This is a genomic window from Trinickia soli, assembly GCF_002879855.1.
GTDB lineage: Bacteria > Pseudomonadota > Gammaproteobacteria > Burkholderiales > Burkholderiaceae > Trinickia > Trinickia soli.
Window position 1 is genome coordinate 229,681 of sequence record NZ_PNYB01000005.1, and the last position, 54,962, is coordinate 284,642.

Here is a 54,962-nt window from a genome sequence, read left to right on the forward strand (position 1 = left end):
TTGCCTGGATTCGGCGAGATTGTACTGAAAGTTGTCGGCGCCGCTCAGCTATGCGCGAGCGCGCCTTCGTTGAACTGACTGATGAATGCATGCGCATCGGCGGCCGGCATCGGCCGAGCGAAGCGATAGCCTTGCACGACCCGGCAGCCGTGTCGGCGCAGGAACGAAAGCTGCGTGTCCGTTTCGACGCCTTCGGCTACGACCTGGAAGCCGAGTGCGCGTCCAAGCGAAAGAATCGCACGCGTGATGACTTCGTCTTCGCGATGACGGCCGATGCCGGAAACGAACGACATGTCGAGCTTGAGCCGCTCCGCATGGAAATTGCGAATGTAAGAAAGGCTCGAATAGCCGGTGCCGAAATCGTCGATCGCGATATCGATGTCCATTGCACGCAATGCGCGCAATACGTCGAGTGCGCCGACCGACATCAACGCGCCCTCGGTGATCTCGAGCTCGAGCAGCCGCGGCGATAGACGCGCGCGCGCCAGCGCACGCTGCACGACGCGCAGAAAATCGCCGCGGGCGAATTGCCGCGGCGACAGATTCACCGACATGCGCAGCCCAGGCAACGACGCCTGCCATACCTGTGCCTGGAAACAGGCTTGCTGCATGACCCACTCGCCGATCGGAACGATGAGGCCGTTTTCTTCGGCGATCGGAATAAACGTTGCGGGACTGACGGGACCGAGCTCGCTGTCGGTCCAGCGCAGCAGCGCCTCGACGCCGGTGACGCGGTTCGATTGCAGATCGACCTGCGGCTGATAGTCGAGGCGGAATTCGCCGTTGGACAAGGCAGCGCGCATGCGGCGCGACAGCGCGAGCCGTTCGTCGGCGCGCCGGCCCAGTTCGGGCGTGAACTGCTGCAGCGCGTTGCGGCCGTTCGATTTGGCGCGATACATTGCAAGGTCGGCGCGGCGCAGCAGCGTTTCGGGGTCGTTGCCGTCGCGGGGGAAACAGGCAACGCCGATGCTCGCTTCGACATAGAACTCGGTATCGTCGATCCATACGGGCCGCGCGAACGCTTGCGATACGCGCGCGAGCACGCCGGTGAGGCGATCCTCGTGCGCGCCTTCGCAGACGACCATGACGAATTCGTCGCCGCCGTAGCGTGCGACCGTGTCCGTCTCGCTCACGCACGAAGACAACCGCTCGCTGATTTCGCGTAGCAGGCGATCGCCGATGCCGTGCCCCAGGCTGTCGTTGACATCCTTGAAGTGATCGATGTCCATGAACGCGACGGCGCCGCGCGTGCCGTCGCGTTCGGCGTCCCGGATCGCCTGGACGAGGCGTTCGTTGAGTCGGTAACGATTCGGCAGCGACGTCAGCGAATCGAAATTCGCTTGCTGGCTCAGCAAATCGCGCGATTGAACGAGTTCGGTGACATCGTTGACGACGCTGATGTGATGGGTCACTTCTGCGTTGTCGTCGCGCACAGGCGCGATATAGATCTGATTCCAAAAGAGCGTGCCGTCGCGCCGATAATTGCGCAGCAACGTCGTGACTTCGCGTTGCTCGGCCAGAGCGCTGCGAATGGCGTCGATGCCGACCTGTTGGCGATCGTCTCGCTGCAGGAATCGGAAGTCCAGGCCTTTGACGTCTGCGACCGAATATCCGGTGATGCGCTCGAAAGCGGGATTGGCGTATTCGATCAGATTGCCTTGTTCGGTCACACGCGTGATCAAAACGGCATTGACGATGGCGTCGAGCGCACGACTGCGCAACCGCAACGCGAGCTCGACGCCTTTGCGCTCGGTCACGTCTTCGTAGGTGGCGAGCAGACCGATGACCTCGCCCTGCGCATTGCGCAGCGGCACCTTCGTCTTGCGCAGCCAGCGCCAAGCGCCGCTTGCCGACGGTGAAAACTCCTCGTAGTTGGCCAGCGGCCGGCCGCTTTGAATGACTTCGCGATCGCGCATGCGTGCGCTTGCGGCGGCTGCGCGCCACGGCAGATCGTCATCGGTGACGCCGACGATCTGCGAAGCGTCGGCAAGGCCCACGTCCTGCGCGAACGCTCGATTGCATCCAAGGTAGCGCGAATCCTTGTTCTTCCAGAAAATGCGCTGCGGCACGCTGTCGATGACAGCCTCGAGCATTTGCTTCGACTCGCGCAGGGCGGCTTTGGCGGTCTCTTTTTCCGTGACGTCGATCGCCACGACGAAGCACGCGCGCCGATTGGCGTAGGTCATGAAGTGATAAGACGCCTCGACGAAGAAGCGCGAACCGTCTTTGCGGACGTGCGTTCGAACGAGGGTCGAGCCGCTCGTCGTACCAGATGTCGACGCCAGCTCGGCAAATCGGGCCATGAAGGCGGCGCTTTCCTCGGCCGGCCTGAGCGCCGCGATCGACATGCCCGCCAGTTCGTCCCGTGCGTAGCCGTATTGGCGCACGGCGGCGCCGTTGATGGCCGCGATCGTCAGCGTTTCGACATCGTAAATGAGCATCGGCAACGGATGCTCCTCGAAGTACTCGCGAAAGCGCGCTTCGCCTTCCTCGGCCGATATGCGCGCACGGGCGCGCACCAGGCTGAGTCGATGGTTTGCTCGAAAGGCGCAGACAAGTAAAAAGAAAGCGGCGGCAGCCGCGGCGGCGAGTGCGATGCGTTCCGAGGCAGAACGTCGTGCGATTTTGCTTGTGTGCGCGCCGGCGGAAAGCTCTTGCCTGGCGTCTAACGTGCGAAGTTCGCTGGCTACGCGGTGGCGGCTGTCTTCGATTGCCAGCAGCGCGACACGCGGCAGCAGCACGGCTTGCCCGGCGGATTGCGCGCCAAGCATGGCTTGACCGATGCTGCGCTGCCATTCATGCGTTGCGCCGCGCAACTGTTCGATGCCGGCCGTGCGTTCGTGCGAAGCGGCGTAGGCTTGCGACAAGGCATCAAGCGCGCGTTCCGCACGCTCGATGCGGTCAACGGGCCAAGGGATAGCGTGCGATTCGGGATCGGCGACGAGATGCAGAAAATCCGCGTCGGCATCGGCGTACACGCTTTCCAACCGCTCGACGCTGTCGCGTACCTGCAGCGCGCGCGCGAGTTGCACGTCGTCGAGTTCGCGCGCGGCAAAGATCTGGCTTGCGCCGAACGCGACGATCCCGACGGCGATCGCGCATACGACGACCGTCAGCATGGTCGTGCTTCTTTCGGCGAGCCGGCTTCGGAAAAAGCGGGTTCGACCGACTCGCGCCGCGTGATCCAGTAGCGCCACCGTAACGCCTCCTTTCGCCAATTGAGCTGTCGCGCATACGCAATCAATCAGTGCATTTAACGACTGCTTTGGACCTTTTCTTTAGCGCCGGATGCAAGGGAGCGATCCGAAACCGTTTTCGAGCCGGCGACTACAATGCGGGATTGACGAAACTCAGGCAGGAGAGGCTGCGATGGAAGGCCCGGATTTGGATAAGCGAATGGAGACGTACTATGTACGCGTTCGCGGGGTGGTGCAGGGCGTCGGGTTCAGGCATGCGACCTTGCGGCATGCACATGCGCTTGGCGTGACGGGATGGGTGGCGAACGTGTCGGACGGCTCTGTCGAGGCGATGCTGCAGGGCTCGGCGAACCAGATCGACCGGATGCTTGAATGGATGCGGCGCGGCCCGCCTTCCGCAAGGGTGACCGACTTCTTCAGCGAGGAGCGGCGCGTCGATAAGCGCTTTGCGAGGTTCGAGCAGCATTGAGCGGCGCTTCGCCATACAATGCGGGCCTTTTTTGTCGGCTACGCGAAGGAATGACATGCGGCTTGCATTGAAATCGCCGAATAAAAATTGATGGATCGAAACCAAACGGGGCAAGGTATTGCGCTGTCGGTCGTGGCAACGACGTTGTTCGCGCTGTTGTCCGTTTATACCCGCATTCTGCGCCCCCTCGACGGCCTCGATATCTTCGCGTGGCGCATCGTATGGACGGTGCCCGGTGCGCTGCTGCTGGTCGTCTTGCGCGGGCGCAGTGCGCAACTGATGCAACTTATGTGCGCGACAGTGCGCGAGCCGGTGCGTGCGCTGATGCTTTTGTGCGCGAGTGCATTGCTTGGTGCGCAGCTTTGGCTCTTCATGTGGGCGCCGTTGCACGGCCGCATGCTCGAGGTATCGCTTGGCTATTTCCTGCTGCCGCTGTCGATGGTGCTGGTCGGCCGGTTCTATTACCGGGAGCGGCTCGTGCCGCTGCAATGGTTGGCCGTGGGGTTCGCTGTGTTGGGCGTCGCGCACGAGCTATGGGTGACGCACGCGTTCTCCTGGCCGACGCTGCTCGTTGCCGTCGGGTATCCGCCGTACTTCGTGCTGCGTCGTAAGCTTGGCGGCGACTCGCTGGCTACGTTTGCGTTGGAAGTGCTGCTGTTGTTGCCCGCCGCGCTGCCGATCATCGCATTGAGCGCCGGCGCGCAGGCCGCATTGCGGCAGCCGCTGTTATGGGCGCTGCTGCTGCCAGGACTGGGCGCGCTCAGTACGAGCGCATTGGCGAGTTACCTGAAGTCGAGCCGCCTGTTGCCGATGGCGCTGTTCGGCATCCTCGGCTATGTCGAGCCGGTCTTGCTGGTTTTGTTTTCGGTCACCTTCCTTGGCGAATCGCTGACCGTGCAAGAACTTGGCACCTATGTGCCGATCTGGATCGCTGTCGCCGTCACGGCCGTGCATAGCGTGTTGCTGTTGCGCATGCCGAGCGGTGTTCGTCAGATTGGTTGATGTGGATTTTGTTGGTCGTCACGTAGTGCGCTGGCTTTGCGTTCGATCGTGTCGCGCAACACGCGACGCCAGCCGAAGCCGAACAGGATTTCGGCAAGCACGAACAAGGGGCCTATGACGAGCCCGATCAGATCGTCGGCGAAGGCCGGCTTGCGGTGTTCGTAAGCTACGTGTCCGATGAATTGAAAGACCCAGCCGACGATGAACAGGCCCGCGCCGCTGCCGGCCCATAAGGCCGTCGATGCGTGGGCGAGTTCGGCGCCGATGACGAGACAGACGGCCGAGACCGCTGCCATGAGGATGCCTAAAGCTGCGTCGAGCACGATGTAATAGATCGTCGCGCAGACGAACATGACGAGCGCGGGGGAAACGCCGAAGGGAAGAGGCGTGGATTGCCACTGTGGACGGCTCAAGAGGATGGCCAGGGCGAGCACGATCATCGGAATGCCGACGAAATGCGTGGCGATGTTGCGCCGGTCGCGGTGGTAGGCGGCGTACTGCGCAAGCTGGTCGGTCAGGGTCTTCATTGTTTGATTGTTGCGCGTGGTGTTCGAGGCAGGGCGCTACGAGTTGTCGAACCATCGCATGCGCACGGCTGATCTTCAAGCGATTGAATGTTGCATTCGCATAAGAAGTAGGCGGCGATTGCCGATAGGCAATTTCTGATTCGGGAATCGACTAGCTCGATGTCATTTGCCAGGGGCGGTAATAAGGTGGCGGTCAGCGCGTCAAATCCTGTCCTCTTCGGAAAAATATTCTCTATACAGATCTGTATTATTTGAGAATGTCCAAAAATATGCCGGCCGGTTTATCGATTTCTACATGCGGCTCAATTAGAATCCTCGCCTCAGAAGACTTATTCCCTGCTTGCGAAGGATATGGAGTGGCGGCATGGCATTCACCCCGCTTTTTGACGCGCTTTTCTACGGGAACGCGCAACACAATCGTTTAATCAAGCTCGATACGCCGCTAGGGGATGATTGGCTTGTGCCGTTGCAGGCGAAGGGCACGTCCCGGCTTGGGCGCGATTATGAATTTGTCGTCGATGCGGCCTCGTCGTATGGCGACCGAATCGAACTGAAGGCGCTTATCGCGCAACCCGTCACATTGTGGGTTCAGCAAGCCGATCGCACCTATTTGCCGCATCACGGTTATGTCAAATCATTTTCGCGAATGGGAAGCGACGGCTATTTGACGTACTACCAATTGCGCTTTTGCTCGTGGATGTGCTTTTTGCCATTGCGTCGGGATTTGCGCGACTGGCAAGAGCAGACCGGCGAGCAGATCGTGGCCGACGTCTTCGATGCACACCCGCAGGCGCAGGGCGCGTTTCGTTTCGAACTTCGGCAAGCGATGCCGCAGTATTCGAACCGTGTGCAATGGGAAGACGATTGGAACTTCGTGCATCGAAGCCTGGAAGAGGCGGGGGTGTTCGGCCGCTTCGAGCAAGCCAGCGACGGGAAGTCGCATACGCTCGTGTTGATGGACGATTTGTACTTCGTACCGCAACTCGAGCAGAAAAGCGTGCGATTCATTCGCGCGGGCTTGCGTGAAGAAGTGGACGGGTTGACGCAATGGAAAGAGCAGCAGCAGATACAGAGCGCGAAGCTGACGACGCGCACGTTCGATTACAAGCGGCCCGATCTTCCCAAACAGATCGATAGCGCCATCAGCACGCGCGATGACGTGCCCGCACAAGGCGAGGTGTACGACTACACCGGTGCTTATTCGTGGGGCGTACGCGACCGGGGCGAACATCGCAATGCCGTGCGCGTGGAAGCGTGGGAATCGCAGATGAAGCGGTTTCATGGGATCGGCAGCTTGCGTTCGGCCCGGCCCGGCTATTGGTTTACGTTGGAAGGGCATCCGATTCACGATAAGGATCCGGAAGAAGACCGTGAATTCGCGATTCTCGGCACGAAGTGGATCATTCGCAACAATCTGCCGGGCATGGATCATGTCGTGGATTTCGCGGAAAGCTTGCAGTCCGAAGTCATGGCGGCGGCGCAGGCGGAGGTCGGCGGTGTGAAGGTCCGGCACCCTGACGGCAGTGAAGGGTACTTCCAGGTCGAGATCGAAGCGCAGCGGCGACGCCTGCCGTTTCGCAGTCCACTGGAGCATCGCAAGCCTGTCATGGCGTTGCAGACGGGGATCATTGCCGGGCCCGATAGCGAGGAGATTTACACCGATTCGCTGAACCGCGTGAAGGTGTGGTTTCCGTGGAATCGGCGCAACGAGAGCGATGAGCGTTCATCGGTATGGGTGCGGGCGGCGTTTCCTGATGCGGGGTCGAAGCGGGGCGGGCACTTTCCGCTGCGAAAGGGTGACGAGGTGGTGGTCGGCTTCATGGGCGGCGATTGCGATCGGCCCGTGGTGTTGAGTCGCATGCATGGTGGCCCGACGCCGCCGGTTTGGCATACCAATGGGTTGCTGTCGGGCTATCGATCGAAGGAATACGGCGGCAGCGGATTCAATCAACTCGTCATGGACGATGCGACGGGGCAGAACCGCGTGCATCTCTATTCGACGAGCGCCGATTCGCATTTGCACCTCGGATACCTGGTCGATCACAACGGCAACACACGTGGCGGGTATCTGGGCAGCGGTTTTGATTTGAAGTCGAATGCGTACGGGGCGGTTCGCGCAGGGCAGGGGCTGTATGTGTCGAGCCATCCTGCGTCGGTTAAACAACCGATGGATGTGCGGCCCGCCAGCAGTCAGCTCGTCAATGCGGAAAGTGTGATTGAAGCGCTATCGGATGCGAGCGTGGCGCATCAGGCGGAGAGCTTGAAGGATGGGCATGATGCGCTGAAAGCGTTCACGAATGCGACGCAGCAGAGCGTGGCGGGGGATGCGTCGGGCGGCGGGCGAACCGCGGGCGGCGGTACGGGTAACGCGAATGGGTTCGCCGAGCCGATCATGCTGATGGCGAGCCCTTCGGGTATTGCGCTGGCGACGGAGAAGTCGACGCAGATTGCAGCCGATCAGCACGTGAACATCGTCAGCGGTGGGAGTACGCTCGTCGCGAGCGGAAAGTCGCTCATTGCTTCGATTGGGGAGAAGCTGAGTCTCTTTGTGCAAAACGCGGGGATGAAGTTGTTTGCGGGGAAGGGGAAGGTGGAAGTGCGGGCGCATTCGGATGGAATCGAACTGCAGGCGCACAAGGGCGTGAAGGTGATCTCGATCACCGATGTCATCGAAATGGCGGGCAAGCGCGAGATCCTGTTGACCTCGGGCGGTGCGTATGTCCGCATTAAAGACGGCAACATCGAGATACATGCGCCGGGGACGGTCGATGTGAAGGGGGCGAAGCGGGTGTTTGCGGGGCCGGTCAGTGGTAACTATTTCATGCACGGGGTTGCGGGTCAGGGCCAGATGGAACCTGGACGATCGTTGGATTTTTCGGGCTGAACAACGGTGCTTCTTGCGTGCATTGACATCAACGTTGATCGATAAGAAAGAGACGCCATGAGCACAACGAACCCTCCACATCCCGCAGGCCGTAAGAAGGCGCCTTCGCATCCTACGCCGGCTTCGGCATCACCGCCTGTGCCCCCGGCACCTGCATATGTGCCTTTGAAATGGAGCTACCCATTCGCGAGGGGGGACAATAACGAGGCAGACGACGCACATTCCTTCTTCGAGGCGCTCAGCAACGCCGAAGACGGGTTTTATCCGTTGGGCGCCAATGGTATCTGGCACGGGGGAATTCACTTCGACACGGCAACCGGACAGATCCTGAAGCAGGAGGCCGGTGTACGCGCGATCGCCGATGGCGAGGTCGTCGCGTATCGCATCGATTCGAAGTATCCCGTGCTGAAGTATCAGGACGGCAAGAGCTGCATGTACTCGACGGGCTTCGTGCTTGTGCGGCACAAGCTCGTATTGCCGCCGGCACAGAACGTATCGGGTACAGCGAGTGCCGCTTCCCCTGCGTCTGGCTCTGCGAGCGCCTCAAGCCCGCATGCGGCGTCGGCTGGCCGATCAACAGGACCGGTGTCTACTGCAGCGTCCGCAGATGAAAAGCTTACGTTTTTCAGCGTGTACATGCATCTGCTCGACTGGAAGAGCTATAAGAGCGCAATTGACGTCCCGCAGCCGGCAGGCGATCCCTCGAAAACGTCGAACCAACCAGCCACGTCGCCGATTAAGTGCATGTCATTTTGGAAGGGCGAAAAGCGGTACCGGGTAGGTGCCGCGGCTAACGATACGCAACATGAGCCGAGCACATTCGACTTTTCGTTGCCGGATTCGCTGCGCGTTGATTCACTCGGCGGAAGCTTTGACCCCTCGCGCATGACGGCTGGCTTCCCGGATCTGTCGGGCGCTTCGCTGAACTGGCTGGAACCTACGACGCCGGCGGCGGATCCGAGCGCGGCGAATCCCTTTCGGCTTGATCGACAACAACCGCCTGCCAAGCCAAATTCAACGCAGCCTTTGGCAAAGGGCGCGCAGGTATATAGCAAAGCGAAAGGTGACGCGATCGGGATATTGCCCGTTGGCTGTGAGGTTCGGCTTGGTGCGGTGACGGAGAAGGATAAGGGGTGGGCGCCGATTGCGAAGATCGTGAAGGGCGAGCCGTTGGGTGTGGTAGTGGGCGATCCCGTTGATCCCCGGGTGCCAACGGGCTGGGTCAAGATTGATCAGTTCGATCTATTGATCGACCCGAATCCGATGGATTCGGTCGTGGTGCTCGACACGCCGTATCCCATTGCTGCGGGTGCGGTGGTTGGCTACTTGGGCGAGTATCAGCGTTATCGCGAGGCCTCCAAGCTGCCGCCAACGGCGCAGCGGCCAATGATCCATTTGGAGGTGTTCGCGGGGTCGGACTTGCCGGCGTTCATCAGGAAGAGTCAGGCGCGCGCGAGGCAGTTGGCTGACCGGAAGGCGTTTCTGAACGTGCAGGCCGGGGCCATGCTCGTCGATGTCGCCGAAGCGAAGGAGACTGTCGCTCACGGCCTCTTGCTCAAGCCACTCGCCAAAGCGGGTGGTGCAGGGCCGTGGGTCAAGGTGCAGCCGACACGCGTAACGATGCCGATACCTGCTCCAGCTGCGAAACAGGCGGGACATTCTCATCTGCCCTCGAATTCACACCACACGAAGGTAAAACCGATCGAGACGGCGGAGGGCTCGCCCGTTTGGGTTGAGCGCGCGCTTTCAGGCAAGACAACTACGGCGGCGACCAAAGCTTGGAGCAGTTTTCCGTTGAATGTGTCTAATGCGCATGGACCGGCGGCGGGCTTTGACGATGTGTATTCGCGCAGCGAGTTGGATAAGCTCGGCGCAGCGGCAAAAGCGCAGGACGATAAGGCGGCTCAGTGGTGGAAGATTACTGTCGGGACCGCTGACGGCAATAGCCGTGAGGGATGGGTGTGCGAGACAGGGCATGAGCATGTGGGGTGGCATAGCGCTTGGGAGTGGCCCGGGTTCGAACTCATCGACAACACGAGCGTATCGGTAATCGATTCGTTCAAACGTCATCTATATGTCTACGACATGTTATTTGACGGCGACAAAGCGGATTTCGAGCCGAGCGCTCTGAGCGTTAACGGCAGCGCGCTGATTACGAGGTTGGAGAAGGTTGTTGATAAGCTCGGAAACAACGATGGGAAGGTGAGTGCGCAAGAGCTTGGCCGAGCGCAGCGGGTGCGGTGGGTTGCGCAGGCGATGTCGCATTTGGTCGTGCGCTACGAAAGCGAATGGGGCGGAGATCTGAGCAAGTGGGAATCGCTGTCCTCTCTGATGAAGGAGCGGAAGTACATCTGGCAGTCGGAACTCGAGCGGATCGAGAAGCTGCGGTGGTGGGACAAGGTACATGGAGTCGCGGGGTTGCCTGCGGATCCGGCTGTATATCATTTTCATCCGGTGGGGTTGGTGGGGAATTTTTCCATTCAGTCTGACGGCAAGATTGCATGGGGTGCGAAAGTCAGTCCAGAGTTTAAGCGGAAAGTGCTAGAGATCTGCAAGGAACTTGAAGTGGATCCAAATTACCTTATGTCATGCATGGCGTTTGAATCGGGCGAGACCTTCAGAGCGAACATACGGAACCCGTACTCAAACGCTGTCGGGTTGATCCAGTTTATGCCAAACATCGCCGTAGAGTATGGCACCACTTCGGATGCGCTGGCCGCGATGACAAACGTCGAGCAGCTCGACTACGTGAAAGCGTACTTCATGAACTGGCGCGGGCGGCTCAAAACATTGGCTGACGTTTACATGCGAATATTCTGGCCGGCCGCAATTGGGAAGTCTGAGGGGTATGTGATCGCAGAAAAGTGGGCTAAAAATCATGACGGAAGTTACAAGACGGATAAAAATGGAAACAAAATCGTGAACCCTGTTTATACTCAAAATAGCGGGTTTGATACGAATAATGACGAATTGTTTGCTAAAGGCGAAGCTGCTGCTGTTGTTCAAAAAAAATATGACAAGGGAATGGGTGAGGGATTTTATGGATAAAAGATATTTTTGCAAATTTGCAATTTTTATGTTGTTTGCGAGTGCCGGTCCTGGTTATGCGGGGCCGCTGCCGCAGCAATGGGTCGGTAATTATTCGTATCAGTACGTAATGGGACACGCTTCAGGTGCGCCTGCGCCGGCGTGGATTTTTAATTTGACCGTAAAGGACGATGAAAGCTGCGAGTTGACATGGCAAGGGTATCAAAAATATGATGACATCCTTTGCAAAGCATCTGGTGATAGTGAAGATCTGAAAATATATTATACGAGTTTTGCTGACGGGAGCACTGTAGACCCATCTGGAAATCAAGCGTACAAACCGGGCGAGAAACTACTTGAGCTAAAAACGAGCAAGAGCGGAGACAAGATATGGACAAAATGGTGGGCGTTGAATAAGGGTAATGTTTTAAAAGACGGCGTACGATTTGTGCGCGATTGATTGAAAAGATCGACGGTCGTCCGTATATTTATAGATGATTTATCGTGCGCTTATTCGCTTTTCCGTCGACCCGGAGGCGTAAGCCGATATGGTAGTTCGATGGCGGAACATTGTATAGGCTTCGGGACAGCGGTGTGCGGAAAAACAAAACAATATTTCCTATAACCAATTAGTCGAACGGGCGATATTATGATCGGAAAGAAAATTATCGGCGCACTTGTGTTATGTTTAATTTTAGGTTCGCCCGCATTGGCTCAAAACCGTCTGAATAATCCTGAATTTTCGAACTATCCTGCGACGATTTTTGTGGGGCGCCTGATGATACCCCCTTATTACGTAAAATCTGCCGACGTCTGGCGTGACGATATGGGGAAGCAGGTGGCTGCGCCGACAGTCAATTTTGCTGGAAAGCATTACGTTGGGCTTCATAGCTGCGGGACTGAATGCCGCTATTACACGTTATCAGATCTTTCTACTGGGAAAGATTTAAAGGCGCTGGATATGTTCTCTTCGGATGGGGAGAAGCCTTTGAAGACACGAGATGGTCGGACATATATTACAGAACTGGTAACCCGTCCCGACAGCGCGATGATCGTAGCGCGATATCGCATCGATGAATCATCGGGCCATCCGGCAGAATGCCGCGAACGAATCTTTACGTTAAGTTCGGATGGACAAAAAGTGGCCCCGATCACTGGAACAATCAAGGGCTGCGTTAGCCGCTAGACTGGCGTGTTGGGGCATCGAGGCATGCGATGATGGTACAAGGACCGCAATGCGATTGACCACGTAGTGAGGTGGGTTCATGTAATGGAAAAAACAAAAGGTTCGTTGGGGTATTTGGATAGAGTGCGGGAGAGCACATAAGTGCCGCTCGGCCCTCCGCGCTCAGACGCGCGTAACTCTTCTTCATCGCAACACCCTACCTCAATTAACGTGTTGCACTTGGAACTAGAAACTAAGTCGTCGGGGTTGCCGCCGGTCCCTCGCATGCTGCGTATACGTGTGATGGAGGAGACATGAACGTAATGATATATGCTCTTCACCATGGCGGCACGAGCCCAACGTACCGTGGACGAGGGATTTTGGAGGCGAAGATCATGTCGAAATTTGATCTGGGCCTGCGAAACATTTGCGATGATTTCCTTGGGTAAAAAAATGAAGAAGAAATTCCTATGGATTATGCTCGGATTGAGCGCGACGTTCGCTGTTTCCGCCCATCCGTTACCGTTAATAATCGAGGATGAAGGCCTAGCCGCGGTTAGCGATGAAATTTCGTCGATGGTATATCAGGATAAATCGTTTGATTCCTTCAAGAATTATTCCTGTAAGGTCGTCGGTGAAAAGGCCGCACTGTCTGAGAGTGCAGCGGTGGAAGCCTATTTCTTAACGACCGCTGATGCCTGCGGGTGGGGCGCCGCGTTCGGTCCGATGTGGTTGGTAAGAACTTCCGGGGGGGAGGGATCCATTGTGTTCAGCACGGGCGGTTGCTCGATTTATGCCGGAAGGTAGCGAGAAATTGGATGCGAAATATCAAGGTTGGTGGCGGAGTCACAGGGCATTCCGAATTTGTAATTTATGAATTTATTGGGCGGCTCTATCAAAAATCCGATAGAAACTAGGGTTTGATGTTGTTTCGCGTCGGGTCGGCGCGTGGCTAAATGGAGTGTACCCTTGACTTCAGCGATAAGATTTCATCAAAATTCGATCCTGGTGATAACCAAGAAGGTGACCCTTTCCAATTTCTTAATTACAGGACTCGCCGCTGCTCTTTCTTATGCGGCCTACGTGGATGATTTCGCCGTATCCAATTGGCCATGGAGGACCAGCCTATTTGTCGCCTGCATATGCTCTCTGGGGCCGTTTCTCGTATACCTTCCGACGCGCCGCACGAATGCATTGAGAACATGCGGATTCATGGCGGCAATTGGTGTTTTCGCCGTTTATTATTTTTTCGGGATATTTGGATATTTCTTCTATTTTGGATTTGCGCCGATGCCGGGTTGGTCACGCTGGCTTGGCCTGATAGGCGGTGCGGCATTGACCGCGTATTGGGCGGCAAAAACCCACAAATCTGTCAAGTATACTATTGATCACACGTCTTTCGTAACATCGGCATTCGCCGATGGAGATGATGTTGTCTCATATGATATTCAAAGGGGAATGGCCAAATTTGAAAAATTGCATAAGGAAAGTTCGCCGTTTCCAAAAATTTATGCATATATCGTCTATGCGATAGCTCCGTTTTATCTGGTATTGAATCGGCTTCTCGGGAGTGATTTTGGATCTACCGGAGTTTTCTTGTTTATAGCGATTTTGGGGATGCCGTTGTCGTTATGGCTTGTTGCACTTTTTGTTCGGGTACTTTTGGTGATGATTGTGCTTCCGATCGAACTTGAAAGAAAGCATCACAAGCGCGTCGTCGTGACAGTTTAAGCCTCGGTTTGAATCGCATTCCAGTGCGCCTTGCCTTGCCGGAACGGGTTGAGAACTGATTGAAGGTTGCCGGGGCACACCAGGACATAACGTCGATAAGATGAAGAAGCGCCCTGTCGTGATATCTGTGCCTGATAGAATGGTACGGAAATCATACAACTGTATCGGCAGTGGTGGATTTTTTGTCACCGTTAAAAATAGCGATGTAAATCTCGAAATAGACGTGAGCCGTGGCCTCGTTTGAATGGCAAAGTCAGAAAAGGGTGGTGAAAAAATTCAGCCGCAGTAACGCACGCGATCGATGGTTGCTATATAGGTAAGGATGAGCATTATCTCGCGACGCGCAATGCTCTAAAGGTGTTAAATTGAGATTAAATAAACACTTCGCGCTTTTCCTCTGCTTGGCTGCGTCCTCTGCATGCGCTGATGACCCGGTATCTGTCAAATTCAACCCCTCGACTCAGGCCATTGCGATCGATGTCGGTGGGGGGCAGGTCAAGCATTGTGGATTGGCCAGGAAGATTGAGCACGCGGCTCCCCACTTCAATTGGAACAAGAAAGTGGTCATTCTCACGGACGTCGATTTCGTCAGGGTACGTGATGTTCAAGTCTGCTCAGGTGGTAGCGTAGTGCCATCGCACATCCCTCAAAAGGTGGGATTTTTGGTCGATGTGAACCAGGAGCATAACGTGTATCTGGCACTCGATCTCGTCGGAGTCACCCCAATGGCGTTTACGGCAACGGTCGCGAGGTTGGGCGAGACGCGGTCGGTCTTGAGTGCCCCCGGCATTTATAGTGAGAAAAAGGGCGATGGGAAGATGAAGGAAGAGGCCTTTAGTCACGTGATGTCGACCCCTGGACGCATTTCTCCCGATGGCCGGTACGTTAGTGCAGACGGCTCTATGGATTGTCGAGCCGGGTCTTATCCTGGTGTTTGGGACTTAACGTTAAAGAAGCCGGTTACAAGGGACGATGGGTGTGAAGAACTATTTCCCGAAAAATAGATTTGGATTTTCATTCAATGCGAAAGTACTATTGTCGGAGAATGGGCAATAAGATCGGCGCGAGATTTTTTGCGCCGCAATCATTTCGGAAACCTTCTGGGCTTGAAGAGGCGTTCAGCTATCACGAGGAGTTACTGTCGATGGCAGGTACCAAAGGGGGTAATGAAGGAAGCGGGCATGGTCGCGCTGATATTCACGATTACGCTTGATACGGCTGAGTGGCCGAGCGACTGTAAGCAGATCGGGCCAGATTCATAAAGGCCGGATTGAGTGCAGCTATTGCCTCCGCGCTCCTCGGCGGGGCAGTCGCATGGCTGACGGGAGGAGCGGTATTGCCGGTCCTTTTGATTGTGGTCGGTACGCTTGCTGCCGCCCTTCCGGCGGTGAGGAGTGTTGGGGTGATGTTAAAGAAATCTGCGGACTATCTGCGAAGTGTTGCGGCCAAAGATTACGGTCGCTATTCGGCGATGGCCGCGAAATGATTGGCGCCGTAACCTAGATTTTCGGAGCTGGAATGAGTGAGGCACATCAAGTGGATCGAGATTACGTTGTGGAGATGATTGGAAAAACGATCCCTATTTGTTTGGTGTTCCCGCTTTCAGGGGCGGGGCTGGGCTACGTTATTTATGGAGATAGCAGGGTCGCCTCAGGGTTGTCATGGGAGGTTGGTGTTTTTGTCGCGATCATTTGTTGTTTTTTACTGGCATTTGTCTACTCCAAGTATCGAAGGACGAATGCGTTGATGGCATACGGAATCGTTATGTCACTTGGTGTTGTTGCGATTTACTATTTCTTTGGGGTGCTGGGTTATTTCTATTTTTTCTTATTCTCTGATGAAAATTGGATCTTCCGATGGATAGGGGTGGCATTTGGACTTGGTCTTTCCGTGTCGTGGATGTGTGTTGCATATAATAATGTTAAAAATGTAATTCGAGCGACGAATTTTGTTGAGAAGGCATTCGTGGGGATTGAGGGAGCTATTGTTTATCGCATTCAGAATGGAATACTGTTATTCGATGAGGTGAATAATCAAAAGCGTTCGCCCCGGAAGATATATGCGTCTGCCGTATACGGCGTGACGCCATTTGGTTTCGTGTTGTATAGAATTTTGTCGACTAATTTTGGTGGTAGCGGTGTATTAGTTTTCGTTGCGGCGCTTGGTATGCCGGTATCTCTGTGGTTTGTTGGATTTTTCGTGCGCGTGTACCTGATAATGATCGCCTTGCCCGTTAAAGTCGAAAGGCAGCAGCAAAAAAGGGTTGTGGTTGCGGCTTAGAATCGGGTAGCAGACGAGCCTGACGCGCTGGCGTAAGCGCCTGGGTGAAGCCGGCGTCGAAGAGTTGCTGGCCGAGACGATTGAAGCGGCCAAACGCGCGAACGTCATCAAGACTTCGAGCCTGAAGCGGGTGATCGTCGATACGACGGCGGTGGAAAAGGCGATTGCCCATCCGACCGATTCACGGCTGCTCGAACGCTGCCGCGAACATCTGGTGAAGGCTGCGGCTCAACACGGGCTGCAGCTGCGGCAGAACTAAACCCGTGAAGCGCCGCGACGTGCCCCAAATCGGCCGCTACGCGCATGCCAAACAGTACATGCGGATGCAGAAAGCGCTGCGCCCGTTGCGTTCGCGAGTGGGACGCGTGATGCGCGACGTCGAGCGGCAACTGGACCGGGGTTTCCGCCGCAGCGTTGCCCGCCTCGTCGCGGTCGTATGCAATCCACACACGCTCAGTGCCGTGACGCTTCACGAAGATGGCGAACAGCGCCAGTCCTGGCGCCGACCAACGAGAGGTGATGGCGAGTGGGCGCGAGCCTGAAATCAGTCAGTCGCCAAACGAAGGACCGGCGCCTGCGCCGGCTTCGCTCAAACAAACGGATTTCGCACCGACCCCGTGTCGTCCGGCGGCGCGCTGCCCGCTTTCTCCGGCAGCGTCTTCTCGCGCTCGAGCGCCGCGACAATTGCATCGACAGCCGCCTTGAGCGCAAGCGCTGCCTTCAGTCCGCGCTTGTCCTTCGCGATTTCGAGCGAGCCCGCCAGGGACACCGATTCCGTCCCGTTCGATATCGTCAACGCATCGCCTTCAATATTGACGACCTCATCGTCATTCGCAAATGCATGAAAGTCAGACACCTTTCAGTCCTCCGATTCGTTGGTCTTTCAGCGATTCAGGAATCCCCGGAAAGCGCATCCCGCTCATTGCTTCGAGTTCGTGGACGGTCTTCACATCGTAGCGATTCGTCGAGACGTTATCGACGACCACAGCAAACGCCATTTTCGCGGCCGGCACATAAACCACCTTGAACAGTTGCGTCGGCACGAACACATGCGAAGCGCCGATCGTCCGCAGCGTTTGTCCCGCGAACAACGGCCCGGTCATGACGTATGCCTCGCCGTAGCGCTTCGCAATCTTGCGCACGGCTGTTTCGACATGCGCCCACAGGTGCTGATTGTTCTCGCGATCTTGTGGCACGACGTTGGCGAGCGTAAAAGATTGCGCCATCGCTTCGCCGTTCCAGCGATCACCCGCGGGGCTCATGTGCCCGCGGTCGAAACCACTGCGCTTGTAATCGGCCAGCGTCGCCCCTTCGCCCGGCGGCAGCGAAGGATCCTGAAAGAACTTGTTCGTACGCACTTGTTCTTTGGCTTCGTCCAGATGCGCTCTCGTCAGATGCTCGGCCGACCATAGCGGCCCATGCGTCAAACCCGAATGCAGCACGGCGAAGTCGGTGTAGCAGAGCAGCCGCGTCTTCGGCGCCATCTTCGCGTTGGAGAGCACGGGAAACTGCCCGTTCGGCGCGAACTGCGGACATTCCGCCGCCACGACTGCGTGTGCGGCGGCGGCCATCAGGAAGGTGACTAAAAGCTTCTTCATCGGAGCAAGTGTTTGTGCATCGTTTGAGCATTGAGAGGGACGCAAGTATAGCGGCGCCAGCAGCATCGCAGCACATCTCTTTCATCGAGCGAAAATAATCAGAACTCCTACTTTTATAACCGAGCAGACACTCACGCGGACTAGTGATCGGCCAAAGCGAGGAGTCTGTCCCGGACAAGCGTCGATTCGACGCGCAGCCGCGAACCGAGAGATGCTGCGTTGCACAATTTGTCGGAAGCTGCGAAGACCGTCGACCAGCTGACAATTGGAATTGAGTGAAATTAAAATGAATGGAGATAGAAAGCAAAATGCAATTTATAAGTTAACAAAGTTAGATGAACCCTTCTAATGAGAACCTCTTCGGTTGTGAATTTCATCCTGCTATTGTCTCCGAACCTGGCTTTACGGCCGCTGCCACGACGGGTTGAATTGATTGATAGAAGTTGCAACCCGGTTGCGATAAGGAGGATTTCCAATCCCGTCTTCCTCAGGGTTAATTGGCGAGAATGCTATATACGAAAAGCATTTAGCCCCACAGGCTATGTGGTGTGAAAGGTTGCACCGTTCGTTGCGCTGCTTCACTGGTGGGCAGGCCGCCCTACGCTGGCGCACGGGGGGTTCCGGTGCAAGCACAGAGGCGGTGCGTGACGAAAAGGGTCGGCTCGGGGTAAACCTTCGGTAAACCTAATTTAGTTCTATCAAACAATTTTTGACGGCCGGTTTCTGTCCTGATATGGTTCCGCACACTGAAGATAAGACAAACGCTGCTCTTGTGCTGGGCAGCAAAATCAGAGCGCTTCGCAAAAGGCTCCAACGCACACTCGATGAGACGGCAACTGCTGCAGGCATCTCAAAGCCGTTTCTTTCGCAGGTTGAGCGAGGGCTGGCAACACCGTCCATTACGTCATTGGCCGGTATTGCGCGAGCGCTTGGTGTAACGGTGCAGTTCTTCGTCGAAACGCCAACGGAAGCCAAGTCGGTCAGGCGTGCGGACGAATTGCAGTTCTTTAGCTTTGCCGATTCGGCCAACCTTTTCGCCCGGCTCACGAACGTGTCCGGCGACAGGCAGCTCGACGCGATTCTCGTCAGGCTGCCTGCAGGACAGCCGCCGTCGGAAGTAACAACGCATGCGGGAGAAGAGTTTCTCTATGTGTTGCGTGGTGAGATAACGCTGAACCTCGAGGGCACGACATTCGTTTTGCACGCGGGAGATAGCGCGCACTACGAATCCACGGTCCCGCACGGATGGGCCAACACCGCCAATGATGAGACGGTGCTCGTCTGGGTCGGGACGCCAAGGTTGTTTTGATTAGCCGCTGTTGGTTTCCTAGCGGCTGCTGGTTTTCGCATGACAGTTAGGAATCCTAACTAAACCCAACATATGGGACCGGCAGCCAGGCGCCTCTCGCCGCGTACTTGCGGCCGAGGTCGCACGCCTGCACGCTGAATTTGGACATGCGGGCGCGGTGCAATTCCGGTGAGTTAGGAGTACTAACTAACATGCCGGGTCGGGTGCAGTCGTTTCGCGCATCGGCGCCCGATGGCAGTCAAGGGTTGTGACGAAAGTGCAAGAACGGGGCAGTCAACAGGGGCGGTGCAGTGGTGCCGCAAGCGAGAAGGCGCGCCAGGCCTTCTCGCAAAACAACTTGGCGTTACTGACGAAAGAAGGGGAAAAATGAAACTGACGGCTTTAGGATCGGCCATACGAACCATCGTATGGGCTGAAGTGGCGTTGACGGCGGCGTTGGGCACGTCGGTGGCCTTCGCCCAGAGTCAGCCCGCGGCACAAGGTGCGTCTTCGACGGCCGCTGCGCCGGCTGGGGCGTCGGGCGCAGCAGCATCGAGCAAGACGGCTACGCCTGCCACGGGCGAAGCAGCGAAGACGAGCGGCCATGTGCAGAAGCTGCAGCGCTTCGAAGTGACCGGCTCGCTGATCCGCCAGTCCGACAAAGTCGGTTTCAATCAGGTTCAAACGGTGACGGCGAAGGAGATTCAGCAAAGCGGCGCTTCGTCGGTTGCGGACTTCCTGCGCAATACGAGTGCGAACTCGGCCAATAGCTGGAGCGAGGGGCAAACGGGCAACTTCGCGGCGGGCGCGGCCGGCATGGCCCTGCGCGGCCTTAGCGAAAAGTACACGCTGGTGCTCGTAGACGGGCAACGCGTCGCGCCGTTCGCAGCGTTCTCCAATACGGTCGACTCGTTCTTCGATCTGAACACGCTGCCGCTGAACGACATCGAGCGCATTGAAATCGTGAAGACGGGCGCCGTGTCGCAGTACGGTTCCGACGCCATCGCGGGCGTGGTCAACATCATCACGAAGCACAACTTCCACGGCGTGCAGCTCGACGGCAGCTATGGCAGCGCCATCAATGGGGGCAACGGCCAAGGCACGACCAAGTTCGGCATTCTCGCCGGCTTCGGCAATCTGAACAGCGATCGCTTCAATGTCACCGCGGCAGCGAGCGTTTATCAGTCGAGCGGCTTCACGCTCGCCGACCGCGACTCGACGCGCAACGAAGATTGGACGGGCAAGCCCGGCGGCTATTCGGTGCTCGCGCCGTCCTACTGGAATATGCCTGACGGCAGCGCGCAAGCATTGAGCTCGTGCGCATATGGCGGCATGCTGCGCCCTGCCGCAACGAACTCGCTGACGCCCGGCATGGCCGGCACCCTGTGCGGCATCAACACCGCCAGCGGCATGTCGATCCTGCCGCAGACTCAGCGCTTAAACGCAAAGGTCCACGCGGACTTCAAGATCGACGACAAGACCACCGCGTTTGCAGACTTCCTCGTCAGCCGCAACCAAACGACGACGGACGACGGCATCTGGGGCAACACGGTCGGCAATCCGCAGAACCCCGCGCTCTATTGGAATCCGCAGACGCAGCAGCTTGCCCCGTTCAATTTCACGGTGCCGGCAAGCAGCCCCTACAACCCGTTCGGGGTAGCGACGCCGCTGACGTATTCGTTCCCGAATACGATTGCCGAAAAGACCGACGCGACCTACTGGCGCGCGGCTACGGGCGTCAAGGGTTCGTTCACGCTGCCGTACGGCGACTGGGATTGGTCGACCTCGCTCAGCCACTCGCAAAGCACGGTATCGAACACCTATACCAATCAGTTGAACGTTGCGGCGCTGAACAACATCTATCAGAACGGCACGTTCAACTTCGCCAATCCGTCGGCTACGCCGAACGGGCTCAACGGCCTGTATCAGAACGCGGGCAACCTGGGCATTTCGAAGCTCGATACGGTTGACGCGACGATTTCGACGCCGAACCTGTTCCATCTGCCGGCCGGTGATGTGGGTGTCGGCTTCGGTGCGCAGTTCACGCACCAGAGCATTTCGTTGACGCCGGGCTCCGAATTCTCCAGCGGTGCGGTGCTCAACCCGAATCTGCAGACCGTGATCGGTCAACGCAACGTCGGCGCGGCGTACTACCAGATCGACATCCCGATCATTCACAATTTGACGTTCAGTCAATCGGGTCGTTACGACCACTACAGCGATGTCGGCGGTGCCTTCTCGCCGCGCTTCGCGTTGCGCTATCAGCCGGTGCAGGCGCTGACGTTGTACACGTCGTACGACCGCGGTTTCCGCGCACCGACGTTCGTCGAGGACAGCAAGTCGCAGACGATGGGCATCCAGGTCGATCCGAACACCGGCCTGAACTACACGTCGATCACGGTGGGCAACCCGAACCTGTCGCCGGAACGCACGCGCAACTTCAATATCGGCTTCCAGATGTCGCCGACGCGTACGACCGACATCGGCCTGGACTGGTACAAGATCCGCGTCGACAACGTCATCGGCCAAGGCCGGCCGTCACAGATCGTGACGGACCCGACCTCGGGCGCGGTGCTGTACAAGTTCATTCCGTACTCGAACCTGGGCTACCTCGACACGAACGGCTTCGAAGGTACGTTCCGTCAGGCCTTGCCGACGCACGTCGGCACGTTCACGGTGTCGGGCGACTGGGCTTATGTGAACCAGTTCAAGATCGGCTTCCCGGGCCGCTCGCCGGTCAACGGCGCCGGCAACAACTACACGATCACGCAGCCGTTCGGCGGCAGCTTCCCACGCTGGCGCGGCAACACGACATTGGACTGGAACTATCACAAGTTCGATGCGGCTCTGACGTGGCAGTTCACGGGCCCGTACGCGCAAAACCTGCTGCCCGCGCCTGCGCCGGCGAAGGTGGGCTCGTATAGCCAGTTCAACCTGATGGTCACGTACACGGGCTTCAAGCACTGGACGATTTACGGCGGCATCGACAACATCTTCAATCGCACGCCTCCGTACGATCCGATCTTTGCAGAAGGCACGCTTGATCTGAACGGCTACGACCAATCGATTTACTCGTATATCGGTCGGTTCGCCCAGATCGGCGCAACCTACAAGTTCTAAAAACAAGGCATCTCGAGATAGCTGGTTGGTCCGCCGCCTTCACTTCAGTCAATGCTTCAGCTGAAGGCGGCACTGAAAATGCGTGGGTGGCGGACCTTGTTCCAGGCAGTGGCAAGAAGTCCCTTGTGATCGGCCTCATCCCGCGGTTCGTTACATGACGAGCGCCGCAATCACGGAACCAGGCGATTCACGCCGGGAGGATCGAAGGTGGGTATGAAAGTGGAAGGACAATCGCCCGGGGCAGCATCCGGGATCGCATGGTCGGGACGCCCCCGCGAGTACGGGCGAAAGCAGCAAAACCCCGCGCGCCGCTTCGGCGGCATCGCAATCGTCATCGGTTTGCACATCGTGCTCGTCTATGCACTCTTGAACGGCCTCGCCACCAAGGTCGTGCATGTGATTCAGCATCCGATCGAAACCAAAATCATCGAGCCGGTAAAGCCGCCTCCGCCGCCGCCGTTGCCGCCCGTGCAGCTGCCGCCGCCAAAGTTCGCGCCGCCGCCGCCGCCGTTCGTGCCGCCGCCCGAGGTGCCGGTACAGGCTCCGCCGCAAGCGACGATCACGCACCAGGCGACACCGGTGCAATCCGCGCCCGTCGTTGCGCCGCCCGCGCCCGCGCCGGCGAAGCCCGTCGTGCATACGGAAGTTGGCGTCGTGTGCCCGAATTCGGATCAGATTCGCGGTTCGATCGCCTATCCGAAGGAAGCGCAGGAAAACGGCGATACGGGCGATGTCACGATCGAATTCACGGTCGATCCGCAAGGCCATGTCACGAACGAGCGCGTAGCGAAGTCGTCGGATCACGACAGCCTCGACGACGCTGCGTTCAAGGCGGTCAAGCGGTTCAATTGCATCGCACAAGGTCAAGCCGTTCGGGTGCAGGTGCCGTTCTCGTTCAACCTCAACTGAGCCGCATTGGCCAGACGTTGGGTCGAGCGCCGGACAACGACGCATAGCAGCCCCCGAACTACACGCATACAACAGTGTTAACGAGTTCAACGATTGAACCGAACCGGAGCAAGATGATGAAGAAGCGTTCCCTCGCCGCATTGGCCACCACCACGTTGATCGCCGTCGCGACGGCGAATATCGCTCTGCCCAATCTCGCCTATGCCCAAGCGAGCGATACGTCCGCCGCAGCCGCGGCAACGGCATCGAACGCGACGGCCGCGCCGCAAGCAGCCGCGCCCGCAGCAGATCAACCGGTGCCGCCGCCTGCGCCTGCGGCCACCGAAACGGTCAATAATCCGTACGGCCTCGGCGCCCTCTGGAAGAACGGCGACTTCGTCGCGCGCTTCGTGCTGATCCTGCTCGTCATCATGTCGATGGGCAGCTGGTACATCATGATCACGAAGTTCTTCGAGCAATTCCGTGCGAACCGTCGCGCCAAGGCCGCCGATGAACAATTGTGGAGCGCACCGTCGTTGGCCGACGGAGCGAGACAGCTCGAAGAGTCGTCGCCGTTCCGCTTCATCGCCGAGACCGCGATCGAAGCCGGCGAGCATCACGATGAAGCGCTGCTCGAAGCCGTCGACCGCAACACCTGGATCGACGTGTCGGTCGAACGCGCCATCACGAGCGTTTCCAACCGTCTGCAAGACGGCCTCGCGTTCCTCGCAACGGTTGGCTCGACGGCGCCGTTCGTCGGCCTGTTCGGTACGGTGTGGGGCATTTATCACGCGCTGACGGCCATCGGCATCGCCGGCCAGGCATCGATCGACAAGGTGGCCGGCCCTGTCGGCGAAGCGCTGATCATGACGGCGATCGGTCTCGCCGTGGCCGTGCCCGCGGTGCTCGGCTACAACTTCCTGGTTCGTCGCAACAAGTCGGTGATGGAGCGTGTCCGTGCGTTCGGTGCGCAATTGCACACGGTCGTGCTCGCTGGCGGCAAGCGTCCGGCGCGTGCGAACAATCGCGCAGCGTCGCTCGTTCAGTAACCCGTTTCCCCGATAAGCGAGGTCCACCATGGCCATGAGCGTTGGGGGCGAGGACGAAGACGAAGTCATCGCCGCTATCAACACCACGCCGCTCGTCGACGTGATGCTCGTGTTGCTGATCATTTTTCTGATCACCATCCCGGTCGTCACGCATACGGTGCCGCTGCAGTTACCGAAAGAGACGGTGCATCCGCTGCAGACGACACCCAAGAGCATTGAGATTGCGGTCAACAAGGACGGCGACTTCTTCTGGAACGAAGCCCATGTCGAGGGGCCCGTGCTGCTGGAAAAGCTCAAGACGGTTTCGGCGATGAACCCGCAGCCGGAGATTCATGTGCGCGGCGATCAGGACACGCGCTATGAGTTCATCGGCCGTGTCATCACCGACTGCGAGCGCGCCGGCATCGCCAAAGTGTCGTTTATCACGGAGCCGCCCGCACGCGGGGGCTAGCCTACCGACAGGAGTCAATTATGGGAATGAACGTACCCTCGGGCGGTGGCGGCGGCGAACCGGAAGTGATGGTCGACATCAATACGACGCCGTTGATCGACGTGATGCTCGTGTTGCTGATCATGCTGATCATCACGATTCCGATTCAAATGCATGCCGTGAAGATGAACCTGCCGGTCGGCAATCCGCCGCCGCCGGCCGTGCAGCCGCAAGTCGTGCAAATCGACATCGACTTCGACGGCACGACGACGTGGAACGGCACGCCGATTCCCGATAAAGCCGCGCTCGAATCGAAGCTTGCACAGGTGGCGGCAGAGCCCGTGCAAGACGAAATTCATGTGCGACCGAACAAGCTCGTGCCCTACAAGGATGTCGCCGCCGTGATGGCCGCGGCGCAACGCGTCGGCGCGACCAAGATCGGTTTGATCGGCAACGAGCAATACATGCAATAAGGAAGTGGCAATGCGAACGATCCAACGACGATTCAAGCACGCTGCGCTCGTGGTTGCCGGCTGTGCGTTCTTTGCGCTGGCGGCCGCGCCCGCGGCAACGTACGCGGCCGACACGCTGCGCCCCGAGGTGGGCAAGCCTTTGAACGATGCGCAAACGCTCTATCGCGCGCACAAGTACAAAGAGGCGCTCGCCAAGATTGCGCAAGCCGCGGCCACGCCCGGCAAGACGCCGTATGAAACGTACATGATCGAGGAAATGCGCGGCGCGGCGGCCGTGGCCGCCGGCGACACCGGTTTGGCCGCGCAGGCGTACGAGTCGCTGCTCAACGGCGGCAAATTGCAGGGCGAAGACGAACAGCGTGTCACGGCCACGTTGGCGGGCATTTACTTCCAGGAGCGCAATTACCCGCGGGCGATCGTGACCGCGCAGCGCTATTTGAAAGCAGGCGGCAGCGACCCGCAGATGCGCACGGTGCTCGTGCAGTCGTACTACCTGTCGAACGATTGCGCGAGCGTCGTCAATTTGTTGAAGCCGGGCGTCGATGCGCAGACGAAAGCGGGACATGCGCCCGACGAATCGCAACTGCAATTGCTCGGCACCTGCGCGCAACGCACGAAGAACGACATGGCCTACCGTGGCGCACTCGAAGCGCTCGTCGCCTATCACCCGAAGCAGTCGTACTGGGATGATCTGCTCGCTGCGATTCGCAACAAGCCCGGCTATTCGTCGCGCCTCGACATCGACACCTACCGCCTGCGTCGTGCAACCGGCGCATTGACGAGTGTCGACGATTACATGGAAATGACGCAGCTTGCGCTCGTCGCCCATAGTCCCGCCGAAGCGAAGCAGGTCATCGATCAGGGCTTCACGGCGGGCGTGCTCGGTCACGATCCGAAAACGGCCGATCGCGAGAAGCGCTTGCAGGCGCTGGCCGCCAAGCGCGCGGCGGCCGGCGTCGACAAGGCCGATGCGCCCGCGCCGATCGATCAAGGCTTGAACCTCGTTTTCGCGGGGCAGGCGAAAGACGGGATCGCGATGATGGAAGCGGCAATGGCCGGAGGTAAGCTCCAACATCCCGATCAAGCGCAGCTGCATCTGGGCGTCGCTTATTACGTGGCTGGACAAAAGGCAAACGCCGTGAAGGCGTTCCGCGCGGTTAAAGGCACGGACGGGTCGAGCGATCTGGCCCGCCTCTGGTTGCTGGTAGCGTCGAAGTGAGGCGGCGCTAGGGGGCGGCCGTCGCGCGGTGGAGGGGATCATCGCGCGACGGCAAATTATTCGCCTTCGACCGCTCCGATGAATGGCGCGCCGGCTTCTCCGGCGTGCGTCCACACGCACTGAAAGAATGAGACCTTCCTTGTTTCGCCTGGCATTCGCGACGGCGTTCGGTTTGGCCTGCGCGATCGGCGCGCAAGCCAAACCGGCCATCGCGCAATTCGGCGAGCCTAAATATCCGCCGAATTTCACGCATTTCGATTACGCGGATCCTGACGCGTCGAATACCGGCACGCTCCATTTTCAGAATTACGATCAGGCGCAAAGCTACGATTCGCTCAATCCGTTCATCGTGCGAGGCCAATTCGCGCCGGATGTCCGCAATCTGATGTTCGATACCTTGATGCAGCGTAGCTGGGACGAATTGGCGTCGGAATATCCGCTCATCGCCGACGATGTCGAGGTGGCGCCCGATGGCCGGTCGGCCACCTTTCACATCAATCCGAAAGCGCATTTCTCGAACGGCGATCCGATTACCGCGGCCGACGTCAAGTACTCGTTCGACACGCTCAAGAGTCAGCAGGCGTCGCCGATGATCTCGTCGCAGTTTTCCGAGATCAAGCGCGCGACCGTGGTCGATCGTTCGACGGTGCGGTTCGATTTCGTCGACAACTCGCGCGCGGCGCCGCTGATTGCCGGCGATATTCCCGTGTTCTCGCCGAAATGGGGCATGCAGCCCGACGGCAAGCGATTGCCGTTCGATCAGATTTCAGTCGAGCCGCCCATTGCCAGCGGCCCTTACCTCGTCGAACAGCGCAAGAACGACAAAGAGATCATCTATCGGCGCGATCCGAACTACTGGGCAGCCGATCTGCCTTCGCGCCGCGGCATGTTCCATTTCGACCGGATCGTCTTCAAGCTCTACCTCGATCAATACGTCAAGCTGGAAGCATTCAAGGCCGGCACCGACGATGTCGATCGCGAATACAGCGCTACGCAATGGGCGCGCAAATACGTGGGCAAGAATTTCGATTCCGGGTTACTCAGAAAAGAGACTTTCCCCGACGGGCCCGCACAGATGCAAGGGTTCGTCATCAATACGCGTAAGCCTGAATTCCAGGATCAACGTGTCCGTCATGCGCTCGCCCTGGCGTTCGACTATGACTGGATGAACCGCATGATGTTCTACGGTCAGTACACGCGGCTTAACAGCTTCTGGGATGCCAGCCCATTCGGCGCCACGGGCATGCCGAGCGAAAAAGAACTGAAGCTGCTCGAACCGTTCCGCGCCGAGCTTCCCCCCGAGGTGTTCGGGCCGATGGTGAAGCAGCCAAGCACGAAGCCGCCCGGATCCTTGCGCGCGAACCTGAGGCAGGCGCGCGAGTTGTTGGCCGAGGCGGGCTGGCATTACCGCGATGGCGCGCTGCGTAATGATGCGGGCACGCCCATGCGCATCGAAATCATGGATGACGAGCCCGGCTTCGATCGTCTGTTGATTCCCTACATGCAGGCGCTGCAAACGCTCGGCATCGACGCGCACATGCGTGAAATCGACAGCGCGCTTTATCAAAAGCGTCTCGACAGCTTCCAGTTCGACATCACGACTTACATCTATCCGCCCGTGACGATTCCCGGCATCGAACTCGAACGGCGTTTCAGCAGCAAGGCGGCTTCGCAAGTCGGTTCGGAAAACTACTCGGGGATCCGCTCCAAGGCCGTCGATGCACTCGTGCATGCCGCCATCTCGGCCGCGAATCTCGACGATCTCGAAGCGGCGACGCGGGCGCTCGATCGCGTGCTGATCAACGAGTACTACCTCGTGCCGCAGTACTACGAGGCCGATGCACGTATCGCCTACAAGACGACGATTGGGCATCCGAAGGTGGTGCCGACCACCTACCAGTCCGAAGACTGGATCATCGATTACTGGTTTCCGAAAGGAAAGCGCCCAATGAGCACGCAGGCATCGGCCGAAAAGATACCTGCCGAGACTGGCACGCACTGAGGCTTCGGCACAGCAAGCAATATTAAGGACTCCTGATGTTTGCTTACATTCTTCGACGGCTTTTGCTGATGATTCCGACGCTGATCGGTGTCGTCACGCTGACCTTCGTCGTGACGCAGTTCGTGCCGGGCGGCCCCGTGGAGCAGATGGTGACGCAACTGCGTCACGGACAGGCCAATCACGGGGGCGACGGCGGCGGTAGCGGAGGCGGCGGCTATCACGCGAGCCAGGGTGTCGACCCGCAGCAGATCGAGCAGATCAAGAAACAATTCGGCTTCGACAAGCCGCCGCTCACGCGTTACTTCCTGATGCTGAAGAATTACGCCACGTTCAATCTCGGGCAATCGTACTTTCAGCACGCAAGCGTTTGGCGCGTCATTCGCAACAAGCTTCCCGTGTCGATTTCGCTGGGCTTGTGGACGATCGTGCTGACCTATGCGATTTCGGTTCCGCTCGGTATTGCGAAGGCCGTGCGCAACGGCTCTCGATTCGATGCGGTGACGAGCATCCTCGTGCTGATCGGTTATGCCATTCCGGGATTCGTGCTCGGTGTCCTGCTGCTGATGCTGTTCGGTGGCGGCTCGTTCTGGCAGGTGTTTCCGATGCGCGGTTTGACGTCCGACAACTTCGACGATCTGACGACGATCGGCAAGCTGCTCGACTATCTCTGGCACATGGTATTGCCCGTTACGGCGTCCGTCGTCGGCAACTTCGCGATCGTGACGATTCTCACGAAGAACACGTTCCTCGAAGAGATCGGTCGACAGTACGTGTTGACGGCCCGCGCCAAGGGCGCCCCGGAGCGTGACGTTTTGTGGAAACACGTGCTGCGCAATGCCGCGATCCCGCTGCTGACGGGCTTGCCCGCCGCCTTCGTGGGCGCCTTCCTGAACGGCAACCTGCTGATCGAGACGCTGTTCTCGCTCGACGGCATGGGCCAGCTTTCGTACGACTCGGTGATACGCCGCGACTACCCGGTGGTGCTCGGCTCGCTGTTCCTTTTCACCCTGATCGGCCTCGTAACCAAACTCATTGCTGACGTCTGCTATGTCCTCGTCGACCCCCGCATCCAATTCGACCGCATGGACCGCTAATGTGGTCAGTGCACCGGTAGCGTCGCCGTCGCCATGGCGGCGCACGTGGCTGCGCTTCAAAAGTCAGCGGCTCGGCTATTGGAGCCTCGTGATTTTTGTCGCGCTGTTCGCGCTCAGCCTGATCGGCGAGGTGCTCTGCAACGACAAGCCGCTCGTCGTGCGGTACGACGGCCACTATTACTTTCCGATCCTGAAGGTGTACCCGGAGACGCAGTTCGGCGGCGACTTCCCCGCGAAGACGAACTACCTCGATCCGTATATCCGCTCGCGCATCGAATCGAACGGCAACTTCGCGATCTATCCGCCGAATCACAACTACTACGACACGATCGATTACTTCGCCGTGCGGCCGTTTCCCGCGCCGCCGTCGTCGTCCAACTGGCTCGGGACCGATCAGTTCGGGCGCGACGTGCTCTCGCGGCTGCTTTATGGGTTCCGTGTGTCCGTGTTGATGGCGTTGGCGCTGACGGTGTCGGGCGTTTTCTTCGGCGTGCTGACCGGCGCGTTGCAGGGGTTTTACGGCGGGCGCACGGATTTGATCGGGCAGCGGCTCATCGAGATCTGGAGTTCGATGCCCGACCTTTATCTGCTGATCATCTTCGCTTCGATTTTCGAGCCGACGCTGTGGTTGTTGTTTATTTTGTTATCGATGTTCGGCTGGCTCGTGCTGTCCGACTATGTGCGTGCCGAATTCCTGCGTAACCGGTCGCTCGATTATGTGAAGGCTGCGCGTACGATGGGTCTTTCGAACTGGCAGATCATCTGGCGGCACGTGCTGCCCAACAGCCTGACGCCGGTTATTACGTTTCTGCCGTTTCGCATGAGCGCTGCGATTCTGTCGCTGACGAGCCTCGATTTTCTCGGTCTCGGCGTCCCGCCGCCGACGCCGAGTCTCGGTGAGCTGATGCAGGAAGGCAAGAACAATCTCGACGCATGGTGGATTTCGATTTCGGCGTTTTCAGCGCTCGTTGTCACGTTGTTGTTGCTGACGTTCATGGGCGATGCCTTGCGTAATGCGCTCGACACGCGCAATCGTGGTTCGGCATTCGGAGGCGCGAAGTGATGCGCAATAGTCCTTTGCTCAGCATCGAACATCTTTCGATCAGCTTCGGCGCCAAAGAGTGCGTGCGTGATTTGAATCTCGCGATCGCCCGCGGCGAGCGCGTGGCGCTCGTCGGCGAATCGGGTTCCGGCAAGAGCCTGACGGCGCTATCGATATTGCGACTCGTGCAATATGCCACGCTGTCCGGGCGGATCCTGTTCGAAGGCGACGATTTGCTTGCCAAGACCGAACAGCAGATGCGCGGTATTCGCGGCGCCGACATCGCCATGGTGTTTCAGGAGCCGATGACGGCGCTGAACCCGCTCTATACGGTCGGCAAGCAGATTGCGGAAAGTCTGCGCCTGCATGAAGGCCTGCGGCCGAACGCGGCGCGGGCGCGAGGCATCGAACTCTTGCGCCGTACCGGTATTCCCGAGCCCGAACGGCGCATCGACAGCTTTCCGCATCAGCTTTCGGGTGGCCAGCGTCAGCGCGCGATGATTGCGATGGCGCTCGCGTGCCGGCCGCGGCTGCTGTTGGCCGACGAACCGACTACGGCGCTCGACGTCACCGTGCGGCAGCAGATCGTCGACCTGTTGATCGGTTTGCAGGAGCAGGAGGCGGCCGAGCGCGGCATGGCCGTGCTGTTGATCACGCACGATCTGAACCTCGTGCGGCGGTTCGCCCAGCGGGTGGCGGTCATGGAAAAGGGCGTGCTCGTCGAAACGAACACGACCGAAGCGTTGTTTTCGAATCCGCAACACCCTTATACGAAGCGGCTGCTCGATAGCGAGCCGACCCGATGCGTCGACCCCGTGCCGGCCGATTCGGAGAACGTGCTTGAAATCTCGGGGCTGGCGGTCGATTACCGCACGAGTGCCAAGGGGCTGCGCGGTTTGTTCGGTAGCGCCACGTTTCGCGCGGTCCAGGATGTCGATCTGACGCTGCGGCGTGGGGAAACGGTCGGCATCGTCGGCGAATCGGGTTCGGGCAAATCGACGCTGGCGTCCACGGTGCTCGGGCTGCAACGCGCGGCGGCCGGCGAAATCAGAATCGGCGATCGACCGCTCGCCAGTTATCGTGCGTCGAGCGCCGAGTGGTGCGCCCTTTGTGCACGCATGCAGGTCGTGTTCCAGGATCCGTTCGGCTCGCTCTCGCCTCGCATGACGATCGAACAGATCGTCGGCGAAGGGCTGCGGGTGCATAAGCCGAATCTGAGCGTCAAAGAGCGCACGGCGCGGGTGACCGAACTGTTGGAAGAAGTCGGTCTGCCGTCCGATGCGTTGCTGCGATATCCGCATGAGTTCTCGGGTGGACAGCGGCAACGCATCGCCATCGCGCGGGCGCTGGCCGTCGAGCCCGAACTGCTCGTGCTCGACGAGCCCACGAGCGCGCTCGATGTTTCCGTGCAGCAGCAAGTGCTGGCGCTGCTCACGCGTCTGCAGAAGAAGTACGGCCTCAGCTATTTGTTCATCACGCACGATCTGGCGGTCATGCGCGCGATGGCGCATCGCGTCGTCGTCATGAAATCGGGGCGCATCGTCGAAGCCGGCGATACGCTCGACGTGTTGAGCGCGCCTTCGCATCCGTACACGCAATCGCTGCTCGCGGCGTCGATGCAGATCCCTGAGCCCGATCCCAACGAGGCAGTGGCATGAAGTCGACGCCGCAGATACCGGACCTGATTGCGGGAGGAGCAAGCCAAGACCGTTGAATTTGCGCCGCCGAGCGGCGGATGAGGCCACCGGAGGCAGAAACACAGCCAAAAAAAACAACGGAGACTTAAGCACGTGCCGTCCTTTTTCATCGATCGTCCGGTGTTTGCCTGGATCGTCGCGCTCGCGATCATCGTTGCGGGTGCGCTGGCGTTGCCGATGCTGCCCGTCGCGCAGTATCCGCGGCTGGCGCCTCCGCGCGTCATCATCTCGGCCACTTACCCGGGCGCGTCGGCCGAGGTGGTCGACAGCGACGTCGCGAGCCTGATGGAGCAGAGCCTGGATGGGGCAGACGGTCTGCAGTACTACGAGACGACGAGCGACGCACTCGGCGAAGTGGAAATCGACGTGACGTTTGCGCCCGGGACGAATCCCGATCTCGCAATGATCGATGTACAAAACCGCTTGAAGCAGATCGAACCTCGCCTGCCGCAACAGGTCGTGCAGCAGGGCATTTCGGTGTTCAAGGCGGCCAACACGTTCCTCATGCTCGTGACGCTTGTGTCGACGGACGGCATGCGGGATTCGACGGCGCTCAGCGATTACCTGAACCGGTTCCTGCTGCGCGAGCTCAAGCGCACGCCGGGCGTGGGCGCGGCCCAGCTATGGGATGCCGACCGCGCCATGCGCATTTGGCTCGATCCGATGAAGCTGCGCGAGTATGACTTGTCGCCGGCCGATGTCTCCGCTGCGATCCACGCGCAAAACGCGACGGTGACGGCGGGCGCGATTGGCGATGCGCCGGCGGTCGATGGCCAGGTGCTGACGGCTTCGGTCAGCGTGCGCGGACAGTTGCTTACGCCGCAGGAATTCGCTGCCATCGTGTTGAAGGCGCGGCCCGATGGGTCGGTCGTGCGTCTGGGCGACGTGGCCCGCGTCGAGCTTGGCCGTGACAGTTACACGTTCTGGTCGCGATTGAACGGGAGGACGGCCGCGACGGTCGGCATCCAGCTCGGGCCGCTCGGCAATGCGCTCGAGACATCGAACGCGATTCATCAACGCATCGCCGAGCTTTCGAAAACATTGCCGCCGGGCGTTGCCGTCGAAATACCCTACGACGGTGCGCATTTCGTCAAGATTGCGATCAGCGAGGTGCTGATCACGCTGATCGAGGCCATCGTGCTCGTCTTTTGCGTGATGTGGCTGTTCCTGCGCAACCTGCGTTATACGCTCGTGCCGACGATCGTGATTCCCGTGGCACTGATGGGCGCGTTCGCGTCGATGTATGTGTTCGGGTTATCGATCAACGTTTTCACCCTGTTCGGGCTTGTCCTCGCGATCGGGATTCTCGTTGACGATGCGATCGTCGTCGTCGAGAACATCGAGCGCATCATGCGCGACGAACGGCTTTCGCCGCGCGACGCGACGCGCAAAGCAATGACGCAGATCGGCGGCGCGATTGTCGGCGTGACTGCGGTGTTGACGGCCGTATTCGTGCCGATGGCGTTTTTCACGGGCGGCGTCGGCGGCATCTACCGGCAGTTCTCGATTGCGATGATTGCGGCGATTCTCATCTCCGCTTTCATGGCGCTGACGCTCGCACCGGCGTTGTGCGCGAACCTGCTCAAGCCGCCGCGGCACGAGGATCACGTGCATTCGGGCTTCGTCGGTCGGTTCTTGAATGGTTTCGAACGTGCATCGACCGGTTATCGCGGGCTTATCGCAACGTTGATTCGTTTTCCTAAGCGATTTTTTGCGGTTCACCTCGCATTGATCGGGGTTGGTGCTTTGCTGTATGCGTCGCTGCCGGGCGGCTTCCTGCCGACCGAAGACCAGGGTCAACTGCAAGTCATGGTGCAGCTGCCGCCCGGCGCGTCGCAGCAGCGCACCTATGCGGTGATCCGGCAGGTCGAAGACATTCTTCATCGAGAGCGCGCAATCGAGAACGTGACAACGGTCATCGGTTGGAGTTTTGCGGGCAGCGGACAAAACGTCGGAATGGCCTTCATTGCCCTGAAGGACTGGTCGCATCGGAACATCGGCGCGCTCGCTTTACGGGATCGGTTGAACGAATCGTTCGGGAAGATTCGCGACGGCGAGGTCATTGCACAGTTGCCGCCTTCGGTGCCGGGGATGGGACATGCTGAGGGCTTCACGTTCCACCTCGAAGACCGCGGCGGCATCGGTAAGGAAGGGCTCGATGCGGCGCGGGAACGCCTGCTCGATCTGGCCCGTAAAAGCCCCGTGTTAGCGGACGTGCATTCGGAGACGCTGCCCGACGCGCCGCGTGTGGTGCTCGTCATCGATCGCGCCAAAGCGTATGCGATGAACGTGTCGTTCAATGCGATCGAAGACGTGCTCGGCAACACCTTCGGCACGTCGTATGTCGACGATTACCCGGCGGCGGGGCGGATGCTGCGCGTGCTCGTTTCAGCCGATTCGCCGGCCCGCATGACCGACGCCGATCTGTTGAATCTGTCGGTTCGCAATGATTTGGGCAAGATGGTGCCGTTTTCGGCGTTCTCTTCGCTCAAATGGTCGCGCGGGCCGATCATGCTGACGCGCTACAACGGCTATCCGTCGCTTGACGTAACGGGGCGGGCGGCGGACGGCTATAGCTCCGGCGTAGCGATGGCGGAAATGCAAAGGTTGGCTGCATTGCTGCCCGAAGGCGTGTCGTACGACTGGGCCGACGCGGCGCTCGCGGAAACGCAAGCTGCGCGGCAGACGCCGATGTTGATCGGCTTGTCGTTGCTCGCCGTGTTCATGGCGCTGGCTGCACTTTATGAGAGCTGGACGATCCCGTTGTCGGTACTGATCGTCGTGCCGCTCGGCATGATCGGCGCCGTCGCTGCGATGCTCCTGCGCGGCTTGCCCAATGACATTTACTTCAAGATCGGCCTCGTCACCGTGATCGGCCTCGCCGGAAAGAACGCCATTCTGATCGTGCAATTCGCGCGCGATGCGCGTGCGCATGGCGCCTCGCTGGTCGAATCGATCGTGCAAGCCTGCGCGATGCGGTTTCGGCCGATCGTCATGACATCGGCGGCGTTCCTGCTCGGCGTCGTGCCGCTCGTGTTTTCGAGCGGAGGCGGTGCCGAGAGTCGCCATTCGATCGGGACGGGCGTGTTCGGCGGGGTGATTGCCGCGACGATCCTCGGTCTCGTGTTTACGCCGGTGGCGTTTCACATTGTCATGCATGCGACGCAGCGGCGTTCGGCATCGCACGACCAGCGCGGTGCGGGTGCCGGGCAATCGAAGCAGGAAGGCGTGCCCGATCCTGAAACGGAGTCGTTATGAAGGACGGCATGGGACGACACCGCAAGACTTATGAGCGTGGCGCATGGATCGACGAGGAGCGATCGAGTTCGACCGTGCTCGGCTCCAAAATCCGGTCGTTGCGTCAGCGCTTGTCGTTGACGCTCGACGATGCGGCCACGAGCGCGGGCATTTCCACGCCGTTCCTCTCGCAGGTCGAGCGCGGGCTTGCGCGACCATCGGTGGCGACCTTGATTTCGATCGCGCGCGTGCTTGGCGTCGAAGTGCAATACCTGCTCGATGCGCCGCGCGAGGAGCGTTACGTTGCGCGCGGAGAGCACCTGACTTTCTTCGGTTTCGCCGATGCCGACAAGCGGTTTGCAAGATTGACGCAGGTGACGGCGGGCGGCCGCATGGAGGCGTTGCTCGTGCGCATCGCTGCCGGGCACAAGCTCGACGATATTGCGGCGCGCGCGGGCGAGCAGTTCTGGTACGTGCTGTCAGGTACGGTGACGTTGACGCTGGAAGGCAACACCTACGTGTTCCGCGAGGGCGATTCGGCGCACTACGATTCGACCGACGCCCATCACTGGGAAAACACGGGCGAGCGAGAGGCGTTGCTGATGTGGGTCGGCACGCCGAGTCTGCTGTAGCGGGCAGGCGAAGAAGGGCGCTCGGGCAGCTTGGAGTGCAGCCCTTTGCCGCCCGATCGATTGCACCGTGTTACGTCGCTTTCACGCGCGCAATCGTGCTGAGCAGCGCATCGAGCATGACAGGCTTTGTCAAATGGCCGTCGAAGCCGGACTGCATGGCTTCCTCGATATCGGACAGCCTGCCGAAGCCGCTGAGCGCAATGGCTTTGATCGAACGCCATTGCGGGCGCTGTCGTACCGCTTTGATGAACTCGATGCCGCTCATGCGTGGCATGCCGAGATCGGACAAGATCAACGATGGCGGTTGCCTGGCGAGCAACTCGAGCGCTTCCTCGGCGCTGGTCGCGACCGTTACCGTTGCGCCTTCCATCTCGAGCAGTAGCCTGAACGTTTCGACCGTCTCCCGATCGTCATCGACGAGCATGACCTTCTCGCCGCTCAGGAACCTGGTGGGGCAGGCTCCGCAAGGTGCGGGGTCAACCTTCTCGACGATCCGCGGCAGCTTGACCGTGAACGTCGCCCCGTGCCCCATCCCCTCGGAATGGGCCTCCACATCGCCGCCGTGTATCGCGACGAGTTCCTTGACGAGCGACAAGCCGATGCCGAGCCCGCCGCGTACGGCTGAGGCCGTCGTGCAGCATTGCTCGAACATCTGGAAGATATGCGGCAATGCGGACGGATCGATGCCGATGCCGTTGTCCGTCACGCTGAGCACCGCATAACGGCCGTCGATCGATAACTTCACCGCAATCTTGCCGTCATCCTCGGTGAACTTGAGCGCGTTGCTGACGAGGTTCCAAACGATCTGTTCGATCCTCGTCAGATCCGCATTGACCGAAACGGCCTCGTCGGGCACCGAAAGCCGGAAATCGATGTCCTTGCGCTGGGCTTCGTCCTGCATCGTATGACAGATGCGCTGAACGACTTCCTTGAAATCGATGGGCCGTTTCGTGATCGAGAGTTTGCCGGTACGCAGGCGAGACATGTCGAGCAGGTCGTCGATGATTTGCGCTTGCCCCAGGACAGTACGCCGTATCGTGTCGGCGGCTCTTGCGATGGAACTGTTGGCGTGCGCTTCGGTGGAATGCGCGATGAGTTCGGCGCTCGCACTGATCAGGTGGAGCGGGTGCTTCAGTTCGTGCGAGACGACGGCAAGAAACTCGTCGCGCCGCCGTTCGACTTCATCCACGCTCGCGCGACCCAGGTTGTGCAGCCGCTCCTCGGCGCCGATCGACGGCGCCGCGTGCAACTCGTTCTCGACGATCGTCCACACAACCGGTGGCGCAACGATATAGACGTGATCGGGCTCGATCCGCACCGTCTGCTGCACAGATACGATCGGCATGTTTGTCATGCCTCGCAGCGCCTCGCTCAGAGACTGATCGGAATTCGCGGGTATTGAAAGGACGACGACGAACGCTGCCCCGGGCGAGTTCGGCACGGCTTTGAAAAAATTCGACAACGCCTCGATGCCGTCATGCGATGCATCGATTCCCACCACGGGAAACGCAAAGCGACTTGCGAGCGGATGTCCTTGGCTTTGATCGGACATAGAAGTCGGTCGGCAGGATTGGGTCTCGCGCATACGCAGCGTCGAGCCGTTGCGACCAAAACGCAAGGCCTGCCCGGCAGGGACGAATGCTGGGCGCGGCCTCATTGGTTTGGTTCGTTGAATCCGGGCCGGGAATGATGCGCAGCATCTTGCGCATCACGCGAGGTTTGGCCTTCGCTGCTGGTGAATGCAGTATGCGACGCAAATATGGGCAGCGGCAAGCGCCGAGTGTGCGACCGGCAACCGAGTGAGTCATAGCCCACGAACGTCGTGGTCTGACTTAAGCAACTTCCATTCCACTGACGAAGCGCGCACGCCTCGATCCTGTCGAATCAATCGAACGTCGGTACGCCATCTACGTCGCGTCGGGCGACGAGCGCACGCGCAACGACGTTCGTGGCGCGTCCGAGCGGCATGCCGGCGAGCAGCCCCCAAGCGGCGAAGGAGATCATTTCGAAAGACCCGGTCTTGCTCCATGCCGCGTGGATGGCGATCGCATATTGCTCGATGAACCTGATCGCAAACGCGAGCATCAGCGTGGCGAGCAGGCTCGGGTCGCCCGGCACCCGTACTTTGATTCGAGCATCCGAAACATTGAACTGCAGGCGCCATCGGCTCGCGTGCAGCCAGCCGATGCCCGCGCCCGCAGCCAGCGTGGCGAATGCGAGCGCATAGGCGGAAGCATCGGCGCCAGGAAACGCTCGATCGAGGCTTGCCGCGCCGAATGCCAGGAATACGAATGGAAAGATCAACAGGCGCTCGGGGCGTGTCGTCCGCGCAAAAGAGCGGCGTATGCCCAGATAGACGAGTACGCAGAACAAAACGTAAACGTAAGTAGGAATGAAATGCATACGAATCGCTCCTTTCTTTTATGACACGCATGGGTTTCGATGCGTGCGTGCTTGACGAAAGCCGCAGTGTATTGGTGCGCTTATGCGGCGCGTGCGGTATGCGACGAATCGCATGGGGCGGCGACGAAAGGCGTGTGGCGCCGATGAAATGAAGATCCGGCGCAATCGCACGCGCGCTGTCAACCACAACAATGCGTAGTGGAATGGGATTTTGCGCGCCTGGCATGGCGCTCGAGAACTGCGATGTGGCGCATTAATGCGCTGGCGCCGTTCGATTGCCGAATCCGACTATCGATAAAGGAAACCGGGCGTTATACTCTGTGCCGCATTTCCTTGCCCGATAGCCCGTTTCATTTTTCCTCCGCTGACAATTCGGCGGAATCGTGTCGAATAGCCCCGAATTCGGAATATGGAATACAACGAGCGTGGCCAATTGCGCCGATCGAGGCGCATACCCGAACCGAGCATGCGACGCAGTGGCGTTGCCGCGGCGATTTGGTCGCTCGCGGCCGTGGTGGGCATGCTCGCCTGCGGCGGTTGCGCAGTTGGACCCGATTTCAAGTCGCCGGCCGCGCCGGCGGCGGCCAGCGTCACACACGAGCCGTTGCCTACGCAGACGCAAGCCACTCCGATTGCGGGTGGCGCGGCGCAACGCTTCGATCCGGCGGCGCAGCTTTCGTCGCAGTGGTGGACGTTGTATGGGTCCGAGCAACTCGACCGGCTCGTGTCGACCGCGTTGGGCAATAGTCCGACGATCGCATCGGCTCAAGCCGCGCTGCGCGTGGCGCAAGAGCAAGTCAACGCGCAACGAGGCGGGCTCTATCCATCGGTGAGCGGCAGCATCGGTGCTACGCGCGAGAAGATCAACGGCGCCTCGCAAGGGTTTCCCGGCTTCGGCAATTTCCTGTTTACGCTCTACAACGCGTCGGTGAGTTTGTCATACAACTTCGACGTGTTTGGCGGTGTGCGGCGCGGCATCGAGGCGCAGGAAGCCGGGCGCGACGCTCAACGCGAAGAGTTGCAGGCAACTTACCAGACCCTCGCGGCCAACGTCGTAACAGCAGCCGTCCTCGAGGCCTCGCTGCGCGCACAAATCGCGGCAACCCAAGAGCTCATTGCGTCGGCGCAGCACGAAGTCGATCTGAGCCGCCAGGATTTCGAGCTTGGCGGCGCGGCGCGGTCCGATCTTTTATCGGCGCAATCGAATCTGGCGTCCGTGCAGGCGACGTTGCCGCCATTGCAGCAGCAACTCGCGGCTGCGCGCACCCAGCTCGCCGTTTATCTGGGCCAGCCCCCGAGCGAGTATGGCGAAGGTGCCTTCGATCTGGCTTCATTGCAGTTGCCGCTCGACATTCCGCTGATGGTGCCGTCGGAAATCGTGCGACAAAGACCTGACATCCGGCGCGCGGAAGCGCAGTTGCACGAAGCCAGCGCGCAGATCGGCGTGGCGACGGCGAACATGCTGCCGCAAATCGGCCTTACCGGGAGCTACGGCGATTCGACTTCGTCGTTCCGTCAGCTTTTTTCGAGCAACGTGTTTTCGCTCGGCGCGAACATCGCGCAACCGTTGTTTCAGGGCGGGACGCTGAGCGCGAAGCGCCGCGCGGCGCTGGCCGCCTATGATGAATCGCTTGCCCAGTACCGGCAAACCGTTTTGCTCGCGTTCAAGAATGTCGCCGATGCTTTGCATGCGCTCGATGCCGATGCGCAAACGCTCGCGGCGCAGTATCGTGCGCAAACGGCCGCCGCCGACAGCCTGCATCTGATCGAGCAGCGGTTCGGGCTCGGCGGTGCGAATCACCTCGAATTGCTCGTCGCGCAGCAGCAGTATCAGCGCGCGCGTATCGCCTATGTGCAGGCGCTCGCCGCGCGCTACCAGGATACGGCCGCACTGTTCCTCGCCTTGGGCGGCGATTGGAAGGATGCGGAGCGCGGCGGCGAGGCGGTATCGGCTCGTTAGCGGGCAACGACGAGATCATTCATAGACATCGCGGAAGTCCTTTACATGACCGATAAATCGGAGTTGTTGCGGCAGTTGCGGATCGAGCGCGACGCACGGCCTGCTGAATCCGCGTCGTCCCGACGCCTATGGTGGTGGCTGGCCGGCGTGCTCGTGTTGCTGATTGCGCTCGGGGCGGCGGCCTTCTTTGGGTTGCGTTCCTCCGCGCCCGCGGTGAAAGTCGCGGTGGCGCGCGCAGCGGTGTCGGGCGCGGGCGGTCAAGCGGGGACATCGATTCTCGATGCGTCGGGTTACGTCGTTGCCCGTCGCCAGGCAACGGTGTCGGCGAAAATCACGGGCAAGCTCTCTCAGTTGTTCATCGAAGAGGGCGTACACGTCAAAGAAGGCGATGTCGTCGCCAAGCTCGACGATCGCAACGCCACGGCCGCGTTGTTGCAAGCGAAGGCAGGGGTGACGCAGGCCGAGAGCACGTTGTTGCAGGCCAAGGCGGCAGCGGCCGATATCGCGCCGATTTACGCCCGCGATCGCAAGCTTGCGGCGGCGGGCGTCATCAGCTCGACCGCGCTCGACCAGAGCAAGGCGAATTTCGATGCGAAGCAGACCGATGTGGCCGTTGCGCAGGGCAACCTGGCGGTACGCCGGGCAGCGCTCGAAATCGCGCAGCGCGACCTCGACGATACGACCGTTCGTGCGCCGTTCACCGGTGTCGTGACCACCAAGAACGCGCAGCCCGGCGAAATCGTGTCGCCGCTGTCGGCCGGAGGCGGCTTCACGCGTAGCGGCATCTGCACGCTTGTCGATATGGATTCGCTCGAAGTCGAAGTCGATGTCAGCGAGAACTTCATCAGTCGCGTGCATGCCGATGAGCCTGCCACGCTCAAGCTCAACGCCTATCCTGACTGGAGCATTCCCGCCTACGTGATCGCCGTCGTGCCGACGGCCGATCGCAGCAAAGCGACGGTCAAGGTACGCGTGGGCTTCAAATCGCGCGATCCGCGCATCCTGCCCGAGATGGGCGCCCGCGTGTCGTTCCTGAGCGGTGCGCAAAACGCGGGCAACGGTTCGACGGGCGCGGTCACGTTGCCGCCCGATGCCGTGCAGACGTCAGGTGCGGGCACAGCGACGGGCGTGGTCTACGTGCTGCACGAAGACACGCTCGAGCGCCGCGAGGTCAAACTCGGAGCGCGCAACAGCGATGCACAGACGGTCTTGGCGGGCCTGTCGGCCGGCGAGCGCGTGGCCGTCGGCGATTTCACGAAACTTTCCGACGGCGCGCATGTGAAGGTCGTCGATCGATAAACCGGCAACGGATAGTCGAACCCGGTATCGGGATCGAAGGAGCGAAGCAAATGACTGCCATGGTGTCTTTGAAAAACGTAGTGAAGACGTACACGCGCGGCAAGCAGACAGTCGAAGTGCTGCACCATCTCGATATGCAGATTGCCGACGGCGACTTCGTCGCGTTGATGGGGCCGTCGGGATCGGGCAAGACGACCGTGCTCAATCTGATCGGCGGGATCGATCAGCCGACGAGCGGTGAAGTCGTCGTCGCGGGCGAGCGCATCGATCAATTGCGCGGCGGCGGCCTCGCGCGTTGGCGCTCGAACAACGTCGGTTTCGTGTTTCAGTTCTACAACCTGATGCCGATGCTGAGCGCCGAGCGCAACGTCGAATTGCCGTTGCTGTTGACGTCGTTGTCCAAGAGCGAACGCATGAAGCGCGTGCATGCCGCGCTTGCCATCGTCAATCTGGACGATCGCGCGAAGCATAAGCCGTCCGAGTTGTCGGGCGGGCAGGCACAGCGCGTGGCCATTGCGCGTGCGCTCGTGTCCGATCCGAAGCTGCTTGTTTGCGACGAACCGACGGGCGATCTCGATCGCGCGACGGCCGATGAGATTCTGCATTTGCTGCAGATCCTGAACCGCGAATACGGCAAGACGATCGTCATGGTGACGCACGATCAGAAGGCGGCTGATTATGCGACGCATACGCTGCATCTCGACAAGGGTCGATTCGTCGAAGAGCGGCAAGAGACCGAAGCCTGATGCGAGAGGCTAACCCATGAAATTCATTCCGTTGATATGGGCGATGCTATGGCGCAAGAAGGTGCGCACGTCGCTGACGTTGCTCTCGATCTTGATCGCGTTCCTGCTGTTCGGCATGTTGCAAGGCGTGAACTCGGCGTTCAAGCAGACGATCGAGCGGTCGAACGTGAATCGTCTCGTTGTGACGAACAGGATCTCGATTACCGAGAGCCTGCCCTATGCGTATATGGGGCAGCTCGAGACGATTCCCGGCGTGGAGCGCGTTTCGCATGAATCGTGGTTCGGGCCGTATTACCAGGACCCGAAAAACTTTATCGCCGCGTTTCCGGTCGAGCCTGATCGCGAGTTTCCCGCGCACCCGGAGATGGTCGTACCGAAAGACCAACTCGCCGCGCTCGAACACACACGCGACGGCGCGATCATCGGCGCCGGCCTCGCCAAGAAGTACGGATGGAAGATCGGCGATCGCATTCCACTGCACTCGACGATCTGGGTGAAGGCTTCCGACGGCAACTCCGATTGGGATTTCACGATCGTCGGCATTTATGAGGAGCCGAGCGAGCGCTCGCGCGAAGACGCGATGTTCTTCAACTACAAGTATTTCGACGAGGCGCGCAGTTTCGCGAAAGGCAAGGTTGGCTGGTATATCGTGCAGGTCAAGGACCCGAGCCAGTCGGCGCAGATCGCGCAAGAGATCGACCGCCGCTTCGCGAATTCGCCCGATGAAACGAAGACTCAAACAGAGAAGGAGTTCCAGCAGTCGTTCATGAAGCAGATCGGCGACATCAATCTCATCGTCACTTACATCTTGTTTGCCGTCTTCTTCGCCTTGCTGTTTGCCGTCGGCAGTACGGTCATGCAGGCGGTGCGCGAGCAGGTGCCCGAATTGGCCGTGCTCAAGACGCTGGGCTTCTCCGATACGCGCATGCTCGTGCTGGTGCTCGTGCAATCGCTGACGCTTTCGATTGTCGCGGCGCTGCTCGGCCTCGGGCTCGCCGATCTGATGTTCCCGATGCTGCGCAACACGCTTGGCGTCGTCGACATGCCGGTGACCGTGATTGCGGAAGGCGTGCTGATGGCCGCGCTGCTTGCTGTCGCGACCGGCATGGTTCCCGCTTGGCGCGCCAAGCGGCTCGTCATCGTGGAGGCGCTGCGCTCATGATCAAGCAAATCGTTGCAGTCACGTCGATGAACCTGCGCAGTTTGCCGCAGCGCCTCGGCACGGCCTGGGTCATCGTGATCGGCATCGCGGTGACGGTGGCTGTCATGGTGTCGGTGCTCGCGATGGCCGCGGGTTTTCAACGGACGCTGAAAGGGACTGCACGCGCCGATCGCGCCATTGTGCTGCGGGCCGGCTCGCAAGCCGAACTCGAAAGTACGATCGACCGCCAGAACGCACAGACCATCATGGACGCGCCGGGCGTGCGCAAAGACGAAGCCGGGCGGCCGATCGCTTCGGCCGAGGCCGTCGTTATCGTTGCATTGCCGCAGAAGAAGGACGGGGCCGATGCGAACGTGACGCTGCGCGGCGTCGGTCCGAACGCAATGCGGCTGCGGCCCGAGATGCATTTGATTGCAGGGCGCATGTTCCGTCCCGCCGTGCGCGAACTGATCGTCGGCAAGTCGGCTGTCGCGCAGTTCAAGGGCCTCGAGCTGGGCAGCCGGATTGCTTTTCGCGATTCGGAATGGACCGTCGTCGGGATATCCGAAAGCGGCGGCGATGCGCACGAGTCGGAATTGCAAGGCGATGTCGAGACCGTGCTATCGGCTTACCGGCGCAATGGCTTTCAGTCGGTGACGGCGATGCTCGACTCGGCCGCCGCGTTCGACCGGTTCAAGGGCGCATTGACGACCGACCCGACGCTGAAGGTCGGTGTGCAACGCGAGGCCGACTACTATGCGGCGCAGTCGCGCAATTTATCGAAGCTGTTGAACCTGCTGGCGTATTTCGTGGGCGGCATCATGGCGCTCGGGGCTTGTTTCGGCGCGCTCAATACGATGTATACGGCTGTTTCCACGCGCACGCGCGAGATCGCCACGTTGCGTGCGATCGGCTTCGGCGGGATGCCCATCGTCGTTTCGGTGCTGGTCGAAGCGCTGCTGCTTGCGATCGTCGGCAGTGTGATCGGCTCCGGCGCGGCCTGGGTGTTCTTCAACGGCAATACCGTCAATACGCTCGGCGCGGGTTTCACCCAGGTCGTCTTTCATTTGACCGTCACCGCTTCGCTGCTCGTATCGGGCGTGTTCGTCGCATGCACGATCGGCATGCTGGGCGGGTTGTTGCCAGCGGTGCGAGCGGCCCGGTTGCCGATTGCGACGGCGTTGCGCGCGAGTTGACGCGTGGCGATTCACCAGAGCATCGAGGGCGAGCCTCGCTCGTCCTCGCAGCGGCATAGCGGCCATGAGTGGTTGCGCGGGCTCCGCTTGGCGCCAGAGGCGGTGCCTTTTGCGCGGGGACTCGGTTCGATCCTGTGGCTCGTCGCGTTCTGCAGCCTCATCAGCGTGGGGCTGTGGACCGGGCATCGCAGCGAGCCTTTGGTGCGCTACCTCGTCGTTGGCAACGGCATCGGACTGTGCGCCTCAGCGCTGAGTACGCTGATCGAAAAAGTCGGAGGCGGCCGTTTCGGTCTTGTGTCGCGGGTGTTGTTGATCGCGCCGCTGAGCGTGATTGCGGGTGTCGAGATTGCCGCTTATACCGTGGGCGGCGTGCCCCACCTGCTTGGCCGTGCGCGCCTCGATGCGTGGCTTCACTACGGTACGTCGTTCGTCATCACGAGTGTGGCTTGTGCATTTGGCGTCGTATTTGCTCAAGCAATGCGGATGCGTGCGTCGCTCGAGATGCAGCGCCGCGAGGCGGCAGAGTTGCGACAAGCGGAGACGGCGGCGCGGCTTGCGCTGTTGCAGGCCCAAATCGAACCTCACTTCCTGTTCAATACGCTCGCGAACGTGCAGAGCCTGATCGAGCGCGATCCGAAGCGGGCCGCATCGATGCTCGACAGTCTCAATCGATATTTACGTGCGAGCCTGAAGCGTACGCGCAATGTTGCGTCAACGCTTCAGGACGAGATCGAGCTCGTGCAAGCGTTGCTCGATATTGCCGCGATCCGGCTTGGCGATCGGCTGCGCTATGCGATCGATATCGCAGACCCGTTGCGTTGCCTTTCGCTTGCTCCGTTGTTGTTACAGCCTCTGGTTGAAAACGCGTTGCTGCACGGTATCGAACCGTCGATTGACGGCGGTGAGATCCGCATCGTCGGCCATCGTAGCGGCGATACGTTGACGCTGGATGTGATCGATACGGGTGTCGGCCTCGGCCATAATACGAAGCTGCACGGCGGTGTAGGGCTTGCCAACGTCCGTGCGCGGTTGCATGCGTTGTATGGCGCGCGAGGCCGCATGTCTGTCGCCGCGAATGCCGAGGGTGCGCGTGGCGTAACGGCACGCTTGTCGATTCCTATCGTTCCGAGCCATTAGAGGCTTTTGCGTATGCCTTCCGCCTTGATCGCCGATGACGAGCCGAATCTGTCGGCCGAACTCGCCTCGCGTTTGACGCGTTTTTGGCCCGAATTGCAAGTCGTGTCGATGCCACGCAATGGCGTCGATGCGCTGGCCCAATTGAACGAGAAGCGGCCCGATTTTGCGTTCCTCGATATTCGAATGCCTGGCATCGACGGACTTAAGGTTGCGCAGTTGGCGCCGCAGGTGCGCGTCGTGTTCGTGACCGCATATGACGCGCACGCGGTCGAGGCGTTTGATGCGTCGGCCGTTGATTACCTGCTCAAGCCGGTGACTGACGAGAGGCTGTTGCGTTGCATTACGCGGTTGCAGCAACAAGGCGGCGCGTCGGCGCAGGATGCGGCGACAGTGGGGGCGAGTCTGGCCAAGGAGATGACGCCGATTCGATGGCTGACGGTAGCCGTGAGGGATACGACGAAGCTCGTGTCGATCGACGACGTGCAGTACTTTCAAGCGACCGACAAGTACACCGAAGCAGTGACGCGCGAGCATCGGCATCTGATTCGCACGCCGCTGAAGGAGCTGCTGCCGCGGCTGGACAGCGAGCAATTCGTGCAGATTCATCGCGGCGTGATTGTGGCTTATGCGGCAGTGGATTATGTCGAGCACGATCTACTGGGCAGGTTGCGGATTCATGTGCTTGGGGGCGATACGGTGTTGCCTGTCAGTCGTGCCTACGCGGCGTTGTTCAAGCGGATGTGATGGGGAGGCGGTTCCCCATCGGCGCTCATCAGCCGTCCGTCGACACGGTGATCGCTTCCCACGCATCGATTTCCGCGCTCAATGCAGACAACTTGTCTCGAACGAGCGCGAGTGCGTCGCTACCGAGCAGGAGGTGTTCAGGCGGGTGTTCAGCTGCAATCGCATCCAACATTGCGCGGGCCGCTTTTGCGGGATCCCCCAATTGCCTGCCGCTTTTTTCCACGCGGGCTTGGCGGACGGGATTGAAAATATCGTCGTAATCCGAAATCGACCGTGCGGTTCGCGTCATCGATCGACCTGCCCAGTCAGTCCGAAACGAGCCCGGCGCGACGGCCGTCACGGCGATACCGAAAGGCTTGACCTCCTTACCAAGCGCTTCGGAGATGCCTTCCAGCGCAAACTTGCTTCCGCAGTAGTAAGCGATTCCCGGCATCGTGATGTAGCCGCCCATCGATGTGATATTCAGAATGTGGCCGCGGCGGCGCTCGCGCATAAATGGCAGGACGGCCTTCATCATGGCAACCGCGCCGAATACATTCACATCGAACTGGCGGCGCAATTCCGAGAGCGGTGATTCCTCCATGATGCCCTCATGACCGTACCCGGCGTTGTTGACCAACACATCGATGGGTCCGACGCTGGCCTCGATTTCCGCCACGACGCTGTCGATGGCGTCGAAGGCGGTGACGTCGAGCACACGCCCCCAGGCGGCGTTCGCGGATAAAGACTCGAATTCGCGCTTTGCCTGGGCAGTCCTTACCGTCCCGACGACCTTCTGACCGACCGCCAGCGCTTCCTGTGCGAGTGCGCGGCCAAAGCCGCTGCTGACGCCGGTAATGAGCAGCGTTTTGCTCGATGCCATTGGAGCTTCTCCCGAATTTAGTTTGGAGAGTGCATGCTAATCTGACGAGCAACGCAAATTAAGCCGAATTCCGCTGATTTTCTTGCCTAAAACTATGAGTACGAAACGCGCTTCTTCCGAGCCTGCGGCTCTATCGTCTCGAAGCCGGAAACGTATGATTGCGCTGCTGTGCGCGTTGGCGCCCGACGAAGGCTACAACCTGACGCCCCTGCCGAGCGTCCGCATTCTGCGCTCCAACCGGCCCCTATCGCGCACGCCCGTTCTGTACGACCCAGGCATCGTGATCGTCTGTCAGGGCCGCAAGCGCGGCTATTTCGGCGGCCAGCTCTATCTGTACGACGAGCGTCACTACCTGGCTGTTTCCGTGCCGGTGCCGTTCAGCATCGAAACCGACGCAACCGAAGAGCGCCCATTGCTTGCGCTGTACCTGCACCTTGATTTCGCGCTGGCTGCCGAACTTGCGGAGCAGATCGACCGCGAAGCGGTGGTGCCGGAGCGCGCACCAGCGCCCTATAGCATGATGTCGTCGCCCATGGACGATGCGATGCAAGCGTCCGTGCTGCGCTTCCTCGAAGCGATGCATCGGCCACTCGAAGCTGCCGTCTTGGGCGCCGGGCTGCTGCGTGAACTGTATTTCCGCGTGCTGACGGGAGCGCAGGGGGGCTCGCTGCGAGAGGCGTTGGCGATGCGAGGACAGTTCGGCCAGATAGGTCGCTCACTGCGCATGATTCATGCGGGGTATGCTCGGCCCCTGGACGTAAGGACACTCGCCGACGAAGCGGGGATGAGCATCCCGAGTTTCCATAGCCACTTCAAGGCCATTACGAAGATGTCGCCGATGCAATACATCAAGTCGACACGCCTTCATCAGGCTCGCTTGTTGATGGTGCGCAACGAGCTGACCGCGGAGGCGGCGGCGCACGCTGTGGGTTACGCGAGCCCGTCGCAATTCAGCAGGGAATTCAGGCGCCTGTTCGGCTTGACGCCGGCCGCCGAGGCAAAGCGTATGCGCGAGAGCTTCGCGATGCCGGCGGCATTTGCCGATGCGGCTTATGTCTCGTCGCATTGAATGTTGGGCGATTCGGTGCGATCGAGGCATACGCGCGAGCCACGCTCAGATCTGCTGTTGGCCGCCATCGACGAACAATTCGATGCCGTTCACGAAGCTCGCATCATCCGAGGCGAGGAATAGGGCGGCGCTCGCGATTTCGCCGGGTTCGCCGAGACGTCCCATGGGGATCTGCGCGGCCAGATAGTCGGCGAGGCCTTGTCGCTGCGCGGCGTCGTCACCGGCCAGGTCGAGCAGGCCGGGCGTGCGGGTTGCGCCAGGGCTGATCGTATTCACGCGGATCTGCCGGCCCTTGAGGTCGAGAATCCAATTGCGCGCGAAAGAGCGCACCGCAGCCTTCGAAGCCGAGTACACGCTGAATGCGGCCGTGCCCGCGCTACCGGCCGTCGAACCCGTGAGAATCACCGACGCCCCTTTCGCGAGCAGCGGCAGCGCCTTTTGCACCGTGAACAACACACCCTTCACGTTGCGAGTGAAGGTGTCGTCGAAGTGCTCTTCGGTGATGTTCCCGAACGGCAGCATCGAGCCGCCACCTGCATTGGCGAACAGCACGTCCAGACGGCCTTGTTCTTCCTTGATCTGCGCATACAGCGCGTCGAGCTCGTCCAGCTTCGTGGAATCGGCGCGCATGCCCGTTGCCTTGCCGCCCGCTTCGCGGATGCCCTTGACGGCGGCGTCGAGTTCGGCCTGACGGCGGCCCGTGAGATAGACGTGTGCGCCTTCCGCCGCGAAGCGCTGGGCGGTGGCGAGGCCGATGCCACTGGTGGCGCCGGTAACGAGTGCGATCTTGTTGTCGAGTTTGCGTGCCATGATGCTGCTCCTTTCGTTTGGTGGCATGTCGGCGTTTGGGTGTTGCGTGCTGCGATGTGAGAAGAATATCGACGGCCCGCACATTTCAAAATAGAATTGATTGCAATCAAACGTTGCATAAATGAAAAGATGAGGGCTGATGGCGAAGCTGCCTGATTTCGAGGGACTCGCGATGTTCGCGAAGGTCGCCGAGGAGGGATCGTTCGCGGCTGCGGCGCGCGCGATGGGGGTGTCGGTGGCGACGGTCTCGCGCGGCGTGGCCCGGCTGGAGGAACGGCTGGGCGCGCGGCTCTTTAACCGCACGTCGCGCCAGCTGTCGCTGACCGAGTTCGGCAGGACGATCTGCGAGAAAGCTGGCGAGATCTATCGACAAGCCGAGGAAGCGGAAAGCGCGGCGCGCGAAATGTCGGTGCAGCCGCGCGGGCTGGTGCGCCTGGCCGTGCCGATGTCGTACGGGCTGCGGTGGGTCGCGCCGTTGCTGCCGGGCTTCTTTCGCGCCTATCCTGAGGTGTCGATCGACCTTCATCTATCCGATGCGTCGGTCGATCTGATTGCCGAGGGCTTCGACGCCGCACTACGTATTGCTGCACTACCGGATTCGTCGTTGGTCGCGCGGCGGTTATGCGCGGTGACGCAATTCGTGGTGGCGTCGCCGGAATATCTGCGGCGTGAAGGGCGGCCCACTCATCCGCGCGAGCTGGTGGATCGCCCCTGTCTCTCGTACGCTTATCGCGCGCGGAGCGATGTGTGGCGCTTCACGAACGACGCGGGCGAGGAGGAGCCGGTGATGCCGACCGGCCCCCTACGCGTGACAAATTCCGATGCGCTGTTGCCCACGCTGCTCGCTGGCCTTGCGATTGCGGAGCTGCCCGAGTTCATTGCGGGCGAATATCTGGCCGACGGCCGTCTCGAAGCTATCCTCACCGACTGGTCGCTGACGAAAGGCGGTCTCTACTTTGTCACGCCGTCGGCGCGTGCGCGTCCGGCGAAGGTGGCCGCGCTGTCCGATTACTTCGCCGAACATCTCTCCCATCCGACTTGGCGATGGCCGAAGTGACGTCCGCGACTCCGCTTTTCACCGGTTGGCTTGCGTCCGCATGGATACTTCTGGTTGCATCGATATTGCGTCATCGGAAAACCCTGTCTTTCGGAAAAGGAATTCCGAGGGCAAAAGCGCGAGCATCGACAAGACGCCACTCGCCAGCAGCGTTTGCCAGAAGTCCAAGTTGAAACGGCGTGGAAATCCATTAATGTGCACGCACATAGAGAATGTTCGCTGCCCAGAAAAATCCGGCTTAATCATAGCCGCTTCGATCTTGGTTTCTACGCCGGTCGCATTTACAGCCTATGCGCTGCAAGCTCCGTACTCGTCATAACGACGCTCGAGAACATCGACCTTTACCCGCACGCGGTACAGGCACTCGAGAGCGAACGCATCGAGCGGCAACGCCTTCAGTTGCGGACGGTGCAATTGAACGAAGCGGTCGTCGCCACCCGCCACATTGCGGCGGACGCTCGACCGTTGGTGCTCGATGACCTCGGCAGCATTCCCCTTCCTGACACGCGAAATACTACCGACCGCGTCAGGCGATAGCCGGCCATGACATGACCGGTCGCCCATCAGGACGTCGGAAGCGGTCGCTGACTGCTGGTTCGATTTACGAGTCGTCCGTCGCGCCAGGGCGGACGTGGGACGCTATCGTGGCGAGAACGGCCGGTAGGTCAGCGGGCTTTACAAAGTGGTAGTCGAACCCGGATCGGATCGTTTCGGCCTGCTCGGAAGGCGATGTCAGCGCGGTCACCGCAACCAGCAATGGGAGCGGCGCGGACCGTAAGCGCCGAATCTCCCTTGCAACCGCGCGCCCGTCCATACCGGGCATCTGGATATCGAGTACAACAGCGTCTGGATGCCACCCACAGTATTCCGCAAGCGCGTCCGCCCCATTTCCAGTTGCCCGGGTTTCGTAACCATGAGCGTTGAAAAACAAGGCGTACGCTGCCAACACGCTTGGGTCGTCGTCCGCGATGAGCAAGCGCACGGCGTTTGGGGTAGGCATTATGTTCTCCGAATGCCGTGTTGCGAGCAATAAACGGACCCGAGGCCCGGTAATAAGTTTGCTTATGGACCCGGATTCCGCAACAATGCCTTGTGCGACATCTTTTCCATCCGTGGGGGGAGACATGCGACTGGCTGACTTCATTCTGCGTGACATGGAAACCATTCTGGCGCACTGGGAGGCGTTCGCCGGCACGCTGTTGCCCGCAGCAGCCAACATGCGATCACTGGCCTTGCGCGACCATGCGCAACAGATTCTGGAGGACATAGCACAAGACTTGTCTACCTTCGAGACCCAGGAGGCCCAGTTCGAAAAATCAATCGGGCAGGCACCCAAACCCGAAGGAGCTTTGAAGACTGCCGCACAAACCCACGCACTTTTGCGCGCACGGAGCGGATTTGACATCAACCAGTTGGCTGCCGAGTACCGCGCGCTGCGCGCGAGCGTACTTCGCCTATGGATGGAGGCGTGTCAGCGCGAGGCCCCTCATCTGAATGACGTCATTCGGTTCAACGAGGCCATCGATCAGGCAATCGCCGAATCGATCAGTTCTTTCAGTGCGCAGGTAGATCAGGCTCGTAACCTGTTGCTTGGCATGCTGGGGCACGACATGCGCAGTCCACTGCAGACCATCCAGATGACTGCTTCGTATCTCGCGGCGTTGAACGCCGGCGAGAAGATATCGGTAGCCGCGTCCCGTTTGATCAGAAGCGGCGCTCGCATGCAGGCGCTGCTGGACGACATGCTTGATTTCAATCGCACCCAGCTGGGTCTGGGCATCAACGTCGCGCCGACCGAGGGAGACCTGGCAAAACATCTGACCGATGAACTGGACCTGTTGCGAGCAGTGCATCCTGACCGCCAGATTGATCTGGATGTAGTCGGCGACTGCCACGGTGTTTGGGACGGCCGGCGTTTGCAGCAGTTACTGGGCAACCTGGTTCTGAATGCGATCAAGTATGGAGCGCCGGACGCGCCGGTGCGCGTGTCGGTGACCGCTGACGAAGCGCAAGTCTGCCTGGAGGTAAAGAACAGCGGACCCGCCATTGAGCGCTCAACGCTTGGCCGCATCTTCGATCCGCTCCAGCGAGGCCCGAACCAAACGGAGAGAACTGCCGACAGCAGTCTGGGGCTCGGACTGTATATTGCGCGCGAGATCGCCAAGGCTCACGGGGGCGTGATTGACGCGCGATCCGACGAGAGAGAAACGGTGTTCTCTGTACGTCTGCCCCGTGACAAAAAGAGCACATGATGTAGCGCTGCAAAGTTGAAAGGCTGGAGCCTTACCGACAGCACGTGCGTGCCGTGGCTAGAATTTCCCAATCATTGGCGCTCTGCAAAACTTTCGAAAATCATAATTATTCACCCCCGAACGCCAATATCGGATCGGTCGCTTTCGACAAACCCTGACCTCGCTGTCCCTTCATGGGCACTGCGCCCTACGATGCCGTCGCGCGGCTCGAGTACGCCCGACAACATTCGGTCGGCAGGCCTCGACCCGAAGCGGACGCCCACGCGAGGTGCGCTTGAGCGGCCGATTCCGGATCCGAAGCTGCCGCGCAATAATGCGGCGCAATTCTTAATGCGGCGCATCGCCGTCGCGACTTAACTAGAAACCCGGTTTGACCGTGCTGCCGGTGAATGCAGGACTTTCAATGCTATAACGACTCCGCAGACGATTGCCCCGATGCCGAATGCCTCGTCGAACGTAGGCCACCGATGACTTGCCACGAGCCCGAACGACGTCGCGAATACCGTCTCGGTCACGATAAGCTGGCCAGCAAGTCCGATTGGCAGCTTCTTCGATGCTATCGTCCATGCCCACGAACCACCAATCGATCCTACTGCAGCCAGAACAAGTGAACTCGTCAGAACAAGTCCGAATGACGTCCATTGAATGCCGAGTCTGGTGATATTCAACAGCGACAGTGGTACAGCGATTGGAATAAAAAGCGCAATCTCAAGCGCGCCAGCGATCATCATCATCGCCGTCCACTTGCTCGGGTCCATCGTGGGGCGCTTTCTCAGCGCGTTCCGATTGGATAGGGCGAAGGCTGTCCATAGTGAAACTGCGCCAAACGAGATCGCGATGCCAGCGATGACTCTCGTCGACAAGCCACTAAGCGCCTCGGCCAGCCCGGACGAGTTCACCATCATCAAGCCCAACGTGATGAAGCCCAGAGGGATGCTCAGAACTCTCCACGATGTGGCCTGTGTGCCCCGATTCCCGACAACGGCAAGCACCACGGGTACAGTCGCGACAATCGCCGGCGGGACAATCGGGCCGGCGAAGCGTACCGCTGACATGATCGTTACGAAATAGCCGACATACCCGACAAGGCCTAGCCACGCCGCGACCAGCCAATCCACTAAGGTCGCGTGCGCACCGCGATCCTTGACAGCAATAAAAAGAATGCCCCCCAATATCCCCGAAAGCAGGAACCGCGTAACAGCCAGATCGTAGATGGAGTACGGACCGATCACATAAGGCGCCACAAAATTGAGCGACCAGGAGAATGCCGCGAAAACGGCAGCAAACACACCAATCAGAGGCTGCGCCCGCATTCTTAGCTCCGGAAGTTGATGTCATCAGGCTAGCTGGTGCAGCGCCGTCGACCTTCCGAAAACAACCTTTTTCTTGCCCAGGAACGACAAATTTTGTGACGCCGATCCGGCAGTAAGCGGACCCCAGTGCGGCCGCTTACAACATCAGCGACTCTTGATGGCCGCTTCTTGCCTTTACCCGGCGAAGCGACTTCGAGAGGAACGTTAAGGCGGGATCAGGTTGTACTATGGTGCTTTACGAGGGCCAGGCCGCGTTTTGCATAACGACTCGATATCCATCGGGGTCCGCGAACGTTCGGCCCGACACGTCCCAATAAGGGTTGAACGACGTGACGCGAACGAATCCGCTGTCGACAAGCCGGTCGCATGCCGACTCCCACTCCTCTCGGTCCGGAGCGTAAAACACCAGCAAATCCTCGTGCGTCGGAGAGGCCGTTACCGGGTGTTCGCGGCATTGGGTGAACTCGAAGTGATAGTCCATCCCGGAACGTCCGAGCATCACCCCATCGAACCCCTGATGATCTTGGAATCGTGCCAGCACGACAAGCTTGAGGGCCGCGCAATACATGCTTTCAGACCGGGAAATATCGCTGACAGGCCTGGCGATTCTGAGCTGTGCTTGCATCGATTGGTTATGTCGGTCGTTGGTTTAGGGTATTTGAACATCCGATTCGCGACGATACGTCGAACTAAAATCGTCGACGATTCCCGGCATCTTGTCGAACGGCCGTTTGTGGGCCGACCACACCCCCACGCCGCCGTCACACCGCGCCCGAACCGGCGTACGGCGCCCGTCGTTAAGGGTTATTCGATGCCTGCCATCGGCCACAGGAATGTGACGGTGCCGCCGCGCGTGTGGGCAGGCGTCGAATAAGCCTCGATGGAGGAAACCGCGGAGTGCCCCGAAGCGCTTGAAGTCTTC

Annotated in this window: 45 protein-coding genes and 1 pseudogene; 34 read left to right on the plus strand and 12 right to left on the minus strand. The window is 59.8% G+C overall.

What is annotated here, in order from left to right; all coding sequences use genetic code 11:
• Window positions 1-44: 44 nt before the first annotated feature.
• The gene (locus C0Z19_RS08240; RefSeq protein WP_146012017.1) at window positions 45-3,119 is read right to left on the minus strand and encodes a sensor domain-containing protein; all 3,075 of its coding nucleotides are present in this window, start codon (window positions 3,117-3,119) and stop codon (window positions 45-47) included.
• A gap of 250 nt (window positions 3,120-3,369) precedes the next feature.
• Here C0Z19_RS08240 and C0Z19_RS08245 point away from each other — a divergent pair, with 250 nt between their 5' ends.
• Window positions 3,370-3,666: an acylphosphatase gene (locus C0Z19_RS08245; protein WP_102609306.1), complete on the plus strand. Its 297-nt coding sequence runs from the start codon at window positions 3,370-3,372 to the stop codon at window positions 3,664-3,666.
• A gap of 90 nt (window positions 3,667-3,756) precedes the next feature.
• Window positions 3,757-4,668 carry an EamA family transporter RarD gene (gene rarD / locus C0Z19_RS08250; protein ID WP_102609307.1) on the plus strand — a complete coding sequence of 304 codons (912 nt, stop codon included), beginning with the start codon at window positions 3,757-3,759 and terminating at the stop codon, window positions 4,666-4,668.
• Here the strand turns inward: rarD and C0Z19_RS08255 are convergent.
• Entirely contained in the window at window positions 4,656-5,195 is a 540-nt protein-coding gene (locus C0Z19_RS08255; RefSeq protein WP_102609308.1) for an Mpo1 family 2-hydroxy fatty acid dioxygenase, read from the minus strand. The two genes, rarD and C0Z19_RS08255, sit on opposite strands and share 13 nt — an antisense overlap.
• 364 nt (window positions 5,196-5,559) lie before the next feature.
• Between C0Z19_RS08255 and C0Z19_RS08260 the strand changes: the two genes are divergently transcribed.
• The 6 genes from C0Z19_RS08260 (at window position 5,560) to C0Z19_RS08280 (ending at window position 14,002) form a co-directional block, all read left to right on the plus strand.
• A complete protein-coding gene (locus tag C0Z19_RS08260) occupies window positions 5,560-8,079 on the plus strand; it encodes a type VI secretion system Vgr family protein (protein WP_102609309.1) in 2,520 nt (839 codons plus the stop codon).
• A gap of 57 nt (window positions 8,080-8,136) precedes the next feature.
• Window positions 8,137-11,127, plus strand: coding sequence for a lytic transglycosylase domain-containing protein (locus tag C0Z19_RS08265; protein ID WP_146012018.1), 2,991 nt, complete (start codon window positions 8,137-8,139; stop codon window positions 11,125-11,127).
• On the plus strand, window positions 11,120-11,566 hold the full coding sequence (locus tag C0Z19_RS27910; protein WP_146012019.1) for a DUF5991 domain-containing protein: 447 nt from the start codon (window positions 11,120-11,122) through the stop codon (window positions 11,564-11,566). The genes C0Z19_RS08265 and C0Z19_RS27910 overlap by 8 nt, the downstream gene beginning before the upstream one ends.
• A gap of 189 nt (window positions 11,567-11,755) precedes the next feature.
• A complete protein-coding gene (locus tag C0Z19_RS08270) occupies window positions 11,756-12,292 on the plus strand; it encodes a hypothetical protein (RefSeq protein WP_233196052.1) in 537 nt (178 codons plus the stop codon).
• A 309-nt stretch (window positions 12,293-12,601) separates the two neighbouring features.
• Window positions 12,602-13,078, plus strand: coding sequence for an SMP domain-containing protein (locus tag C0Z19_RS08275; RefSeq protein ID WP_146012020.1), 477 nt, complete (start codon window positions 12,602-12,604; stop codon window positions 13,076-13,078).
• 162 nt (window positions 13,079-13,240) lie between these two features.
• Complete coding sequence (locus tag C0Z19_RS08280; RefSeq protein WP_102609370.1) at window positions 13,241-14,002, plus strand: hypothetical protein; 762 nt, start codon at window positions 13,241-13,243, stop codon at window positions 14,000-14,002.
• Between the two features lie 371 nt (window positions 14,003-14,373).
• Here the strand turns inward: C0Z19_RS08280 and C0Z19_RS27915 are convergent, their stop codons facing one another.
• Window positions 14,374-14,610, minus strand: coding sequence for a hypothetical protein (locus C0Z19_RS27915; protein WP_146012021.1), 237 nt, complete (start codon window positions 14,608-14,610; stop codon window positions 14,374-14,376).
• Between the two features lie 910 nt (window positions 14,611-15,520).
• Here C0Z19_RS27915 and C0Z19_RS08290 point away from each other — a divergent pair.
• Both C0Z19_RS08290 and C0Z19_RS08295 read left to right on the plus strand, forming a co-directional pair.
• Complete coding sequence (locus C0Z19_RS08290; RefSeq protein ID WP_102609313.1) at window positions 15,521-16,282, plus strand: hypothetical protein; 762 nt, start codon at window positions 15,521-15,523, stop codon at window positions 16,280-16,282.
• Between the two features lie 13 nt (window positions 16,283-16,295).
• A pseudogene (locus C0Z19_RS08295) lies at window positions 16,296-16,674 on the plus strand (IS5/IS1182 family transposase); the annotation flags it as partial.
• Between the two features lie 197 nt (window positions 16,675-16,871).
• On the opposite strand, the gene C0Z19_RS08300 reads toward C0Z19_RS08295, so the two are convergent.
• On the minus strand, window positions 16,872-17,138 hold the full coding sequence (locus C0Z19_RS08300; RefSeq protein WP_102609314.1) for a hypothetical protein: 267 nt from the start codon (window positions 17,136-17,138) through the stop codon (window positions 16,872-16,874).
• Entirely contained in the window at window positions 17,131-17,880 is a 750-nt protein-coding gene (locus tag C0Z19_RS08305) for a DNA/RNA non-specific endonuclease (RefSeq protein ID WP_102609315.1), read from the minus strand. Before C0Z19_RS08305 ends, C0Z19_RS08300 begins: the two co-directional genes overlap by 8 nt.
• Before the next feature lie 733 nt (window positions 17,881-18,613).
• On the opposite strand from C0Z19_RS08305, the gene C0Z19_RS08310 reads away from it, so the two are divergent.
• The 13 genes from C0Z19_RS08310 (at window position 18,614) to C0Z19_RS08370 (ending at window position 36,051) form a co-directional block, all read left to right on the plus strand.
• On the plus strand, window positions 18,614-19,189 hold the full coding sequence (locus C0Z19_RS08310; RefSeq protein WP_102609316.1) for a cupin domain-containing protein: 576 nt from the start codon (window positions 18,614-18,616) through the stop codon (window positions 19,187-19,189).
• Between the two features lie 366 nt (window positions 19,190-19,555).
• Window positions 19,556-22,288, plus strand: coding sequence for a TonB-dependent receptor (locus C0Z19_RS08315; protein WP_102609317.1), 2,733 nt, complete (start codon window positions 19,556-19,558; stop codon window positions 22,286-22,288).
• 213 nt (window positions 22,289-22,501) lie between these two features.
• Window positions 22,502-23,197: an energy transducer TonB gene (locus tag C0Z19_RS08320; protein WP_102609318.1), complete on the plus strand. Its 696-nt coding sequence runs from the start codon at window positions 22,502-22,504 to the stop codon at window positions 23,195-23,197.
• A gap of 116 nt (window positions 23,198-23,313) precedes the next feature.
• Entirely contained in the window at window positions 23,314-24,225 is a 912-nt protein-coding gene (locus C0Z19_RS08325) for a MotA/TolQ/ExbB proton channel family protein (protein ID WP_102609371.1), read from the plus strand.
• Between the two features lie 28 nt (window positions 24,226-24,253).
• Window positions 24,254-24,676 carry an ExbD/TolR family protein gene (locus C0Z19_RS08330; RefSeq protein ID WP_102609319.1) on the plus strand — a complete coding sequence of 141 codons (423 nt, stop codon included), beginning with the start codon at window positions 24,254-24,256 and terminating at the stop codon, window positions 24,674-24,676.
• 20 nt (window positions 24,677-24,696) lie between these two features.
• A complete protein-coding gene (locus C0Z19_RS08335; protein ID WP_102609320.1) occupies window positions 24,697-25,128 on the plus strand; it encodes an ExbD/TolR family protein in 432 nt (143 codons plus the stop codon).
• 10 nt (window positions 25,129-25,138) lie between these two features.
• Window positions 25,139-26,347 (plus strand): tetratricopeptide repeat protein, encoded by a 1,209-nt coding sequence (locus tag C0Z19_RS08340; RefSeq protein WP_102609372.1) that lies wholly within the window; start codon window positions 25,139-25,141, stop codon window positions 26,345-26,347.
• A gap of 127 nt (window positions 26,348-26,474) precedes the next feature.
• On the plus strand, window positions 26,475-28,349 hold the full coding sequence (locus tag C0Z19_RS08345) for an extracellular solute-binding protein (RefSeq protein ID WP_233196053.1): 1,875 nt from the start codon (window positions 26,475-26,477) through the stop codon (window positions 28,347-28,349).
• Between the two features lie 35 nt (window positions 28,350-28,384).
• Window positions 28,385-29,443, plus strand: coding sequence for a microcin C ABC transporter permease YejB (locus tag C0Z19_RS08350; protein ID WP_102609322.1), 1,059 nt, complete (start codon window positions 28,385-28,387; stop codon window positions 29,441-29,443).
• The gene (locus C0Z19_RS08355; RefSeq protein ID WP_102609323.1) at window positions 29,397-30,506 is read left to right on the plus strand and encodes an ABC transporter permease; all 1,110 of its coding nucleotides are present in this window, start codon (window positions 29,397-29,399) and stop codon (window positions 30,504-30,506) included. The genes C0Z19_RS08350 and C0Z19_RS08355 overlap by 47 nt, the downstream gene beginning before the upstream one ends.
• Complete coding sequence (locus C0Z19_RS08360) at window positions 30,506-32,143, plus strand: ABC transporter ATP-binding protein (RefSeq protein ID WP_102609324.1); 1,638 nt, start codon at window positions 30,506-30,508, stop codon at window positions 32,141-32,143. Before C0Z19_RS08355 ends, C0Z19_RS08360 begins: the two co-directional genes overlap by 1 nt.
• A 132-nt stretch (window positions 32,144-32,275) precedes the next feature.
• Entirely contained in the window at window positions 32,276-35,440 is a 3,165-nt protein-coding gene (locus C0Z19_RS08365; RefSeq protein WP_102609325.1) for a multidrug efflux RND transporter permease subunit, read from the plus strand.
• Between the two features lie 8 nt (window positions 35,441-35,448).
• Window positions 35,449-36,051 carry a helix-turn-helix domain-containing protein gene (locus C0Z19_RS08370; protein ID WP_102609373.1) on the plus strand — a complete coding sequence of 201 codons (603 nt, stop codon included), beginning with the start codon at window positions 35,449-35,451 and terminating at the stop codon, window positions 36,049-36,051.
• 70 nt (window positions 36,052-36,121) lie between these two features.
• On the opposite strand, the gene C0Z19_RS08375 is transcribed toward C0Z19_RS08370, so the two are convergent.
• Entirely contained in the window at window positions 36,122-37,603 is a 1,482-nt protein-coding gene (locus C0Z19_RS08375; protein ID WP_158242954.1) for an ATP-binding protein, read from the minus strand.
• A 332-nt stretch (window positions 37,604-37,935) separates the two neighbouring features.
• The gene (locus C0Z19_RS08380) at window positions 37,936-38,454 is read right to left on the minus strand and encodes a hypothetical protein (RefSeq protein ID WP_102609327.1); all 519 of its coding nucleotides are present in this window, start codon (window positions 38,452-38,454) and stop codon (window positions 37,936-37,938) included.
• A gap of 466 nt (window positions 38,455-38,920) precedes the next feature.
• On the opposite strand from C0Z19_RS08380, the gene C0Z19_RS08385 reads away from it, so the two are divergent.
• The 7 genes from C0Z19_RS08385 (at window position 38,921) to C0Z19_RS08415 (ending at window position 46,677) form a co-directional block, all read left to right on the plus strand.
• Complete coding sequence (locus tag C0Z19_RS08385) at window positions 38,921-40,414, plus strand: efflux transporter outer membrane subunit (protein WP_233196054.1); 1,494 nt, start codon at window positions 38,921-38,923, stop codon at window positions 40,412-40,414.
• 45 nt (window positions 40,415-40,459) lie between these two features.
• Window positions 40,460-41,713: an efflux RND transporter periplasmic adaptor subunit gene (locus tag C0Z19_RS08390; RefSeq protein ID WP_102609329.1), complete on the plus strand. Its 1,254-nt coding sequence runs from the start codon at window positions 40,460-40,462 to the stop codon at window positions 41,711-41,713.
• A 50-nt stretch (window positions 41,714-41,763) separates the two neighbouring features.
• A complete protein-coding gene (locus C0Z19_RS08395; RefSeq protein WP_102609330.1) occupies window positions 41,764-42,459 on the plus strand; it encodes an ABC transporter ATP-binding protein in 696 nt (231 codons plus the stop codon).
• Window positions 42,460-42,475: 16 nt separating this feature from the next.
• Window positions 42,476-43,621, plus strand: a complete 1,146-nt coding sequence (locus C0Z19_RS08400; RefSeq protein WP_102609331.1) for an ABC transporter permease — start codon at window positions 42,476-42,478, stop codon at window positions 43,619-43,621.
• On the plus strand, window positions 43,618-44,796 hold the full coding sequence (locus tag C0Z19_RS08405) for an ABC transporter permease (protein WP_102609332.1): 1,179 nt from the start codon (window positions 43,618-43,620) through the stop codon (window positions 44,794-44,796). Before C0Z19_RS08400 ends, C0Z19_RS08405 begins: the two co-directional genes overlap by 4 nt.
• Before the next feature lie 102 nt (window positions 44,797-44,898).
• Window positions 44,899-45,933 (plus strand): sensor histidine kinase, encoded by a 1,035-nt coding sequence (locus C0Z19_RS08410; RefSeq protein WP_425330267.1) that lies wholly within the window; start codon window positions 44,899-44,901, stop codon window positions 45,931-45,933.
• Between the two features lie 12 nt (window positions 45,934-45,945).
• The gene (locus C0Z19_RS08415) at window positions 45,946-46,677 is read left to right on the plus strand and encodes a LytR/AlgR family response regulator transcription factor (protein WP_102609333.1); all 732 of its coding nucleotides are present in this window, start codon (window positions 45,946-45,948) and stop codon (window positions 46,675-46,677) included.
• A 28-nt stretch (window positions 46,678-46,705) separates the two neighbouring features.
• Here the strand turns inward: C0Z19_RS08415 and C0Z19_RS08420 are convergent, their stop codons facing one another.
• Complete coding sequence (locus C0Z19_RS08420) at window positions 46,706-47,539, minus strand: oxidoreductase (RefSeq protein ID WP_102609334.1); 834 nt, start codon at window positions 47,537-47,539, stop codon at window positions 46,706-46,708.
• Between the two features lie 94 nt (window positions 47,540-47,633).
• Here C0Z19_RS08420 and C0Z19_RS08425 point away from each other — a divergent pair, with 94 nt between their 5' ends.
• Entirely contained in the window at window positions 47,634-48,608 is a 975-nt protein-coding gene (locus C0Z19_RS08425; RefSeq protein ID WP_102609335.1) for an AraC family transcriptional regulator, read from the plus strand.
• Window positions 48,609-48,653: 45 nt separating this feature from the next.
• Here C0Z19_RS08425 and C0Z19_RS08430 read toward each other — a convergent pair whose 3' ends face one another.
• A complete protein-coding gene (locus C0Z19_RS08430; protein WP_102609336.1) occupies window positions 48,654-49,418 on the minus strand; it encodes an SDR family NAD(P)-dependent oxidoreductase in 765 nt (254 codons plus the stop codon).
• A 139-nt stretch (window positions 49,419-49,557) separates the two neighbouring features.
• Here C0Z19_RS08430 and C0Z19_RS08435 point away from each other — a divergent pair, with 139 nt between their 5' ends.
• A complete protein-coding gene (locus C0Z19_RS08435) occupies window positions 49,558-50,475 on the plus strand; it encodes a LysR family transcriptional regulator (RefSeq protein ID WP_102609337.1) in 918 nt (305 codons plus the stop codon).
• Between the two features lie 54 nt (window positions 50,476-50,529).
• Window positions 50,530-51,012 (plus strand): hypothetical protein, encoded by a 483-nt coding sequence (locus C0Z19_RS27920; protein ID WP_146012022.1) that lies wholly within the window; start codon window positions 50,530-50,532, stop codon window positions 51,010-51,012.
• A gap of 64 nt (window positions 51,013-51,076) precedes the next feature.
• On the opposite strand, the gene C0Z19_RS29005 is transcribed toward C0Z19_RS27920, so the two are convergent.
• Window positions 51,077-51,694, minus strand: coding sequence for a response regulator (locus C0Z19_RS29005; RefSeq protein WP_332882207.1), 618 nt, complete (start codon window positions 51,692-51,694; stop codon window positions 51,077-51,079).
• Here C0Z19_RS29005 and C0Z19_RS08455 point away from each other — a divergent pair.
• Complete coding sequence (locus C0Z19_RS08455; protein WP_102609341.1) at window positions 51,600-52,727, plus strand: sensor histidine kinase; 1,128 nt, start codon at window positions 51,600-51,602, stop codon at window positions 52,725-52,727. The two genes, C0Z19_RS29005 and C0Z19_RS08455, sit on opposite strands and share 95 nt — an antisense overlap.
• A gap of 353 nt (window positions 52,728-53,080) precedes the next feature.
• Here C0Z19_RS08455 and C0Z19_RS08460 read toward each other — a convergent pair whose 3' ends face one another.
• Together C0Z19_RS08460 and C0Z19_RS08465 are read right to left on the minus strand one after the other, a co-directional pair.
• A complete protein-coding gene (locus C0Z19_RS08460) occupies window positions 53,081-54,040 on the minus strand; it encodes a DMT family transporter (RefSeq protein ID WP_102609342.1) in 960 nt (319 codons plus the stop codon).
• Between the two features lie 235 nt (window positions 54,041-54,275).
• Entirely contained in the window at window positions 54,276-54,665 is a 390-nt protein-coding gene (locus C0Z19_RS08465; RefSeq protein WP_102609343.1) for a VOC family protein, read from the minus strand.
• Window positions 54,666-54,962 lie beyond the last annotated feature (297 nt).

What these genes read in the sequence shown, in the direction of transcription:
- C0Z19_RS08420 (WP_102609334.1), bottom strand. Translation starts at nt 47,539, where the DNA reads ATGGCATCGAGCAAAACGCTGCTCATTACCGGCGTCAGCAGCGGCTTT.
- C0Z19_RS08355 (WP_102609323.1), top strand. Translation starts at nt 29,397, where the DNA reads ATGTCCTCGTCGACCCCCGCATCCAATTCGACCGCATGGACCGCTAAT.
- C0Z19_RS08455 (WP_102609341.1), top strand. Translation starts at nt 51,600, where the DNA reads ATGCGACTGGCTGACTTCATTCTGCGTGACATGGAAACCATTCTGGCG.
- C0Z19_RS08260 (WP_102609309.1), top strand. Translation starts at nt 5,560, where the DNA reads ATGGCATTCACCCCGCTTTTTGACGCGCTTTTCTACGGGAACGCGCAA.
- C0Z19_RS08385 (WP_233196054.1), top strand. Translation starts at nt 38,921, where the DNA reads ATGCGACGCAGTGGCGTTGCCGCGGCGATTTGGTCGCTCGCGGCCGTG.
- C0Z19_RS08290 (WP_102609313.1), top strand. Translation starts at nt 15,521, where the DNA reads ATGAGTGAGGCACATCAAGTGGATCGAGATTACGTTGTGGAGATGATT.
- C0Z19_RS08390 (WP_102609329.1), top strand. Translation starts at nt 40,460, where the DNA reads ATGACCGATAAATCGGAGTTGTTGCGGCAGTTGCGGATCGAGCGCGAC.
- C0Z19_RS08310 (WP_102609316.1), top strand. Translation starts at nt 18,614, where the DNA reads ATGGTTCCGCACACTGAAGATAAGACAAACGCTGCTCTTGTGCTGGGC.
- C0Z19_RS08320 (WP_102609318.1), top strand. Translation starts at nt 22,502, where the DNA reads ATGAAAGTGGAAGGACAATCGCCCGGGGCAGCATCCGGGATCGCATGG.
- C0Z19_RS08305 (WP_102609315.1), bottom strand. Translation starts at nt 17,880, where the DNA reads ATGAAGAAGCTTTTAGTCACCTTCCTGATGGCCGCCGCCGCACACGCA.
- rarD (WP_102609307.1), top strand. Translation starts at nt 3,757, where the DNA reads ATGGATCGAAACCAAACGGGGCAAGGTATTGCGCTGTCGGTCGTGGCA.
- C0Z19_RS08465 (WP_102609343.1), bottom strand. Translation starts at nt 54,665, where the DNA reads ATGCAAGCACAGCTCAGAATCGCCAGGCCTGTCAGCGATATTTCCCGG.
- C0Z19_RS08265 (WP_146012018.1), top strand. Translation starts at nt 8,137, where the DNA reads ATGAGCACAACGAACCCTCCACATCCCGCAGGCCGTAAGAAGGCGCCT.
- C0Z19_RS08330 (WP_102609319.1), top strand. Translation starts at nt 24,254, where the DNA reads ATGGCCATGAGCGTTGGGGGCGAGGACGAAGACGAAGTCATCGCCGCT.
- C0Z19_RS27910 (WP_146012019.1), top strand. Translation starts at nt 11,120, where the DNA reads ATGGATAAAAGATATTTTTGCAAATTTGCAATTTTTATGTTGTTTGCG.
- C0Z19_RS08340 (WP_102609372.1), top strand. Translation starts at nt 25,139, where the DNA reads ATGCGAACGATCCAACGACGATTCAAGCACGCTGCGCTCGTGGTTGCC.
- C0Z19_RS08370 (WP_102609373.1), top strand. Translation starts at nt 35,449, where the DNA reads ATGGGACGACACCGCAAGACTTATGAGCGTGGCGCATGGATCGACGAG.
- C0Z19_RS08270 (WP_233196052.1), top strand. Translation starts at nt 11,756, where the DNA reads ATGATCGGAAAGAAAATTATCGGCGCACTTGTGTTATGTTTAATTTTA.
- C0Z19_RS08245 (WP_102609306.1), top strand. Translation starts at nt 3,370, where the DNA reads ATGGAAGGCCCGGATTTGGATAAGCGAATGGAGACGTACTATGTACGC.
- C0Z19_RS08435 (WP_102609337.1), top strand. Translation starts at nt 49,558, where the DNA reads ATGGCGAAGCTGCCTGATTTCGAGGGACTCGCGATGTTCGCGAAGGTC.
- C0Z19_RS08460 (WP_102609342.1), bottom strand. Translation starts at nt 54,040, where the DNA reads ATGCGGGCGCAGCCTCTGATTGGTGTGTTTGCTGCCGTTTTCGCGGCA.
- C0Z19_RS08325 (WP_102609371.1), top strand. Translation starts at nt 23,314, where the DNA reads ATGAAGAAGCGTTCCCTCGCCGCATTGGCCACCACCACGTTGATCGCC.
- C0Z19_RS29005 (WP_332882207.1), bottom strand. Translation starts at nt 51,694, where the DNA reads ATGTTGGCTGCTGCGGGCAACAGCGTGCCGGCGAACGCCTCCCAGTGC.
- C0Z19_RS08400 (WP_102609331.1), top strand. Translation starts at nt 42,476, where the DNA reads ATGAAATTCATTCCGTTGATATGGGCGATGCTATGGCGCAAGAAGGTG.
- C0Z19_RS08255 (WP_102609308.1), bottom strand. Translation starts at nt 5,195, where the DNA reads ATGAAGACCCTGACCGACCAGCTTGCGCAGTACGCCGCCTACCACCGC.
- C0Z19_RS08405 (WP_102609332.1), top strand. Translation starts at nt 43,618, where the DNA reads ATGATCAAGCAAATCGTTGCAGTCACGTCGATGAACCTGCGCAGTTTG.
- C0Z19_RS08375 (WP_158242954.1), bottom strand. Translation starts at nt 37,603, where the DNA reads ATGTCCGATCAAAGCCAAGGACATCCGCTCGCAAGTCGCTTTGCGTTT.
- C0Z19_RS08415 (WP_102609333.1), top strand. Translation starts at nt 45,946, where the DNA reads ATGCCTTCCGCCTTGATCGCCGATGACGAGCCGAATCTGTCGGCCGAA.
- C0Z19_RS08335 (WP_102609320.1), top strand. Translation starts at nt 24,697, where the DNA reads ATGGGAATGAACGTACCCTCGGGCGGTGGCGGCGGCGAACCGGAAGTG.
- C0Z19_RS08345 (WP_233196053.1), top strand. Translation starts at nt 26,475, where the DNA reads ATGAGACCTTCCTTGTTTCGCCTGGCATTCGCGACGGCGTTCGGTTTG.
- C0Z19_RS08430 (WP_102609336.1), bottom strand. Translation starts at nt 49,418, where the DNA reads ATGGCACGCAAACTCGACAACAAGATCGCACTCGTTACCGGCGCCACC.
- C0Z19_RS08380 (WP_102609327.1), bottom strand. Translation starts at nt 38,454, where the DNA reads ATGCATTTCATTCCTACTTACGTTTACGTTTTGTTCTGCGTACTCGTC.
- C0Z19_RS08275 (WP_146012020.1), top strand. Translation starts at nt 12,602, where the DNA reads ATGCTCTTCACCATGGCGGCACGAGCCCAACGTACCGTGGACGAGGGA.
- C0Z19_RS08425 (WP_102609335.1), top strand. Translation starts at nt 47,634, where the DNA reads ATGAGTACGAAACGCGCTTCTTCCGAGCCTGCGGCTCTATCGTCTCGA.
- C0Z19_RS08350 (WP_102609322.1), top strand. Translation starts at nt 28,385, where the DNA reads ATGTTTGCTTACATTCTTCGACGGCTTTTGCTGATGATTCCGACGCTG.
- C0Z19_RS08395 (WP_102609330.1), top strand. Translation starts at nt 41,764, where the DNA reads ATGACTGCCATGGTGTCTTTGAAAAACGTAGTGAAGACGTACACGCGC.
- C0Z19_RS08360 (WP_102609324.1), top strand. Translation starts at nt 30,506, where the DNA reads ATGCGCAATAGTCCTTTGCTCAGCATCGAACATCTTTCGATCAGCTTC.
- C0Z19_RS08315 (WP_102609317.1), top strand. Translation starts at nt 19,556, where the DNA reads ATGAAACTGACGGCTTTAGGATCGGCCATACGAACCATCGTATGGGCT.
- C0Z19_RS08240 (WP_146012017.1), bottom strand. Translation starts at nt 3,119, where the DNA reads ATGCTGACGGTCGTCGTATGCGCGATCGCCGTCGGGATCGTCGCGTTC.